We start from the raw sequence: 57,671 nt of genomic DNA, 5'->3' as shown, positions 1-57,671 counted from the left end.
GCTTCTTGAAGTGCTTTATCAAAGCTTTCGTTGGATTTTGCTATTAATCCTAATTCCTGGTAGTTTTTTCCGTAAGCAGCAAAAAATGCTGAGAGTAATGCAGGATCGTCTTCAAATGTATTATACAAAGCTTCCGCCTTTTGCAGGTATAGCTGTTCTTCATTGTACTTTCCCAAGGAATGAAGAAAATTTACCATATGAATATATCCTCTTGCCTTGCCTTTTGTATAATTTATTTCCTCTGACAATTCTATTGACTTTTTAGTTTGTTCAATCCCATCATGAATTCTGCCTTTCTGAATGTATTGGCTTCCTATTTTGTTTTGTAAACGGTCTATTTGTTCAGGAGACCATTTCTGAGTATAGAATATACCGGACAAAAACAAAAAAAAGATTAATAATATCCTCTTCACTGCCAGGAATAATATACCCTTCTTATTTTCCTGAAAAGAAATACTTTTTGCCCCTACATCCATTGAAACATATAAATTATTATTAATTACACCTATCCCTTCCTGTGCGAAAATAATTTTGATAAGGGATAAAAAAAATAAAGTTATCTTTTGCATAGACATAATTATAATTTACTACAGTTGGTCAGCTTCTGATTTGTATAAAGTCCTTACTGCTATAGTTCCTTTTATAGTAGCTTAGGAAGTATCATTACATTTAACTGGGCAATTAGAAGAGTTTCAATCCAAATTCATTGAAGATAAAACACTTGTTTTCTAAAATAACCTTTACAAAACCACAAAAGGTTTCATTTTAAAACACTTGAGTTCACTTAAGTAAGCTTAAAATAAAAATGCATAAAAGTGCACATAAAATGAAAACCAAAGATTTTCACAAAATTTAAGTGTACTTATTATACATAAAATCTGACTCTTAAAACGTAAGTATTTAAAACCTTTGTGTCTTTTGTAATTAAAAATAATGAATATAAAACTTTAACCAGCTTCATCATTAACAGAATCTAACAACCCTGCTACATATATTAGAAAATAATCAAAATTTTAAAAAAGTCAACAAAAAACTCACACATTCAAAAATAATAAAATAATCCAAAAATACAATTAAATAAATGTTAAATGATAAAAAATAATAAATAATATTTAAAAAAAACAACAACATAATAGATAATTACACAAAACAAAGCAAGCGCAAAAATTAACACAATCATCAAATTATCAGCTCTTTATTATAAAAAAAACAACTAAATACATCTAAAATTGAGACAATTTATTTGAAATAACTAATGCAATTGTACTAAAGCAATGGACTGATAATTAAATAATCCGACTCTTATCTGTTCGATACATACCTTGAATTCGTTAAATAATACTCTTTGGATATTTATTCAAGTTCTATATAAGATTTACAAAAACCACCTGAAGACTAGCCGTACTTAGTTTGCCAGTTTTAGGTTCTTATAATTAAATTGCAGAAGTTTTATTTTAAGGAAAACGACGTTATAAAAATGAACTTTTCAGTTCTTACTTAATTTGGTTTAAACGAACTCAATCACCTTATAAGTGTTCAAAGATAATCCTGTTGGGGTCATAAAGATTAAAACAGCTTCAACTTAATCCAAATTGAGCCATTTTTATTTCAGACTATTCGTTTAAAATTTTTAGTATATTTAATCATGATTGTATAAATATTTTGAAGGGGCTAAATAATAATTGATGAAATTAATTCGTGTAATTAAAAGAACAATTAACCGCATTTTATTTATAAATTGATAGAAGTAGTAACAAAAATTTTTAAATCTTCATTTCAACCCTTCTCACCCATCCTGTTCAAAATCACTCTTCTCAGCCTCTCTTCATTTTCATCACCCCAATATCCCAGTGCAGAAATTATCGGAATCAATGTCTTTCCAAAATCTGTGAGAGAATATTCAACTTTTGGTGGAACCTGAGCATAAATTTTCTTTGTAACAAGTTCGTGCTCTTCAAGTTCTTTTAACTGGATATTTAAAACGCGTCTCGAAGCATCCGGAATTTTACGCTGTAATTCACTTGGGCGCAGATGACCCTCATTGATAAACCACAGCAGACGGATTTTCCATTTACCGTAAAGGACTTCACCGATAAGGTCAAGACCGCAGTTTAAATTCAAGGGTATTTTTCTTTCATGCATACACAAATTTAATCCAATGTGCCAAATTGCACAATAGGGGAAAAAATTATCCCTATGCAATTCAATTTTCCGTTATTGCCTGAAAAAGTGATACTTCGGAAATTTGTATCAAAGAATTTAACAATGGAAAATCTATTTAATTACAACAACGAACTTCAAGGTAAAATTGCCCTAGTAACAGGCGGAACAAAAGGAACCGGTAAAGCAATAGCAGAAAGACTGCTGCAAGCTGGTGCAATGGTTATAATAACTGCGAGAAACGCGCCTGAAAAAGAAAACAGCAACCTGCATTTCATTCCTGCCGATTTGAGTAAAGCAGAAGGAACACAAAAAGTCATCAGCGAAGTGCTGTCGGCTTATGGGAGACTGGACATTCTTGTGAACAACTTGGGTTCTTCATCAACACCCGCTGGTGGATTTGCAGCATTAACCGATGAAGATTGGGAATCAACCTTACAAGCTAATTTGCTTGCTCCGGTTCGACTGGACAGAGGGTTTTTACCACAAATGATAGAGCGAAAAAATGGTGTAATTATTCACATCGCTTCCATCCAGGGTAAATTACCCCTTTATGATTCAACCTTACCTTATGCAGCTTCAAAAGCAGGACTGAGAAACTATAGTAAAAGTTTATCGAACGAAGTTACCCCAAAAGGTGTTCGGGTACTGGCTGTTTCACCAGGGTGGATCAATACAACAGCTTCGGAAGCCTGGCTGGGTGAAATTGCGAGAAACGCAAACAGTACTATAGAAGAAGCGCAAAACAGCGTTATGGATGCATTGGGCGGAATACCTTTCGGAAGACCTGCCGAACCGAAAGAAGTAGCTGAATTAGTTGGTTTTCTTGTTTCACCAAGAGCCAGTTATTTAACCGGAACTGAATTTATAATCGATGGCGGTACAGTGCCAACCATTTAATCATCTTAAAATACCATACAATGAATTTACCAAACATTATTTCAGAATTGGTGAAAGCCCAAAACGAATTTAACAGTGCAGCCTATGCAAATTGTTTTGCTGAAAATGCGGAGGTATTTGATGAAGGCAAAACCCATAACGGAAAAGCAGAAATTGAAAGCTGGATTGACAAAGCCAACAAAGATTACAAAGCCAGTATGAAACCATTAGATTATAACGAAAGTGAAAACATCTTATCGGCGGAAGCTTCGGGAACATTTCCGGGCAGCCCAATTGTTTTAAAATATCATTTTCAATTGTCTGACGGACTCATTCAATCTCTTAAAATAACGGGTTAATATTTCAATAAACCTGAATGTACTGGATTATGCTATAAAGTTCTATATTTCAATGATTTACAGATGATTACTAGAGTCCCTTTGAAACGTAAGCACAGCTTTCATTAAAATCTACTTTTGACCGTTTCGTTTACAGTTGATATACTCTAATTTCGATGTAGGTAACTCAATTATTATTTTCTTCCCTATATTTATTGTTTATTCAATCAAAATCAAATGAATTTAGACTTTGAAACATTTAAAAAAGACATCAATTGGTTTATCAGGCCAAATGATCTTGTTACATTGTATGATACAGAATCAGTTCTGAATCTTTCCGATAATTTTACATCAACATTCCCTAAATTATCTCAACTTATTCAAAGGGCCAGAAAGCTGGAATTTAGTGTAAACAATAATCCCTACCGATTGTTCTCATGGACCAATAAGTACAATAAAAGCTGTGGCTGGTTAACCAAAATTGAGTTAGAAGATACGGATAACATTGTGTTAACAAAAGAACATGAATTATTACTTAAAGAGATAGGCGGGATTTCAGAATCTTATCATCAGCCCGAACCGGCCCTGACTAATAATCAGGACTATTTATTCTTAAAATCTGCCTGCATAACGGGAATCGGCGAATGGGAAGAATATTATGAAAATCTTTGTGAAGAAGAACACAAACAACCGATACAATATAATGACTTCATTTGCTTTGCCCTGGAAGCTAATGGCAATATGACAATGTATGAAAAGAATTCAGGGAAGGTACTTTTATTTGCACATGATCATTGGTTTGAGAATGTTGATCCTCTTGAAGATCAGCCTGAATACACTTTTTACACGATACAAGATGTTGACAACTTTGTAGATTATGTTGAAAAGATGGCTGAGGAATGGTCAGAGGCTGTATTATAATGTAATTGAGACTGTTCTGCATTTTAAAACTTAAACAGGAAATGATTAGAACTGCAACAGCAGCCTTATACAATATCAAAATTGTAAACAAAAAATCCCGGATAAACCGGGATTTTAATTTGTAATTCAAATTATTTTATCTCTACAGGAACTGAGATTTTGTCCCAATCCATTGTAAATCCATTACTGTTTATTTTATAAACTAAAGTTTCCTGTGTTGCTGGCAAAGCTTTTGTTTTTACATCAACACGTAAAGCATCTTTAGCTTGTTCGTATTTATAAGCACCCCATTGTTTTGGTTCTTTGTTAAAAATGGCTGTCCAGGTTCCGCTTTGTTTAGGGATTAAGAAAAAGCTGTATTTACCTGCAGGCAGTTTTTTACCCTGAACGGTAATATCTTTATCCGTTTCAAAAGTAGTGGCTTCATTGGCTCCCGCCCGCCAAACTTTATCATAAGCTTCCAGACCGCCCCAGATTGTACGTCCTTTCACAGAAGGGCTGCTATAGTTTATTGTAATGTTGGCATCTTTAATTTTTCCCGTAGCCGTAGCCGGAGGGCTGGCAGGTTTTTTAGCCTCCTGTGCAAAGGCATTCATTGAGATCGTCATCGTAGCAACAAGTACAGTTGCAGATTTAAGAATCGTTTTCATAATATTTTATTTGTTTGTTTTTAATATTGTTCGTTTACGAATTTACTGTTTTCTGCTTATAAAACAGCAAACCGATTGCAGAAAATATAATAACTGCTGCTGCCCCGATTACATTAAGCCAGAGGAAAGAAACGATATCGAACTGATACACGGCAATAACTGTAATTTCCGATACAATGGCAGCAATAAATACATTCGGACCGTTGATCTTTTTATAGTAAAATGCAACAAGGAAAATCCCCAATATAGGTCCGTAGAAAAGAGAACCTAATACGTTAACCGCTTCAATAAGTGAACCCATCTGAGTGGCAAACATAGCTACACCAATTGAAAAAATACCCCAGGCTAAAGTATGCAGGCGGCTGTATTTCAATTCGGTTTTATCATCAGGAATTTCTTTGCTGTATAGTAAATGAACATCTTTTAATGAGCAGGCGGCAAGGGAATTCAGTGCTGCCGAAATGGAGCCCCAGCTGGCCAGAAAAATAACGGCAAAAAGCAGCCCGATCATTCCTGCAGGCAAGGTATTTTTCACGAAATACAGGAAAATATAATTCGTGTCCGTTTTCTCTGCATTATAGTTTGAATTATTAATAGCTTCCTCTACCCTTCCATGCAATGCTTTTACTTGCGATTGCGTATCTTTAAAATCCTGAATCGTTTTGGCAAGCTGAGGAGAATTTTGTTCTTTAAGCTTTAAAATTTCTTTCGATTCTGCATTAAATTTTATTTGTAAATCCTGATGCTCTTTTTCAAAAACTGCTGCCTGCTCAGGTTGTTTTTCCTTTAAATACTCATAGGAGCGTTCGTTAAAATAAATCGGGGCCGGTTTCAGAGAAAAGAATGCGAAAAGCAAAGCACCAATCAGAAGAATAGCAAACTGCATGGGAATTTTAACCAGTCCGTTCAACAGCAAGCCCATTTTTGCATTGGTATTATCTTTCGCAGTGATATATCTACCGACCTGGCTCTGGTCCGTACCGAAGTAAGAAAGCGCCAGAAAAAAACCGCCAATCAAGCCACTCCAGATATTGTATTTATCTTTCCAGTCGAATTCTGTGGTGATGACATTGAGTTTCCCGGATTTTCCCGCCAGATACAGCGCATCACTAAAACCAATTCCATCCGGCATATTCTGAATAAGGAGGTACCCTGCAAAAGCCATGGTTCCCAGAATAATAAGAAACTGTAATTTCTGGGTATGAGCAATAGCTTTTGCCCCGCCAACGTAGGTATAAATCAACAAAATACCACCTGTTAAAACATTGGTTACATAAATATTCCAGTTTAAAACACTTGATAAGATGATACTCGGAGCATAAATGCTGATCCCCGTTGACAAACCCCTCGAAAAAAGGAAAAGCAGTGACGTAAGTACCCTTGTTTTTTTATCAAAACGGTTTTCTAAATATTCGTAGGCGGTGTAAACATTTAAGCGCTGAAATATCGGGATGAAAGTAATACAGATCACAATCATCGCCAAAGGCAAACCAAAATAATACTGCACAAAGCGCATTCCATCTGTATACGCCTGTCCCGGTGCTGAAAGAAATGTAATAGCACTCGCCTGGGTGGCCATAATGCCGATCAGCACAATATACCAGGGCATTTTATTATCTGCTTTCAGGTAGGATTCGTTGCTTTTCTGGCCACGGCCGATGAATACGCCGTAAACCACCACTGCAACAAGTGTAATAACGAGAACGGTCCAATCTATAGTACTCATGCCCAGAATTTAGTAAACCAATAATAAAATGCAATCTGCAAGATTAATGCAGCTGTTAATAACAGATACCAGGTATTCCAATTTTTAAGTTTTTTGTTCATTAGTTTTTCTGTGCAGATAAAAAGTTTAAAAATAAACGTGCTGCTCCGGCATTTCCTGCAGGCAGCTGTCTGAAAAATGCCAATGGCGTATAAATAAAATTACCTTTCCCGTACTTCGCGTATAAAGTTGAACCCTGAAGAGGCTCTTCATCTGCATCGTGCATTTCAAAAAGCGGTTCATACGCTGCATCCCATTGAGCGGGGAAATAGGCACCGCGCTCCTGTACCCAGCCCTTAAAGTCATCCGCAGTGATTTTATTCGGAAAGTTCAGTAATTTATGACTGGGATTTAAAAACTTTACCGCAGCATTTTCTTCCGTAACCCGTTTATTCGCAATATTGAAATTGTACATTCCCAATTGATCAACGGTGGCATCCTGATTGGTATTATACTGCATCACCAGATTACCTCCGGCTTTGGCATAAGACCATAAAAAAGGCATCCAGCGCCCCAGTTTTTTCTCCGTATTGTTGGCACGGACACCAAGCACGATGGCATCATATTGCGACAGCTTGTTTTGACTGCCGTTTCCACCGGATTCATCTAAGTTACCATAAAAATCTCCGTCTTTCAGGATATCTACCTGAACACCTGCAATGCGCAGAAACTCGGGAATAAAATCACCCGCACCTTGTATATAACCTACTTTTTTTACTTTCGCCTGAATATCGCCTTTCATCACCGTCACAGTGGCAGGCTCAAAGTATTGTAAGGAAGGTAAATGCGGATACTGAATTAACACTTGTTTTTTATGATAAGTGACTCCATCTGCAACATAATTGGCATCCAATTGCAAACGGTTTGAGCTTATGGAAGCAAGCTTAGCTTTTGGAATAACGTAATCGAAAGTGAAATCTTTCTCTTTTACAGCTCTTACATCAGCGCTTCCTAATCGTTCTCCGTTGTACATCAGATTCAGAATTCCTTTATTGAACGGTTTGTTGGAATTAACCTTAAAATTTAAACTTACATGCAGGTCTTCATTTTCTTTGACCAGATAAAGCGGCTGTGTAAATTTCAGCTCCACAGCAGGAACAATACGCAAGGCTTCCACCACATCACCACGCACAGGGTCCAATTTCTTGAAAGATAAAGGAAGTTTAACCTGAAACTTTTCCGAACCGATTTTTAAACCGACCAAAACATTCAATGGTGATTCTGCCTCAGGCAGACCAACTAAAGTTTCATCCGGAACAGCGAAAGTTGCTGCGTTCACAGGTGGTTTTGCCAGCCAGTAAGGTTCTGTAAGTGCTGCATCTGCAGGAATCTGAATATCATGCTGAATGGTAATTAAAGAATCTTTTGACAGTTCCCTGTTGAAGCTTTCTGATTGGCTTAACCATTTAACGTCTTCTAAAACGACAGGATTTACAGTTCTTGAAATCAGATTTAACCTGAAATTATAATGATCTCCGGCAACTGCTTCAGCCTGATTGGTAACCACCTCACCCATAAACCCGGCACAGCTTAAAATAATGTTGTCAAGAGATTTAATTTTATCCTTTTTCTGGTCCGAATCCCGCAGCGCCATGACCTTTTTTCTTAATGCAAGCAAAGCAGGCAGGCTCTGATCGGGGTTATTGAAATTGAAAGCAGAAATAATCTGATCTAATGACTGGTCAATATCAGCATTTCCCTGTGAAGTCCATGTTTTAGTGACTCCATCAAAAAGAGTTGCTTTTGCAGGCTCGCCGGCAACGTGGGCAAAATATTCTGTTCTGATGCCAGCTACAGACTGGGTTCCTGCACCCTGACTTTTATGTAAACTTCTGCTTAATCCTGCCAGTTCCCCATAGCCCATTCCCAGTTGCGCATCATATTGCCCAACGGTAACTTTCAGTTGATTTTCAGCTGTAGTATTGACTCCGCCAAACCGGAAGGTATTCCACAACACGCGTTTTGGCTGCCATGTATTCACATATTTCAGCTGATCCGGGAAAGCATTTTTATCTCCTGCCAGCTTAAAAGCTTTTTCCGCAACTACCGCCGAAGCCGCATGCTGTCCATGGCCAGCTGCTGCCGTAGGAGGAAAACGGCAAATGATAACATCAGGCCGGAATTGGCGGATTACCCAAACCACATCCGCTGTAATGCTGTCTGCATCCCATTGTTTAAAAGTATCGGTTGTATTTTTAGAAAATCCGAAATCAATAGCGCGGGTAAAAAACTGTTGCGCACCGTCTAACTTTCTTGCTTCCAAAAGCTCATGTGTTCTGATCAATCCCAATGCAGCACCCTGCTCCGTGCCTAATAAATTCTGACCGCCATCACCTCTGGTTAAAGATAAATACCCTGTTTCTACATTTTGACTGTTGATTAACCAGGAGAGCAATCCCGTATTCTCATCATCGGGATGAGCCGCAAGATATAAAACTTTAGGCAGGTTTTTAAGGGTTTTGATTTCGCGGTAAATTTCAGATGATTTTGAAGGCCGGACCTGCTGGGCCGAACAAAAAACAGTATAAAATCCAAGGATAAATACAGTGCTTACTTTTTTGAACATTTGAATTTGCTTTGCAGGCAAATATAAGTAAATCATCCTTTTTTCAACATTAAAAGAATCAGGCTGTGAATTTTACAGAAAGGTTTTTCAAAATTAGCCACAAAGTCGCAAAAGTTTTTATTGCTTAAAAACCTTTAGTATACTTCTATACACAACCTAGATAGCCTAGCTTAAAAAGCTTTTGTGGCTTTTATTGCTCGTAAAAAACAAAAATTAAAAGGTTAAAAAAATGAAATTTTTATCTTAAAAAACATATCATAATGAAACTGAATATTACCAATTAGTTAATTTTTATCAATCACAAAGGTTTTTTTTTCATTTTTCACAAAAAAAAGAATTATATTTGGTACACACAAAATAACACCCTCATATGAAAACAAAATTTACACACCTCACTGCCATTCTTATTTCAGGAGCTTCCTTTGCGCAGGTAGGGATCAATACCGCCTCACCTAAAACAACATTGGATGTATCTGCCACAAGGGATACTTCGGGGCTGATTACGAATAACACACAAACATTCGGATTACAGGCCCCAAGGCTCACCAGAGCTGAGCTTACAGCCAATACCGCTACCTATGGCATTAATCAGACCGGCGCATTGATTTATATTACGGACGTCACTGGCGGAGATGCCACAGGCCAACGTATCAATGTTACTGCTATGGGCTATTATTATTTTGACGGAACAGTATGGCAAAGACTGACACAGGCAACCAATGCCGTAGCTCCAGCGATTTCTGCATTACAATGTACTACAGCTTACTTAAGTCCTTCTACTTATACTCCCGGTACTCCTTACACCGGAAACCTGAGAGTTACTTATAACGGAGGAAACGGCGGAGCATATAATTCAGGAACTCCTTTTACGATCAACGGATTAACTTTCCAGCTAAGACCGGGAACTTTAGAGTTTGGTGATGGCGAACTGGTATTCTCAGTAAGCGGAACTCCCACCACTGCTAATGACATGACTATTCCGATGACCAGCAGTACGGTTTCTTTCCTAACAGCAGCGCAAAACTGTACCGCTACAGTGGGAAATAGCAGCCGTGCAGACATTACTCCTGTTGCTGTGATGGGATATCCCACCCTAACAACCGATCCCAACGGGAAACAAGCCTATACTTTTCCTCTTGCTACCCCGGATGGTAAGTATTCTATCAGAGTAATATTTGACACCACCAGTGGTACAACCGCTGCAGTTCCAAATGTACAGTTATTTAATAATACAGGGGCTACCGTGAATCTGTATTGGAATTATAACACCGAATATGGCGGTTATATTGGAGCAGCTCAAACTACCAACAATATTACTTCAGGAGTATGGGGCGGTATGGGAGATGCAACAGCTACCTGGTTTCCTCAAGGCACCGGAGCAGTAGGAAGCGCTTACTGGGGGAACGTAGGGATTATAGATGGTTCCAGTGGCGGACCTGAGCATAGAAGATATACCTGGATAGACAGCAACGCTTCTTCAAAAACTGCTTATACCGCAACCATTATGGCAGGAGCCCCCACCTCAGGGAGTGCCCAACCCAACCTTTCTAAAATTTACATAAAGATAGAGCAAGTAAAAGCTCAATAATATAATGCCCCTGAAAAAGGGGCATTTTTTATTTTTAATGGGTTTCAGTTATCTTTCTTTTCTCTTCTTCTCTGAAGAATAAGATGTGCCGCATCCAGCATTTTCACCATATGGATGTAGGGCATCACGATATTTCTTTCCGGTAGATTTTCATAAACACCCATTGAAAAATAGACGATTCCGGACATAAAATAATCAAATTCTTTGAGGGTGTAGGCACTGAATGCTTTTTTGAAAACCAGCAGAGGATTCCGGTATTCCTTCTCCGAAAGCAGACCAAGAACCCAAGGGGAAATCTTCTCCGGCCGGGTATCGACCGTCCATTTTCTGTCCTTCAGCATCATGAGATAGCCTGCCCGGATCAATGACCTCATCGACTGATGAAACTGGAAGATCTCCGCCGGATCTTCATGGATCCAGCTGTTTCTCTTTACCGCATAATTCATAATGTTGCTGAGCCTTTCTTTGGAAACATCCAGCTCATTGAACTGAAAGAAAGTTTCTATCAGCTGCAAGCCGGAGTTCTTCTTTTCTGCCCGAAACCGGGGATCGAAGTTTGTTCTGCTTTTTTTCATTGTTTGTGTTTTTTAGTGTTGAAATTTTTCTTAACCATTAAGAGCTTTTAAGGGGTGAAGAATCGTTAAGCTATAGCTGAAGCTATTTTTTAAGCGAACCGTTTTATTCTTCTTCAATTTTCTTAATGGGTTATTTTTTATAAATGTAAGAAAAAATTGCAAACATTCGGATTTGAGTCCGAGATTTTTATAAGAATATGTAATTTATTTGTTTCTATGACAGAGGCAAATAGAAAAATTGTTGAATTTATAAGGGATGAATGGGTTATCCCTATGAACAATAACAGCAAATTTGCAGTAGATCATAATATAGACGAAAAGACCGTTCGAAGAATAAAAGACGACAAAGATTATCAAATTGCTCTTCTCACGATTATGCGAATCTGCCATGCAAGAAATTTGACTCTTGCCAACTTTTTTAAAATGGTTGGAATATAGAGTATGAAAATAATATAATTGATAAATCCTGACGAGAGTTGGGATTTTTTTTACGGAAAACCATAATAAAAGCTAGAAACTCTTTTGTAAATTTAGGACGAGTAATTCTTATGTTGTCATACTATATAAAAAATAATTTTGAAAATAAAACTAAAGGAATTTTTGTGATAAGATTTTTTTCTTACAAACCTACCAATTTGTATATAATTTAGGAATATACAATATAAAGGAATTTCAATTTTCATATATATATATATATATATATATTAAAATTTTCATAGCTAAAAACAATAACCAATGAATATAAACTTAGAATTAATTTCAGAAGAACAAATATTAAAAATCAAAAATTACAATATTAAGTCAGAAACAACTGACTTAGATTATAAAGAGGTTTTCTCGATAAAAGATTCAAAGGACAAAATAGAATTCGTAAAAGATATATTAGCATTTGCTAATTCTAAAGGTGGATATATTATTTATGGAGTAAACAATAATGCTGAATGGATTGGATTAGATGAAAAAAGTGATGATAAAATAGATGAAGCAGATATTGCTAATATTTTTGATAACTTTATTGATGGAGAAATAAATATTCTCACAAATACAGTTGAAATAGAAGGAAATTATTTTTTCATCATTTATATTAAACCTACCGATTCAAAAGAAATATTATCATTTAAAAAAGATGGACAATATGTAAAAAAGAGTTGGGGCAATAAGCCAGATAAAAATATAACTGTTTTTAGAAAAGGAGATGTTTATTGTAGAAGAGGTAGCAGGTCAATAAAAGCTGACAGTTTATTTTATAGGCAAAAAAGCAATAATTTTGAAATTATAGAAAATATAACCTCACAGCCCATTTTATATAATGAGTTTATTGGAAGAAAGGAATATTTAATCGATTTAGACAACAAATTAAATCATTTAAACAATAGAATTATTCAAATAGATGGAATAGGTGGTATAGGAAAAACAACTTTCGTTCATTATTATGTAACAAAACTCCTTAAAAATCAAAATATTAAAAGAGATTATGACTTTATAATATGGTCAAGTTCCAAAAGAAATAAATATACCCCAAACGGTATTAAAGACTTAACGGAATATATTGCCAATTATAAAGAACTAATCCATGAGATTTATCAATTTATTATATCAAATAAATTAATTGATGAGTCTGAAGAGGATCAAGAATTAGAAATAGAAGAGTATGTATTAAATTTTTTATCTAATAATAAAGTTCTCTTAGTTATAGATAATCTTGAAACACTCAATGATACTCAGTTAGTTTCATTTTTAGAAGATGCCCCACCTTCCTTAAAAATAATATTAACAACTAGAGAAACCTTAGGTGACTTTTATTTGACAAGAATTAATCTACATGGATTTGAAGAAACTAATGAATTCCCAGACTTTTTAAATTCTCAATTTAAAATTTTTACTGGACAAGATTCTCCAACATTTGTTGAATTATATGGAGATCATTTGGCCGAATTATACTCATATACTAAAGGAATGCCTTTGGCTGGTCAATTGATATCTCATCAATTAGCATATGGAACACCTATAAATCAAGTTTTAAATAATCTAAAAAATGGTAAATCATATGAAAATATTTTAAATTTCTGTTTTAAAGGATCAATTGATAAATTATCTGAAGTTGAAAAAACACTTTTATATATTTTCTCCCTACCAGAAAAAGAGGAATTTTTAAGTCTTGATGAATTGGTTTATATAAGTAATTATTCTTCTGATCAAATTGGAATACAAGGAATTCCAAACCTGACCAAAATGTCTCTATGTTATCAAAATTTGGACAGTAATGGTAGTATTGGTTATTCAATTCCATTTTTGGCTAAACTATATTCAAAACAATATTTAAATTTAGAAAACGAATCTGAAATTTTAGCTAATTATGAAAACTTCATTCAAGAAAAAAGTAAGTTCAATTCAAAAGATGCATCAATTTTAAATTTAATTCAAAGATCAAAAGCTAAAAGTTTAGTTCAAAAAGTAGCTGCAACTGAAGCACTAAAAACCTTGACACTAGCTAATTATGACTATGATAATGCTATTCTAAATATTAATGATCTAATTGAACAAAATAAAAATTTCGCTTTTTTATATCTAATTAAGGGTAAAATAGAGGAAAATGGAATATTTAATGATTCGTATGAGATGGCCAAGAAAGAATTTAAAATGGCTATCAATATAGATGAAGACTTTTTAGAGGCTTATATTGAATTAGGATATCTAGAATTTAAGAGCAGATTTGGTAATGCAAAAAATGCAAAACAAATAGTTGAAAATAGTATTAAGTTTTTCTTAAAAGCATACGAACTTGACAATACAGATCAAAGGACTTGTCTTGGACTTGCACAAGCTTACACTTATCAGGCAACAAAAACAAGTATGTCGCTATATAAGTCTGAGAGACTAAAACTAGCAAGAAAAGCAAATGAATTCTTTGATAAAAGCTATCATAGTGGAGATAATCTAACTACATCTCAAAATCATGCGAATGCAATAGCTGCTTTTAACCATGCAATAAATTATAGAAATAATATTAGAGATGTTACAAAAGCTATAGATATATGTAATTTAGGACTAAGCTATGAAAAGGAAAATACTAAGCTTCGAAGTTTGAAACAAGAATTAGAAGATAAAATCAAAGGGGAAGCATATATTGATAATCAAAAGGAATATATTAATGATAAACTTCAAAATAAAGGATGGCACATCAAGTCAAATTAAATAAACCTCCTTTTCATTACAACCGCATTAAAGAAATAAAAGACTGCCAAACAGGCAGTCTTCTTCTCTTTTGAGGTGTCTTAAATTTTTAAATACAGACTAAACTATCCTCAGATAAATGTTTCTTGTTTCATAATAATTTTGATTTTATTGGTTAGTAAATAATCTATTTCTCTAGATATCTATTGCAAAAGTATCCAACAATAGCGACAGAACTCGTCGTATTAAAATCAATATTTAGCAATTTCAAAATTTAATTTATTAACATCTATCCCTGCTCTCCGAAGTCTCCCGACTTCGGGGCAAGTTCAAAGAAAAAGAACCTTCACCAACCTAAAATCAGGATTATTTCCATAGTACAAATCAAAACAAAAAAAATCCCAGCTTTCGTTGGGATTTTTTAAGTAAGCGAAAGCTAATAAGCAAATCCAAGTCTATTTTTAACATGCTTACTTTCTTCCTCTCTTAATTTCTGATTGGTCATGATTTCATGTTCTTTATTTTTTTGGATAACCTTAAACCAATGTATTGCGGGAATCAGCCCGTTGGAATGTAATTCAAGCCTGATAATGAACTCGTCTGTCGGCTTTCGATGATTATTAATATATTGGCTAAGTACAGCTGGCTTCACATCAACCTCAAAAGCAAAATCCTTATCTTTTTTCTCTTGTCTGCTTACGTACTCATTTAAAAAAAATCCAAAACTAAAAGCTTCCAGATATTGACTGCTATCTATATAGTCTTCCAATTGAAACTTTAGCTGTAACAATCTTGAATACATTTTTTGACGATGAGTACGATTTTCAAATTGTTTCCGGCGAGCTACCCAGAAGTCCTCCTCCTCTTTTTTCTCTTTCGCATTCAAAATTTGATCGGTAGGAAAGACAAAAGCATCCGCAAGTTCTTCACCTGTCAATTTTGAAAAATCTGTTTCCTTATTTCCCTTCCTGTTTGTCTTCATAATATTCCTGAATTAATTGTAATGAATTTTCACCTTCAGTGATCAAATATATTTTGGTTGACTGTAATCCATATTGCTGCATATAATGTTTTTCAAGCTTTGTTTTTGGCTTTAAGCATACATACCCTTCAAATCCTTTTTTAAATGCTTCTCTGCATGCAAATGCAATTTTGCGAAGAGAAATAACTATTATGTTTTTCTAATTCTATCCCTCGTAAGATAGATATAATTAAACATACAAAACGTCGCCACTGCCCCAAACGTATGCCATAAAAAGTGTGTCCCGAAGCTGAACCATTCCCATTTATCAGCGATACGGAAGGTCAGTGCAAAAACAAACGCTAACACCGCAAACCCTACCCATTTGCCGGCTTTCCATTGGGTATACATCAGATACCTGAGTACTGAAAAAACTACAAATGAGGCCATGATGGCATAATTGACGTTGATAAAAAGAGAAGGATTATCGATCAGAATCCAGTTTCTTAAAGCAAACATCAGAGCGACATATCCCAGAACCATTACAGCAGCATAGTACCATCTGGTGCTCTGCGCTACAAAATAAAACCCGGCAGACAGACATAATAGCATAATCGGAAGCCAGTCCATCATAATAAAGACGGTCCATTGTCTGAATGAGTGGTACACCGTTCCCCCAATGGCACCGATATATAATAAAACCAGGCAGTAGGTTAAAAAAGGATATTCTTTGAAGTTATCTTTCAGCTTAATGGTCCAGAAAATGGCTATGCCTAAAAACAATAAGGCTGTTAATGCATTGAAAGGCTCAGGGAACAACTGAGTCATATCTGTTTCTTTATATAACAGGCCTCCATCCGGAGGTATCGGGTTTATCGGCATTGTATTTTTTATATTATATGGATAGGCCTGTTTTGGAATGTAAAATACAAACACAAGCCATTTTTCTAAACATGAGTAAATCATACACTTACTTCTTCTAAATATAGAAAAAATTATGGCATCATCTCTCTGCGTGTCCAAATTATATTTTATTGCAGCTGTCCTTATACTCCATCAAAAGAAGCCAAAGCTGAAACTGTTATCAATTCTTTTTGCTGATAAAATAGCTGCTGGCAAACGCTTTTCAGGGAAATATTTATTCGTAGCGCAAACCAGATAAACCTCTGTGGTGCTTTTGATTATGGAGTTCTTTGCAGTTCTTCAGGTATTTTTAATTAAGATTTGTTTTCAAAATTTTAAGTTTTTTTTAAATACCACATCTTTGCAGATATCCCGTTTGAGGCACAGCACTTGCAAAGTTCATAGTACCAATTTAAAATATAAAATATGAACAACGAGAAAACAGTTTCAGTATTGAATGATTTACTGAACATTACCAACGACAGAATTCAGGGATTTTCAAAAGTGGAAGACAAAGTATGGGATGAGTATCCACAGCTGAGAGCAGATTATGATACCATGGTAGCCCAGTCTCACAAGATGAAAAACGAATTGAGCAATCTGATTACGGAAAGAGGCGGCACACCGGATCAATCGGGATCTACTGCAGGCGCTATCCACAGAGCATGGATTGATGTTAAAAATTCTTTTGCTGCAGATACAGCCGGCTCTACGTTAGGAAATGTTGTATATGGTGAAAGTGCTGCTATAGACGCGTATCAGGATGCACTAGACAGCGGTGATCTTTGCCCGGAAAGTTCCAGAGTGGTACTGGATCAGCTTCATCAGCTTAAGGCTTCTCATGATAAATTTGAAGTTCTTGAAGATCTAAAGAAGTAGATATCCTCTTTCTCATGAGGTAAGTTTTTATTTAATCATCACACAACAATCGAACGTTGTAATCGGAGGTCACAAATCTTCCGATACTTAACACAAAAAACAGTACTATGTCAAAGAAAATCGCAATACTGGCCACACATGGCTTTGAAGAGAGTGAATTAAGTTCACCTAAAGAATATCTGGAAGAACAGGGATGGACCGCCCATATCGTAAGTCCTGAACCGGGAAGCATTAAAGCCTGGGCAGAAAAAGACTGGGGAAAGGAATATCCTGTAGATCAAACGCTGGACAATGCAGCCGCTTCAGACTATGATGCGCTGGTATTACCGGGAGGAGTTATTAATCCCGATCAGCTGAGAACCAATGAAAAAGCACTCACCTTTGTAAAAGATTTTTTTGCCCAGCATAAACCTGTAGCAGCCATTTGCCACGGACCGCAGGTACTGATCAACGCGGGTGTGGTAGAAGGCAGAAATCTGACTTCCGTCAACTCCATCAGCCAGGATTTAAAAAATGCAGGCGCACGCTGGGAAGACAGCGAGGTGGTAGTAGACGAGGGACTTGTTACGAGCAGAACACCAAAAGATCTTCCTGCCTTTAATGCCAAAATGGTAGAAGAGATCAGGGAAGGAAAACATAAGGAACAAACGCTCTGAAACTAAAAAGTCTGGTTCTGCCAGACTTTTTTCTTCTCTCCAAATTTGATAAGAGCTATGTAAATACTTAAAAAGTACCACATTTCTCTCCTATGGCAAAAAATTTGTACCTATTTAAATCCAAATCACAATCGTATGAACAATATAGTAAAAATTACATTGGCTCTTGCAGCAGGAAGTTCTTTGCTTTATCTGGGCCTGCGAAAAAAAAGCAAGAAAAGCAAAGTATATCTTGCCCCTGATGGAAATACTTATAAAGAAAACCAGATTTACCGTACTTACGATAATAAGCTTTATAAGAACGGCAAGGAGTTTCATTATTCCATGCCACAGTTAGAGGATGATCAGTCTTTCAATAAAAATTACAGTACGGTTACTGATACTGTTTATTCCAACTATAAAACCGATCATAAAAGCACCCAATATCACCACAAAGGTATAAGGCATCAATAAAACGAGGCCGCAGCTATACACTACACCACAACACTAACCACAAAAAAAATAATAGTATGAGAAATTTATTATGGCTTGTTGCAGTCATCTGCATCGCAGTCTGGCTACTCGGAATGCTTGGAATCATTCCCGGTATGGACACAGGAAGTTTAATCCACACCCTTCTGGTGGTTGCCATTATTGTCGTTCTGATCAATATTTTTACCGGCAGAAAGCCTCTTAATTAAAAACAAAAAAATCAGAGTAGGAAAAACCATCTACTCTGATTAATTTTAATAAGCTATATAAGATAAGGTTAGAATTCTTTTTGTTAAAAACTGTCCGTCATCATTGGGAATCCATATATTTTTTCAGGTCTGAAATAGTTTTGATTTTAAGTTCATCAGCCTGTTTCCTCCGCATCATCAAAGCATATGCATTATTAAAACCAAGTGGCTGCAGCCATTCAATTCCGTACTGTTTACGGAATTCCCGGTTAACATACTCCAATGTTTTTTCCGGGCTCTTAGACACTTCTTCTATCGTTTTTGCCGAAGGTTTCAGCAAAACCAGCAGTCCGGTTCCTGTGTATTCAGGATACACATCAATGGCATCATTCATCAGAGCATCAAAGCAGATTTTCGTTCCGCCGAGACCTGTTTTTGTTTCTACTTTATAATCTGTGTAGCCTTCAATGAGCATTTTGTACATTTCGGCCAGAATATATTGCTCACCAAAAATTTTGGATCCGATTTTTATGGTTTGGGAATTTCCTTTGCGTGGATCTTTATATAAATTTGTTTTCATTAAAAAATCTTTAGCAATTTTTTCGGGAGTCTGTTTAAGATAATCGGCTTTGTAATTCAGTTCAGTCATGATAGAATCATTGAATTTACCTGCCAAAAGGTTCAGTGTTTTTTCCAGTCCGGGAAATTTTTCCAATGTTTTTGTTTTGATCACCGGAGCCGCAAAATAAGGAGGAAAAATCTTCCTGTCATCTTCCAGAACATACAAATCAAAAGCTTTGATCCTTCCGTCTGTTGAATATCCGCTGATGAGGTCCAGTTCTTTTTCGTAGGCTGCTTTGTACATAATGGCATCGCTTACAACCAGTGGATGTGCATCAAGCCCATATACCGAACGTAGTCCCAGATTTCCGTCCTGCCGGCCCATAAATTCAGGGGTAAAACCTGCCTTAAGCTTATGGTTTGAAACAGAAACTAAAAGATAAATAATCCCGATAACAGCCAGAACAGCCGGAATAATATATTTTAATTTCTTTACAGACTGATAGCTTAATTTCTGTAAAACGGCAATGGTCTGATCTAAGAGAACAGCCAGTAAAGCGGCGGGAATTGCGCCGGCCAGAATCATATGGGTATTATTAAGGGAAATTCCACCAAAAATAAATTCACCCAAACCGCCTGCCGCCACAAATGAAGCTAAAGTTGCCACCCCCACATTGATCACTGCTGCCGTCCTGATTCCTGCAATAATAACAGGCATCGCCAAAGGAAGCTGAACTTTGAAAAGCAGCTGTTTTCCATTCATTCCCATTGCTTTTGCAGCTTCTGTTACCGCCGGATCTACTTCCGTTATTCCGGTGTAAGTATTCCTGATGATCGGTAAAAGAGCATAGATCAGCAATGCAACAATGGCCGGAGCTGCTCCAATCCCGAAAACAGGAATCATAAAACCAAGCAGCGCAATACTGGGAATGGTCTGTAAAATTCCTGCCATTCCTAAAACAGAACCTGATAATTTTCTTTTTCGGGCAATGAGAATTCCTAAAGGCACACCAATCATGATGGCCAGAAAAAGAGATAAAAAAGTGAGTCCCAGATGCTGTACAACCTGAGTAAGCAGTTTTTCATGCTGCTCCGTGATAAACTGCCAAAAACTTTGCTCGCTCATACAGTCTGGAATTTTCGGTATTCACTAAATGCTTTAACCAGATTTTCGTAATCTTCGGAAAGCAAAGTATCTGTACTCAGATGTTGCAAAGCGTCCCAAACACTCGTATGGTCTGAAAACTGAAGCTCTTCATAAAAGCGGCTGCCTTCAATCATAGAGTTCAGATCTTTCAGTCTGCCTACTTTGTATTCCAGTAAAAGCCGGTTTTTAGCAAAGAAATTCTTAACAAAATCATTTTTGGGCTGATACAACATTTCTCCCGGAGTTCCTGACTGAATAATTTTCCCCTGATCCATCAGGCAGATTTTATGACCTAAATCGAAGGCTTCCTGAACATCGTGGGTCACCAGAATAATGGTTTTATTTTTAAGTTCTTCGAGTGATTTGAATTCTGAATGAATATCACTTTTGGTGATATTGTCCAGCGCTCCGAACGGCTCGTCCATCAGCAAGACAGGGGCATCGGCAATCAAAGCCCTGGCAATTCCCACTCTTTGCTGCTGTCCGCCGCTTAATTCGTTGGGAAACCGTGTAAGTACGTCTTCAGAGAGATGGAGTTTGTGCAATAATTCAAGGATTTTTCCGGCTGTCTTTTTTTTATCCCATTTCAGCAAATCGGGAATAACTGCTATATTCTGTTGTATGGTGTAATGGGGGAACAACCCGGAATGCTGCATGACAAATCCAATTCCCATGCGCAGCTCTTCCGCTTTTTGTAACTGAATATTCTTGCCATCAATCAAAATAGTTCCGGAATCTACTTCGATGAGGCGGTTTATCATTTTCAGCATGGTAGTTTTTCCGCAGCCGCTTGTTCCCAGAAGCACCAGAATTTCCTTATCATTGGCCTGAAAGGAAATATCATCAACTGCTTTTTTTCCATTAAAACTTTTTGAAACCGATTGAACTGTAATCATAGGCAAAATTATTGTGCAAGTCTGATTCCGGTGAACTGCCACTGTAAATGAGTCGGGAAAAAGTTCCGGTAGGTATTTCTGCTGTGTCCCGGCGGAGTGGCTACCGAAGCACCACGAAGCACCATCTGGTTCACCATGAATTTTCCATTATATTCTCCCACTGCTCCAGCTTCTTTTTTATATCCAGGATACGGAAGATAAGCGGAATTAGTCCACTCCCAGCGGTTTCCCCAGTTGAAACAGGCTGATGCAGCTTCCCATTCAGCTTCGGTTGGCAGGCGTTTTCCTTTCCATGAAGCAAAGGCAGAGGCTTCGAAAAAACTGATATGGCAGACCGCTTCCTCTAAGTCGATTTCCTGTAAGCCGTTTAAAGTATAGTTCATCCACTTCCCATCAATGAAATGCCAGTATAAAGGGGATTTTACATTATTTTGCTTTACCCAGTCCCAACCCTCGGCGTGCCAGTGTCTGAAATCTTCATAGCCTCCGGCTTCCATAAATTCTACATATTCTTTATTGGTCACCAATTGACTGCTAATTTTAAAATCATTCAGATATACCCTATGCCTTCCCAGCTCATTATCAAAACAGAATCCTTCACCTTTAAAACCGATTTCATAAATTCCTTCTGAAAAACTGATCATTTCTGAGTTTCCGGCAGATTCTTTTTTTGAAATATTTTCTTTTTTATAAGCAGGAAATAAAGGATTGTGCCCTAAAATGTATTTGATATCTGTAAGTAACAATTCCTGATGCTGCTGTTCGTGGTTTAACCCTAATTCCAGCAGAGATTCCAATGGCTGTGTAAGATATCCGCTTTGAAGAAATTCATCCATCTTTTGATCCACGTATTCCCGGTATTTAAAGACATCAGAAACAGATGGACGGCTCAGGTTTCCCCTGTCGGTGCGGATAACGCGGGCTCCGATGGTTTCGTAATAACTGTTGAACACAAAATTATACTGAGGATCAAAAACTTCATATCCTGGAAAATTGGACTGTAAAATAAAGGTTTCAAAAAACCAGGTGGTATGGCCCAGATGCCATTTCGGAGGGCTCACATCTACGACGGGCTGAACTACATAGTCTTCAATTTCCAGAGGGCCGCAAATCTCAACGGAACGATTTCTAACTTCAAAGTACTTTTTTGTCCAGTTTTTATGAGTATTCGCTTTTACAGACAATACATCTTTTTTCATAAAAAATCATTTTTAAATTATACCATCCAGATAGAATCTACAAACCAGTTTTTAGAATCTTTAATCTCAGCAAGAATATGAAAACCCGAGTCTCCGGCAAGTTTTCTGATATCCTGTTCAGAAAATTTCCGGGAGATCTCCATATCAATCAATTCATCTTTTTTGAAGGTAAACAAACAGTTTCCTATATGAACTTCCTGATCACAAAGACTTACCAGGAAACTTCTGCAATCTCCTGAAACCGGGTCATAATTTTGATAATGCTGGAAATTTTCCACCTTGAAATCTCCTTGCAGTTCGCGGTTGATTCTTGTAAGAAGATTTAGATTGAATGAAGCGGTAATTCCCGCAGGATCATTGTAAGCAGAAAGAATGGTGTGCGGATTTTTCTTGAGGTCAAACCCTACAAGAAACAAATCCCCGGAATTCAGTTTTCTTTTCACTTCACTGCAGAAATGGGCGGCTTCTTCGCTTTCCATATTCCCTATATTTCCACCTAAGAAAAGAACTACCTTTTTTCTTTTCGAAATTCCGGTGGCTTTATCAAGCATATCAAAATACTCTCCTTCCAACGGTAAAACTTCCAGTTTTGGCAGGCTTTTTTTCAGGTTTTCCTGCAAAACAGAAAGAATATTTCCTGAAATATCAATAGGCATATAGGTAAAATTTGTTCCTTTCTCTACTAAATTTCTGAGAAGGTATGATGATTTCATCGCATCGCCAGCTCCCAGTTCTATAAGATCAAAAGATTCATTGATATTGGAAATTGCTTTTACAAGTTCCTCTGTTTTATTTTGAAATATATCCAGTTCACAATTGGTAATATAATATTCCGGCATCGCCATAATCTGCTGGAAGAGATGATCGCCTGTTTTGTCGTAAAAATATTTTGAAGATAATTTTTTCGGATGAGCGGACAATCCTTTTAAAATGTCCGAACCGAAATTATCGGCACCGTCATTTTTAAAATGACAATTCTGTTTTAACTGTACATTCATAGTTTATATTCTGTTTGGTCGTTCATTGAGTACAACTATCTTGCCGACACCGGAATTACTTTCCGCATATCTGTAAGCTTCTCCAATTCATCTAATTAAAGATAGGCTTTATTTGTGGTTTTAAGGTACCACATCTCACTTTATTGATAAAATACGGAGCAGATGCCGGATAACTTTTCTTGGATCAGCCCGTTTTATCAGCATTATTTTTTTTAAAACGGCCAACAGTTTTCCCATTAAAGCCTTTGCATCAAAGTCTGAAAAAACACGGTATAAATCGGATAATTATAAGTTTTTAACCTTTCCGGAAGTCTTTAAATGATTACATTAGCAAAGAATTAAAATGTGCTGAGATTTCTATGAAAAATATATTCTGTGTAATGCTTCTTTCAATGGTACAGCCTATACTGGCACAAACCAGACTGGAAAAAGCAATTACCAATCTTGAAGATCATTACGAGCAGGAGAAAGTATATGTACTTACCGACAAATCACAATATGCAGCAGGTGATAAAATCTGGTTTAAAAGTTTTGTATTTAACGGTTACAACCGGTCGCCACTCTCTACTACCCTATTTGTAGAACTTTACAATGCTGATAAAAAATTAATCGACTGGAAAACTGTACTTCTTACTAACGGGGAAGGCAGCGGGGATTTTCAACTGAAAGAAGATCTTCCGGAACAGGTTTACTTTGTGAGAGCCTACACTCCTTATATGACCAATTTCAATGAAGATTTTCAGATTGTCAAAACCATTCCGGTTTACAATCCGAACTCTGCAGAATCATTGGTTATTGCAAAAAATTCCGACTGGTCTGCCAAAGTATTTCCGGAAGGCGGAACTTTCATTAATGGTACCTCTACCAAATTTGCTGTAAGGTTATCCGGCAATTCATCCCTTCCGGAGAGCTGGTCCGGAAAAATAATTGATATTCAAGCTCCCAATACTCCTGTTACTACCTTCAAATCTTTTGATAAAAATGTGGCTTCCTTTACAATAACTCCGGCATCAGGAAAAAAATACCAGGCCATTATTCAGGATAATAAAGGAAAAAGCCAGACCATTGATCTGCCGCAAGCTGCAGACAGCGGTATGAGTATAGAGGTTGTAAGTGCCAAAGAAGGGATAAAATACAACATAAAGGGTATTCATCTGAAACAACAGCTTCAGGGTTATAAAGTTGTAGGACTCATCAATAACCATCTTGCTTACAGAGCCAATATCAACCATCTGACCAGTGATGTATCAAGTCTCATTCCTACAAAAGTAAGTAATGGTGCGAATGGTATTTTACAGTTGGTTATTTTTGATGAACAGGACAATATCGTGGCAAAAAGGCTTTGCTTTATAAAACCTGCTGATCTAAAAATTGAGAAAGCAGAAATAATAGGACAAAGCTTAAAACCAACGCCAAGAGCATTCAATAGTATTGATCTTTCCCCCGAGTCTTATTTTAAACATTACACGGTTTTGGTGAGTGAAGACGACGGCAGCCAGACTCCTGAAGAGGAAAATATTCTGAGCAGACTTTGGCTGACGGGAGATTTTACAACAAGAATAGACAGCCCGGCGCAATATTTTTCTAAAAATGCCAACACTGAAGCGCTGGACGCCCTGCTTATTTCAGAAAACTGGAAAAGATTCGACTGGAATTCTGTACTCAGCGGCGCGGCACCCACCATTAAAACACAGTCTCAGCAATATCTGTCTTACAGGGTGAAACCTATTAAAAACAATGCCCTGATGATCAATGCGGCGGTCAATTTACTATCAAAATCGGGTGAAAATCAGCCAGTATTCGGTCAGTTCAAAACAGATCAGAATGGGTATATCTATTTAAACAACCTCAATAATGATGAACCGCTTGAGATCTCGGCCTTTGTGAATTCAGAAAATAAAGAATCGGGAAATGATGATTTGTTTGTTACCATAGAACCGTTAGTGACTCCTTCCCCATTTACAGGTAATTTCCCGGCAACCCCATACACATTGGTAAAAACCGACAAAAATAAAAGCCTGCCTCCAACCATTTCCAGAGCGATCAACACTCAGAAAAATACTAAAAAGAAAGAGAGTAATGATATACAAATCCAGGCAGTAGCTTTGGTAGGAAAAAAGAAAGATCCGAAAGCAGAGCTGGATAAACAACTGTCCAGCGGCATGTTCAGTTCTGTCAATTCTACAGTATTTGATTTCGTTAATGAAGACCAGCATATTTCAGGATCAAGCAATATTTTAGACTGGCTGCAGGGAAGAGCTGCCGGCCTGACATTTCAGAAAAATAACTCAGGAGCAAGCGTTCCTTATATCCGCGGGCAGCAGGCTAAGCTCTATTTGGATGAAATACAGACCGATCCTACCATGATTACCAGTCTTCCGGTTAATAATATTGCGATGGTAAAGATCATTAAAGGATCCGGATTAATAGGCGATGCCGTAGCCATCTATACCATGAAGGGGAATATGAAATCTAAAAGTAATGAAAAAGAATTGAAGAAGAACAATGTATCAATCATCAAAGGATATGATAAACCTTCAGAGTTCCCTATTGAAATGATCGATGACGATGCTCCGGAAAAAATTGAAAATGATACCCGCGAAACCCTCTACTGGAATCCTGATTTGTTTGACAGCGACTACGTTCCTCCAAGAATTAAATTCTTTAATAACGACAGCGCCAAGCAATATAAAGTTCTGATCATAAGCTTTGATGAAGATGATAATATCCTGTATGATCAGCAAATCTTAAAATAATCTTCAAGATGATTCTGAAGATCATTATAGGGGACAAGTCTGTATTTTAGGCTTGTCCCTTTTTAATTAATGACCATTGCTTTATCCGCTTTCTTTGCGTGGGACAAGAGCTTTGAAAAAGAAAATTCCGGTTAGTAATTTTCCACGGAGAATCGTTAAACTCTCTTTGATTGCGAAAGATTCATTTTACATTTATTTCAGGACGGTATCATAAATTGTATTCAGAAGATCCTGTCTCATCTTTGAGTTTCTATGATCAAGAAGGATAATAATTCCCCACTTTTTAGCCCTGTTGTAACATATGACAGAAGACTGCCCCATAGAATCTCCGGATTTTAAATAGAGCGTATTTTGATCATCCGTTGAGATATGTAAACCTAATCCTATTTCTCTTTTGTCATCTTTGTAAAAGATTTTTTCCCCTATTACAGCAGCCTGTCCTACTTTTGTTTTATCATTTAATACTACCTTTAAAAATCTGATCATATCGGCTGAATTAGATTTTACCAATCCGGAGGGAGCAATAACATTCCAATTAAAAAATTCCTGAATTCCGCCATCCTGATTGTGGCCTGTCGTTTTGTTTTTCACGTTAAAATTCTTCATTAATGTGGTAGTCATTTTCAATGGATTTGTCAGCTTTTCTCTGATAATGGTATCATAACTCTTTCCATACACTTTTTCCAGAATCTGCCCCAGTAAAGTGTATCCAATAGTAGAATACCTGTACTTGCCATAATCTTTCAGCTCATTGCAGGTATTGATTAAAGCTGTCAAGTTATTTTGGGTGACATTGCTTATAGGCTGCTGTGGATTCAATTCTATTAATTTTGCAAAGTCGATATCCGGTAAACCGGATTGATGCGAGGCGAGATCAGCAATTCTGATTTTATTTTTAAGACTTTCATGCAAAATATACTCTTTGGGAAGATAATCATCTATATAATCATTCAGTTTTATTTTGTGTTCTATCACTGCCTGGGCAATTAAATTTGCAGTTAAAATTTTAGTAATGGAGGCAATTTCGAACAGAGAATTTTCATCAATTCTGCTTTTACTTTCCTTATTTACATTACCATATGCAGTATAATATTCTTCATTATTACTGATAAAGCCAACGCTGATTCCTACCTCCGGATTTTTTTTATAATTATCCTGAATGATAGAATCGATTTTTGCGGAAAATTTTTGTCCGAAAGAAAAGCTGCTTAAGAATAACAGTACTGCTAAAAATTGAAATGATGTTTTCATTGTATCGTTTTTAATATTAAAAATTTATTTCGATACAAAGATGTGATAGCACCTGAAAATAAACGACCGAATAAAAATAATCGTCCACATTTGCTTAGAAAAAAAAGTACGAATCATTCTGAAAAAGCGTACAGGTAATTACAAAAAACTGTATTACAGACTTTTACGATAAAGCGTAGGTGTAGTTCCCGTATGTTTTTTGAAGGCCGTATTAAAAGAAGATTTTGAATTGAATCCCACTTCATAGAGAATTTCTAATATGGTCACCTTACTTTTGGTTTCATCTTTTAACATATTCATTGCATTTTCTATACGATAGGTATTTACAAAATCATAGAAATGCTGCCCCAATTGATGATTGATTAAAAGAGACAGTTCTCTGACAGGAATTCCAATTTCATCCGAAACCTCCTGAATGGTAAGTGAGGAATTAAGAAACGGCTTTTTCTCCACCATATAATTTTTTAATTTCAAAAGATCCTCATTATATGCCCTGTCACTGGTTACCGGGTCTTCACTGTTTTTCTCTTCCGAAACCATCTCGGAAACCAGTTTCAATTTTGAATCAACATTTCTGAAAAGCTCAGGATGATTCAGTGCTTTGAAAAGATACCAGCAAATAATAAAAAGGGATAATAATAGAAGTCCAGCCTTTATCTCTTCCGAAATGTAGACATAATCTGAAAATTTAAGGATATTTTTTAAAAGAGCAATGGCATAAACCATACACAATACAACCGTAAGCTGGAACAACCAGTGGTAAGAACTGATGTTTTTCCCGGCATAATTTTCAAGATAAAGTGTCTTTGATTTTCTTAATACTCTGAAAACCGCAACAAAATAAATAACCATCTGGACATGTAACAGAATATGATTAAACTTCAATTCTATCATGTTCTGACGGTTTTCAATAAAGTGAATTTTCGATGTCGTATCTACTCCATAAAAATGAGGCAGCAAAGCCAGATTGGCAATTAAAAAAGGAAATGCATGCAGCAGATATTGAGGTTTCAGTTTGAAATCCGAGTAACAAACAGACAACACATAGAGATAAAAAACCGGTATTTGCAAAAAGACAAGCATATTTTTGAATATCTCAAGGTTGGATGGTCCATCAGACACCATATTAAACAAAGGATCGCTAATATCTATAGCGTTGATGATGAGAAAAACAGCAAATAAAACATTGCTTACCCTGTTTTTTGTCTTTACAGTAAAGAGGAAAATAGCAAGAAGTACGGAAATGAATATGGAAACTGAAGCCACAATAATTAATAAATTAATCTTATCCATTCCTTACTCTTCTTTTTTGGGGGTTATTATATTTTTAAGTTTTTACAGGTATTCCGTAGGTATTCTGAGAATACCAATCCTACCCATGCAAATATAAAAATTAGATTGACACCGACTGAGTTTTTTATCTATTGTATGTGAGAGGTTGGAGATTGAATGTCGGGAGATTAAAGAATCCTTTCTTGTTGCTCATGGTATTGTAAATTAAATATCCCAAAAAACAATAAAAATATCCTTGTCAAGGTTTAAAACCTTGTCAAGGATGCCAAAACATAAGTTCCTTTGCCCGAAACATCTACCATGCAGGCAAAAACAGTTCTTTGTCTTTTTTTAAACAAAAATTGAGGTTTATTATCATAAAGGTGTGTAAACAACAGACATCGTAGCTTCCATCTGTCTGTATGACCCACCTTTATCACATTGGCTGTATGCATGAAATTGTTCACCTGCATTTAATACAAAAACAGCAGTAATATTGGTGTATCCATTTCCCATATAATTGGATCCATAATGCTGGGTAAGTTTATTTGCTGTAGTTCTTACCCCAACCGTTACTCCTCTGTAGTGGTTTTGTGCTAACGTTCCGTCAGGAACCTGGTCAAAGTGGGCTGTGATACTTATTGTGTATAATCCTGTTTTGACTGCCTGAAAGGTACCGTTATCAACTCTTGTCAGATAGGTATTATCAGAAAGACGGGTATTTTCAAACCACATGATGGCGGAGGAGCCATCTCCCGATTTTACAGAAGGTCCGGTTCTTGTCGCAACCAAAACACTGGCCGGTGTTGTGATGTCTACTTTTTTAGCAACTCCATTAGCATCCAATGCCATCAACATGTCTGTGCTGTTCATTGTGGATGATGGAACACCTCTGAATCTTACATTTCCGTCTACATCCAGTTTTTGTGTAGGAGACATTGCATAATTGGCATCAATACGTCCTATTCCCATATTTCCGTTCTCATTAATTAAGACAGCTGGTCGGTCGCTGGTAGAAAATGTAAGAGATGAAGAATTGGTTGCCCCATTACCCCAGTAATTGGCTTTTATCCCTGCTAATGGGAAGTTAGCTCCTGAAATCTTTCCATTAAAGGATAATTTTCCAAGCTCTGCTCCGGCAGATAAGTTATTAGTTCCTGTTCTTTCCAGATTAATTAATGGAGAGCTATTCGTTGACTGAACTTTCAACTGGTTACTGTCAGTATTGCCGTTTTCTTTTATATGCAGGCCTGCCTCAGGTAATTGCGTCCCTATTCCCACTTTTCCGTTGTCTTTAATAACGAAATCGGAGTTTGAAGATCTGGCAGTTCCGGTAGAAGATGCTCCTAATTTCACCATTGTATTGGCGGGATCATCTATGAAAGCATCGGTTGTAGGATCCCCTGCGGCGATAGTTCCCGAGTTCAGTTTTTGCCAGCGGTTCAGTTTGCTGTCAAAATAAAAATACCCGGTGCTGGTTACTTCTGCTGTCTGCCCGCCGGGAGCTGTATCTGCAGCTGTTACATATACCAATGCTCCCTGTTGTTTTTGAGTATATGTCTTTGCTCTGAGTTGTGCTCCAGTAATTCTAGGCGCGATAATACCGTCGAATACATTTGTAGATGTGGGCTTACCTACTACATCCAGGCTGGCCTGAGGGTCTGGCGTGTTGATACCTACTTGAGAGAACACCTGAAGGCTAATTATTAAGCCTCCAAGTAATAGAAGTTTTTTTTTCATTATTTGATCATTTTGTTGGCGCAAAAGTAATGAGATAAGAGGGTACACCAACAATATCTATATACATCAATGATACACTTTCAACAAATTTTACATACATCAATTATGCATTTATCCAGTATATATGCGATATAAATGGGATATATTTTTCGTCCGTTTTAAAATTGTTCTAACTATTGATCTAAAAAGTGACAGATCTGTTTTTGTTTTCTTGTTGAGTTTTTTCTCACGACCTTGATCTGGTTTTTAGTAGTAAAAAGCCAACATTCTAAAAACAAAGCTGTTTACACTTTATAAAACCAAAAAAGTCATAAAAAGGTTTTATTTAAAACACTTACATTCACTTAGGTTAGTTTAAAATAATACCGCAGAAAAGCCTACATAAGATGAAAACCAAAGATTTTCACAAAACTCAGGTGTACTTATCACAAATAAGGTTGGTTTTGAAAAAGCTAAAGTGTTTAAACTTTTGTGCCTTTTGTGTCGGAATTATACTGCACAGGAAAAACTGTACTTTGTCTTTTTTACCTGAGCTTGCTACTATGAAGAAGCCTTTTGCATAGTAAACAATAGGAATCTTCAAAAAAAACATCATCTTTCAAAAGAAACTCCCAAATATTCCGTTTAATTCTTAAATTTGGCTTATGCGAAAGAATTTTTATTTCATCCTTATATTATGTACTCTTACCAGCTGCTATACCTATCAGGTAAAAAAACCAGCGGTTCCGGCTGCTGACAATAATCAGGCTCCTAAAAAAAATACCGCTGCAGCGAATAATACTTCTGCAGAAATGACAGGTTCAAACCCAGCACCACAAAGTCTGATTGCCCAACCTGCACCTGTGAATATTCAGGAGAAACTGGCCGCCGGTAAAAATGTTAAAATTGAAGTTGACAACAAAAGCTATAAGGTAATTGTTGACCGATGGGAAGGAGACAGTCTGGTAGTACATCCGGTTCGTAACGCTAAAAAAAGTCTGAAGTTCCATAAGAATCAGATCAACAGCGAAAGAATTGCAGAAAAACGCTTTTCACAGCCTATTGCTGATATTCTTACCGTTACGGCTTATGCCGCTATTGGTGTTGGAATCTATCTTCTGGTCAAATAGTTTTTAATTTCCCTATTCTTTAAATTCTCCCTGGCTCCGAACAGCAAAAATTTTGAAAATTGACAGAGTAAGAAGACCTTACTATAAAATCTAACAAAACAGACTGTCTTGTTGAGACAGTCTGTTTTTATTATTTATTTTTGGTTGATTATGGCCAGATCACCCCGGATTGTTTAGGGCTTGTCCATGGTTTTCCTGCAGGACTTGTACCCGGATGGGCGGCAAGACATTCACTTACCCATGTAGCACCTACCGCATGTGATTTTACTTTTTTCACAGAACAATAGGTCGTTCCGAAGTTATCTTTATACAGCTGGTAGTTAGGATACGCACCTTTAGCTACTAACTCTTCATTATTAAGAAGCTCAACATCATCACTCACTTCCGCAGGATAATCCACAATAGCACCAAGAACCCACGCTATGGAATCTCTATTATTACCGGCTACCAGACTTGGCGGAGGGCTGAGTGTGATCTTGATCGTAGATTTTGACTGATCCACAGAGAAGGAAGAAGAATAGGTAGATTCTTTAACACTTGCCAAAGGAATTCCCAAGAAAGAAAGCGTAGCAGAAGAAGACTGTTCAAAGGTTTTCTGAATACTTTTATAATCTTCACCTGTTACGGTGATTTCTACCGTAGGATAATTGGAAATGGCCACCCCGTTCAGTAAACCGAAAGGTCCTTCAGGTCCGAATTTCATTCCCGGATCCGGAGAAAATTTGTATCCCGAGATATGTTTTTCTTCCTCTTTGTCTCTGCTGTTGATCTGTGCTTTACGGATAGGGTCAAACCATGCCCAGTACATATTGCCGGCAATATTAAAATCTTTTGGTCCAAAGTTTACCAGGGTAACTCCTGTAAACATCATTGATATTTTGATGGAGTTTTTGCTTGTCGCAATATTTTCACTGAAATAGTTCGCATTGCCTCCAATTCCTAAAGTAAAGAAATCAAAGATAGGAATAGAAAAACCCGTTTTTCCCTCTACGGAAACACGGAAACGGCTATCAGATTCACGGCTTACTTCCATATCGATCTGAGCGGTCTGAGACGTATTTTTAAGACCATTTAAAATCTGGTCAAGCGGAGTGGTCACCTCAAAAGCCGGTAAGATACTGTCGTCATTCAGCAGCAGTCCGCCATTTTCCTTTTTAGGATTCTGTACATTCTTTAAGGCTTTGGATAAGTATCCATTATTCATTGTCACATTGTTCTGCAAGGATATGGTAGCCCCCAGCGCATCCAGATAACTGGCTAATACCGGGATAATAGGTTTTCCGCTCGCCGGTGTCTTATTCAGTAAAGCATCAAGGTTATCGCTTTTCTGAATCTGGTACAAAGTAGTAGCGGGATTCGCCCATTCTGTAGCGATTTTATCCATAATAATATCAATAGGCTGCATGGTGTCAGTAGCAGGAGGAAGCGTATTATAAGCGGCCACCCAGGCATTGAGCAAGGCCATTTGCTGATCTGTAGCTCTTGTATGGGCGTCATTCAGCACAGCTGTATCTTCTACAGATAGAGAATAGTTGACTTTTGAGAAAGCATCAATAAAGTAATTGGTAAATACCTGATCCAGCTGTACCGGCTCAGTATTGGCTCTGAGATTGGAAGATATCCAGTCGTAAGTTTTTTTATTAAACTTCAGGTTAGACGGATCCTGCCAGTAGTAAGGGAAATTTCCTTTTCCATTGATGGTGATCGCAGACAGTTCTGTACTTAAAACACTGGCAAGAATATCATTGGCTCTGTCTTTCAGTTCTGTAATAATTTGTGATGCTTCTACAAAGGGAGCAACATTTTCTGGATTTTTCATGATAATAATATTGGGTATGGTTCCTACTCTTTTGCTGGCTTTTCGGATACTGCCGTTGTTCAGGGTTTCGAAGCTTCTTTTGAACATACCAAAGTAACGGTGAAAAAAGAACGGATTTTAGGGTATAAATTTCCGATTTTGAAGCCGGGTATTTTTACTGTAGCCTATAGGCATTTGTACGTACGACATAATAGTGACCATCAAGCACGGAAACCACAAGACCTGTTTTTGGCCGTGTTGCTTTTGATAATCTAGGTTCACAAAAAGTTCTGGAAAAATGTGGGTTTATAAAAATCGGTACCGATAAAGGTTTTGCCAATGCCAGGCAAATAGAAATTGAAGAATTTATTTACAGACTCGACCAGATGGTGGCTCATTAACTAAGAAAACATTAAATACCAACCTTTTACACACTCAAAAACAAATCAATCCTTAAAGTGATAAAGAAAAATAACATCCCCTGTATAAGCTGGTTTTATGTGATCTTTGATCAGGAGTCTGGCCTCCACAATTGCTTTCACAGTTCCCCTGAGGTTAACCACAGATTTTACGGTTGCCTGCAGTTTTACTTCACTATTTACAGGGACAGCTTCTCCAAACTTAAGGTTTTCTATTCCGTAATTGATTTCCATTTTTACATTTCTCACATCTGCAATCTGTTTCCAGAGATAGGGAATCAGGGATAATGTTAAATACCCGTGAGCAATGGTTGATTGAAAAGGGCCTTCTTTTTCTGCCTTTTCCTGATCCGTATGAATCCACTGGTGATCCTGTGTTGCATCTGCAAATCTATTGATCTGATCCTGACTTATTGTATGCCAGTCAGAATCACCTAACATCTGCCCTTCAAGGGACTTATACTCATTAAAATTATTAATAATAATCATATCTTTTCTGAACCTTTTGAGGGATTAAATATGTACAGCTCGTCTATTATTACTTTGGTAAGTGTAAATCAAGTCTGTCTATTTATTTTCCAGGCGTCCGGTTTTAGTGTGTCAATATTCAGACCAATTGCGCTCTTATTTTCATATCCCAGAAAAACCTCTCACATATAAGCAAGAGGCAAATGAACATAATGAAAATAAAAAATAATCTACATTACATCAATGTTCTTTCAAACAATATCCAGATCCTGAAGTTTCATGAATTTTGAATGAGAAAAATGTAAATACGAACCCTGATATGGCAAAGAATGTTATTCTAACCTATCTGCAAGCAAGATTTTTATTATGCTAACTTTACGTTAACAGCATTTAAACCTTTATCGCTTTTTTGTACATCAAAAACTACTTTATCGTTTTCGCAAATCATTCTTGTGTTTAATCCTGAAGAATGTACAAATATATCTTTACTTCCGTCTGCCGGAGTAATAAAACCGAAGCCCTTTGCTTCATTGAAAAATTTTACGGTGCCTTCTTGCATTGTAATTGTTATTAAAAATTGTGTATTATGATCTGTAAACGCTACAGATTTTATTTAAGATATTCTGACAGGTATTGTATTTCCCATCATTGGTTGAATATTTTTAAGGTCCGGGCGCTTCACCATCTGGGGTATTGAAGAAGCCGGATCTGCAATAATCTCTACGGGATTATTCAAAATTGTTTTGGCAAAATATTTTAAACTTCCCGGCATTGTTGCAGAAAAAAGCATGTTTTGTCTTTTATGGGAAACCAGATTCAATATTTTTTTTATATCATTAATGAATCCCATTTCAAGCATCCTATCTGCATCATCCAAAACAAATAACTCAATTTTAGAAAGATCGATATGTCTCTGATTTTCTACATCAAGCAGTCCTCCAGGTGTTGCTACAAGAATATCTACCCTTTTTCGGAGTGCTGCAAGCCGGCTTCCAATGGAAACGCCCTCATAAATAGAAAGCTGGGATAATGGCAGATACTTACTGTAAATTTTTAAATTTTCTTCTATCTGTATTGCCAATTCTCTTGTTGGAGTAAGGATTAAAGTCCGTATTTCTTTATGATCCGGAGTTTGTCTTTTCAGCAGCTGCAGAATAGGCATAGCAAAAGCACCTGTTTTCCCGGCACCTTTTTGTGCAGATCCTATAATGTCTCTTCCTGCTAAAATATGAGGAATCACAGTATACTGTATCTCAGTAGGCCTGGAATATCCTGCTTCTGTCACCGCACGGATAATAGGATTGATCAGATTTAAATTTTTAAAATTCATTATAATTCCGGATTCCGGTATTTTACAAACAAACCTGCTGAACAGAATTTGAATTGGAGTATTATAATGATACACAAAAGAGAATTCTTTTCTGCTCATCTTTTTCTTGCTTCAGCTATCATAATATCCTTAAATATATTATGGTTAACCGGCAATAACGTGTCGCTCTTATCTACAATAGAACTTTATAATCTCTTATTCCCGTTATGAAAACAAAGACTATAAATTGGTAGCTGAAAAAGCAAAACTGAAAGAAAAAAGTGATTTAAACTATGACAGAATAGCAAAGGCAGTGACCTGTTTTTTATAAATGTACTGCAAACCTACAATAAAAAAAATGATTATTACTTTATTTAATTAACTGATTATCAAAAATTTATTCGTACCTTCTGCCAATTAACCAAATTGTTTGCTGACGCGGATGATTTTAAACTCCGGAATATGCAAACTTCTTCCCCCATCCCCCAACCTTCTCCCAGAATATTAGAATCCCATTCAGGCCCACATGTAAGAATTGCTTATTTCATTATGATACATCATAAACCAGATGTATTTAAAAACATGTTTGAGAAAATCTATACAAGGGATCAGTTTTATCTTATCCATATTGATAAAAAAGCGAAACAAGAGTTCATTGAAGAAATACAACTTTATATCGTTCATTTTCCCAATGTCTATATTCTGGACAGTATGAATATAGTTTCGGGAGGTTTCAACATCGTTCAGGCAGAATTGAACGCTATGGAATTTCTCCTGAATGCAAGTAAAGAATGGGATTATTTTATCAATCTGAGCGGTGAAGATTATCCACTGAAATCACAAAATATTATCCGTAAATTTCTTACCATCAATAAAGGCAGGAATTATCTTTTTTATTATGATCAGAAGTTTTACAGACCCGACACGCTGAAAAGAATACAAAATCACTTTACGGAATTGGCTTATATGATCTCGTCTTTCATCTACAAACGATCTTTTATGAAAGATGTGATTCCTTATATAGGTGGTAAATGGTTTATGTTTACAAGAGAAACCTGCTTATTTTTAACCAACAACAAAATGGTAATGGATTTTGAAGACTATTATCTTCATACTTTTTTACCGGCAGATTCATTTTTTCAGACTGTTCTTATGAACACATCATTCAATGATATTATCGTCAATGATGATAAAAGAGCAGTACTTGAGACCTCCTTTTTTCAAAATACACAGAATACATTCAATTATATTCAATCATTAAAATCCGGTAATCAGCTTTTCATCAGGAAGGTTAACAAAAAAACGGATGAAAGTATCAGACAATACATTGAAGAAAGTTACCTTACTCCCCTTCCCTATGTGAATGAAATTGAAAGGGAGCTGAAGAGAGATAACCGTCAAAACAACTGATTTTTAACCAGCCGCCCCGAGTATTAACAGATCCTGTTCAGTGCTTTTCCCTTAAATCACTATATTTGATAGAAACATCATAAAAGCTGTTTCTCCGAATTTCAAATATGGAAAAGAAGTTGGCATCAGGACAATTGAAACTTGCAACACTGGATAGCCAGGGATTAACGCAACACGCGCCGTTCGGAACCGGAAAAGATGCGGTTCTTAAGGCTTTGGAACACCTTGGATATATACAGATCGATACTTTATCTATGGTGGAGCGTGCTCATCATCATACCCTCTGGACAAGAATCCCTGATTTTCATGCAGATTATCTGGAGGAACTGGTAGAAGAACGTAAGGTATTTGAGTACTGGTTTCATGCTGCGTCTTTTCTTCCTATGCAGGATTTCCGGTATGTTTTGCCTCAGATGCTCACGATTAAAAGAGGAGAATCCCGTTACTACAATGCTGATCACAGGGTAATGGAATATGTGAAAGACACCATTCGTAACGAAGGCCCTAAAAGAGCGAGAGATTTTGAAAATGAAAACCATAAGACAGGAAGCTGGTGGAACTGGAAACCTGCCAAGCTGGCTCTTGAAAGACTTTTCATGCAGGGAGACCTGATGATAAGCGGACGTGTGGGAATGCAGAAAACATATGATCTCACCGAGAGGGTTTTACCTTCTTCTATTGATACTACAGAACCTACTCCACTTGAGTTTGCAGAATATCTGGTAAAAACTAATCTGAGAGCTTATGGATTTACTACATTAAAGCAGATCACTCACCTTCGGAAGGGAAATGATGTAAAGAAAGATGTCAATAAGGTCTTGCAGACAATGCTTGAAGAAGGATTGATATCTCAGGTGAAAACAGAAGGATTATCTTCTGTCTTTATGCTGAACCATGTTCTTGAAAAGACATTTGATCCCGGAAATTCCAATATCTGGCTTTTGTCTCCGTTTGATAACGCTATTATCCATCGGGACAGAATCAAACAGATCTTTGATTTTGATTTCCGCCTGGAATGCTATACTCCAAAAGAAAAAAGACAATACGGCTATTTCTGTTTACCCATACTGTTTGGGGATCAGTTTATCGGAAGGGTTGACTGTAAAGCGCATAGAAAGGAAAAAAAACTGGAGCTTATTCATCTGCATATTGAAAACAATACTGTAGACATAGGGTTATGGCTAAAACCTTTCGTAGAAACCGTAAAACGTTTTGCTGTTTTCAATGGCTGTGAGTCTTTGGCTCTGACTAAAGTAAGTCCGCCAAAGTTGAGTACATCTGTAAAAAAAGAATTATCCAAAGCAAAGTTTAAAAAGTAACAGATGTATCTGTTAAAAGGATAAATCGCATTATTGAGGTCAATAATGCGATTTTATTTTTACAGGAAGAATCCTATTAATTTAATTTCTGATTTGTTTTCTGAACAAAATCATTCCACTGCTGGTTCAGGTAAGCTGCAGCTTTCGTTTTCTCATTATCATTCATAGAAGAATAATTAATAGAATTGAAAACCAGTTTTTTCAGGGCTTTCACATCCAGCTCCCAATACACCTGTGTTACCCAGAAATCATAGCTGAGACCGGTATATCCATAGACAGAAGGGTCATCACTGCTGATGGAACACTGTACTCCGTTACTTAATAAAACTCTTGCCGGATGATTCCTCAGATCACTTACATATCCTAAGATCTGATTACTGATCGGGCTCACTTCCACCAATTTATCCTGTTTTCTGATCTGATCCATGGTTTTTGGAAAATAGATGAGATTCAGTCCATGACCGATTCTTTTATTATTGAGCGGTGCTACATCCAGAACATTTGTATTCAACATAGAATTGCTTTCTCCGGCATGAAGGAAAAGAGGCAGCTCTACCTTATACTTTGTACTAAGTTCATTCATTTTTGCCCAGCTTTTTTCAAAAAAACTGATATGATGACCTGCTGCTTCATCCGCTACAAGGTCAAAGCCTGAGATCATATCCGGAAATTCTTTCTTCATTTCAAATGCTGTTTCCAGCTGTTTTCCGATGCTTTCATTATCCAGAAATTTAAAACTTGAATAGATCAGTTTCAGGGTAAACTGCGGATCTGATTGGTGTACTTCTTTAAGAATGTCCTGCAGATCTGTGACAGAAGTTTTCAAAGGATATTTTCCATGCTTAAAATCGTAAAGCTCATCAAAGATATATCTGATTTCTACGTGCTGAACTTTGTCTTTTATCAAATCCTGAAATCCTTTCAGATAATATGCTTTAAAGAAAGGACGATACGGAAGCAGTAAACTGATACGTTTAAAACGTTTTTCAAATTCAATCCAATAATCTGTATAAGAGCAAAGGCTATCACGTTTCAGCGTAAGAAGATCCTGCAGTTCTTTTTCAAAACCAGGGTTCGAAGTAAGCTTTTTATCAAGGTTTACAAATCCGGCCGGGACTTTTCCTTTTTCAAAAAAGGCCAGCTGTCCGAAAATGAACTGATTGTTGTCTTTCTGATCGTAAACATAACATTCCTCATATTTCCTTGCAGCTGAAATGATCCATTTCACATCTGTTATTCCACCGCTGTGGGTATGCAGCAAGCCTCCTTTCGGCATTTTCTGGAGAATTTCAAACAGCTTACTGTTTTCTATTAATGGTTTTAATTCATTAAAAGAACTGTTATATAAAGATATTTTCTTTGCTTCCGAATCACTGAGAAACTGTTTACGAATCTGGAATAGTTTTTTATCCAAAGCGATTTCTTCATCGGACAATTTTATATCAGCATCAAATGCCATTAATGCATTTTCTGTCTCTGATAATGCCAGTTTCTGTTGGTATGCAGATTTTTCGGTCACTTTACCTTGCCCCCAAAATAAGGGTGCTCCAAAAAGTGATATATAAATAAGGTATTTTTTCATCATAATAAATATTGGAGGAGTTTTTTGAACTATCGGCTATGCTTTAACCGTTAAAAGTAGCTTTTTACAGCAAAAATTGTGCAAAATAAAGCTAATTCAAAAATAATATTAAATTTTTTAAAATCTCCAGGTAATTATAATGAAATAAAAAGTATGCAACATCAATACTGCAGGCTTATATTGATCAAAGATTATTTATCATCCTTTACGGGAAAGAGGTTCTGAAATGCAGAGGAGAAAGACTGGTGTTATTTTTAAACAGTTTGGTGAAGGATTATGGATGCTCACAACCTAGTTCATCGCAATTTCATTTATTTTTTCAATGAAACAGCCTAATTTTTAACACTTTTTTAATCTTTAGCCGTTGCACCTATTTTTAAGTTTAATTACCTTTGTCTCTGGGATGCGGAAAAGATTTTATCAATATTTGTACAGCTTGTTATTTGCGATGCTTACCGTTTTAGGATGGTATTACGGGCAAATTCAGCAGTATATTTCAACGGATATCTCTTCCGATCTTCATTTTACCACTGATCTTCTTGTTCACGAAAAAAAGAGCTTCAAAGACTCTTTTGCATTTCTTAGAAATAATGAAGCTCATGATACTTACAATGTCAGCCATCCCCTGTACAACAAAATCAGAGCTAATCTTTCTGAAAACGACAATGAAAATGATGACAACGTAGAGACCTCTGGTTCTACCGAGCTTCTTGCTCTTTTCAAAGATGGTTTCTGGCATCTGATTTCAGGTTTCGTTACTACATTTCACAACAGACAAATCGCTGTTTCACTTGCCCAATCAGAACTTTTAAAGACCTTACATGATGATCTGTACCTCCAGTACAGGGTCATCCGACTGTGATTTTATACTATTTTTTTCGAAAACCTTATCCGCTTTCATACTCTGTTATGAGAGCCGATGACACTATTTTTTCAATTATAAATTATTATAAAACAATATATTATCATGGTCAAGAAAAGTCTCATGTATATCAACTTGTGCCTTATTCTCTTGTTTGTAAGCTGTCAATCTGAAAAAAAGGAAAAAACAGAAGCAGCGTCATTCAACGTAACAAGCCCGCTTATCAAAGATACTTTGGTGAACAAAGATTATGTTGCGCAAATCCGTTCTATTAATCATATTGAGCTTCGAGCTCAGGAAAAAGGATACATCCAGTCTATTTATGTAGATGAAGGGCAGTTTGTACAAAAAGGGCAGCTGCTGTTCAAAATCATGCCTAATCTTTATGAATCTGATGTAAACCGTGCCAAAGCGGAATCCAAATACGCGCAAATCGAATATCAGAATACCAAAAACCTTTCTGACAAAAACATTGTTGCCCCTCAGGAAATGGCTATGGCTAAAGCAAGGTATGAAAAAGCACTGGCCGAACTTGCTTCAATGAATACCCATTTAAAATTTACCGAAATCCGTGCTCCTTTCAATGGAATTGTAGGAAAGCTACACGTACGTAAAGGAAGCCTTGTAGATGAAGGCGAGCTTGTAACTGAACTTTCCGACAACAGCAAAATGTGGGTATATTTCAATGTACCGGAAGCTGAATATCTTAATCAGATGGATGCCAAAAAGGATAATAATCCAATGCATGTACGTTTAAGAATGGCCAATGGCAAAGAGTTTACACAAGACGGTATCGTACAAACCATAGAGTCTGATTTTGACAATGAAACCGGAAATATTGCTTACAGGGCTACTTTTCCGAACCCGAAGGGACTGTTGAGATATGGTGAAACCGGAAACATCGTTATCACCTCACCTTATGCCAATGCAATGATGATTCCACAGAAAGCGACTTTCGAGGAACTGGAAAAGAAATATGTTTATGTGATCGGTAAAGATGGTAAAGTACATGCAAGAGAAATAAAAGTGGCTGCCGAATTACCGCATATTTATGTAGTGGCGTCAGGACTTGGAAAGGATGACAGAATCCTTTTGGAAGGTCTTAGAATGGTACAGGAAAATCAAAAGATCAGTTCAAAATACCAAAAGCCTGAAAAAGTAATGTCGAACCTGGATCTGTACGCCGAGTAACCCAAAAGCAGCATTATGTTTAAAAAAGTAATACACCGACCGGTTTTCGCCATTGTGATATCGGTTGTGATCCTGTTTATGGGAGGGATTGCTATGAAGCAGCTTCCTACGGAACAGTTTCCAAAAATTGCCCCTACCACAGTAGCCGTTTCTATTGCCTATCCCGGCGCGAGTGCAGATGTATTGGTAAAATCATCTTTGATTACAATTGAAAATGCCATCAATGGAGTTCAGGGAATGCGTTATATCACCACCGATGCTACCAGTGCCGGGGAAGCTACGGTGAACGTTGTCTTTGATCCCGGAACCGATCCCAATGAAGCGGTAGTTCTGGTAAAAACCAGAGTAGACCAGGTAATGCCTTTATTACCGGAACTGGTACAGAAAGAAGGAGTTGTTGTAAACCCGATTCAGCCCAGTATGCTGATGTACGTGAACCTTTACAGCACGAATAAAAGTATGGATGAAAAATTCCTGTACAACTACTCAATGGTGAATATCATCCCGGAAATTAACCGCATCCACGGAATTGCAAAATCTCAGATCCTGGGAAGTCGAAGATATGCCATGCGTATCTGGCTGAACCCTGACCGTATGCGTGCTTATGACATCTCTGTAGATGAGGTAATGAAAGCTATCGGCGAACAAAGTATCATCGGACGCCCGGGAAGAATCGGACAAAGTTCCGGTATTGCAGCACAGTCACTGGAATATGTACTGACTTATAAAGGACAATACAACAAACCGGAAGAATATGAAAATATTATCGTGCGTTCCAATGCCGAAGGAGAAAATGTAAAGCTAAAAGATATTGCCAAAGTAGAATTGGGAAGTGAATTCTTTGATATTTATTCCAATCTTGACGGGCATCCTTCCGCATCTATCGTTTTAAAACAGAATTACGGAAGTAATGCCAATGACGTGATCAGAGATGTGAAAGCAAAACTGGCAGAAATGAAAGGGAACTTTCCTCCGGGTGTTGATTATAAAATCAGTTATGACGTTTCCCAATTCCTTGATGCTTCTATCGAACAGGTAATGCATACGTTGAGAGATGCGTTTATCCTTGTGGCCATCGTGGTTTTCATTTTCCTTGGTGACTGGCGTTCTACTTTGATTCCTATTATTGCCGTGCCGGTTTCTTTGATCGGAACATTCTTTGTGATCCAATTCTTTGGGTTAACCATCAACCTTGTTACTCTTTTTGCTTTGGTACTGGCCATCGGTATTGTGGTTGATAACGCTATTGTAGTGATAGAAGCCGTTCACGCCAAAATGGAAGACAGTAATATTTCGCCTTATAAAGCGGTAAAAGAAGTGATGGGTGAAATTGCCGGAGCTATTATTGCCATTACAGCCGTGATGGTAGCCGTATTCATTCCTATTTCATTTATGACAGGTCCGGTGGGAACTTTCTACCGTCAGTTTTCGATTACTATGGCGAGTTCTATTGTGATTTCAGCGGTAGTAGCCCTTACGCTGACTCCTGTTTTGGCCGCAATGTTATTGAAAAACCACCATGGAAAGCCTAAAAAAGTCAATATTTTCACCAAAGCTTTAGATTCATTCAATAGCGGTTTTGATAAAGTAACCGGAAAATATGCTTCATTCCTTAGAAAAATCGTAAGCCGAAAGGTGGTAACTTGGGGAATTCTGATCGCATTCTGTGCCGGAATTGTTATGATCAATAAAGTTCTTCCGGGAGGGTTTATCCCGAATGAAGACCAGGGAACAATCTATGCCATCATCCAGACTCCTCCGGGTTCTACCCTTGAGCAGACGAATAAGGTTTCAAGAACGTTACAGAAAATCTGTATGGGAGTAGACGGTGTGGAATCTGTATCATCACTGGCAGGATATGAAATCATGACGGAAGGCCGTGGATCGAATGCAGGAACCTGTCTGATCAACCTTAAAAGCTGGAACGACCGTGATCATTCTGTGAAGGAGATCATGGAAGAGCTGGAAGAAAAATCAAAAGACCTTGGTGCTACCATTGAGTTCTTTGAACCACCAGCTGTACCAGGATTCGGATCTTCGGGAGGTTTCTCTATGAGACTTCTTGACCTGAACAGAACGACTGATTATCAGGAATTTGATAAAGCCAATAAAGATTTCATTGCACAGCTTAAAAAACGTAAGGAACTTTCAGGAGTATTCACCTTCTTTGCAGCCAATTATCCTCAGTATGAACTGGTATTTGATAATAATGCAGCGATGCAGAAAGGAGTTTCTATCGGAAAAGCGATGGACAACCTCAATATTCTGATCGGTAGTACCTATGAACAGGGCTTTATCCGTTTCGGGCAGTTCTTCAAGGTGTATGTGCAGTCGTCTCCGGAATTCAGAAGGCTTCCTACGGATATTATGAACCTGTATGTGAAGAATGACCGTGATGAAATGGTGCCTTATTCAGCATTTATGACGATGAAAAAGACACAGGGACCGAACGAAATCACTCGTTACAACATGTACAATTCCGCAGCAATCCGTGGTCTTCCGGCTGCAGGCTATACAACGGCAGATGCTATTCAGGCCATCAATGAAACCGCGGCCAAAACACTTCCTCACGGATATAAAGTGGCATGGGAAGGGTTGTCTTATGATGAGGCACAACGTGGTAATGAAGCGATCTATGTCTTCCTTGTTGTTTTGGTATTCGTGTATCTGGTTCTGGCGGCTCAATATGAAAGTTTCCTGATTCCGTTTGCGGTACTTTGCTCTTTACCGGTGGGAGTTTTCGGATCTTTCTTATTATTAAAAGCAATGGGACTTGAAAATGACATCTACGCACAGGTTGGATTGATCATGATTATCGGATTACTGGGTAAAAACGCAGTACTTATTGTAGAATTTGCCGTGAAAAGACGTCAGGCAGGAGATTCTATTCTCGAAGCCGCTATAGAAGGTTCCAAAGCCCGTTTCAGACCGATTCTGATGACTTCTTTTGCCTTTATTGCAGGATTGGTTCCGCTTATTTTTGCAAGAGGTGCGGGAGCGATCGGAAACCATACCATTGGGGCATCTTCACTGGGAGGAATGCTGATAGGAACGCTATTCGGAGTGATTGTAATTCCGGGGCTTTACTACATATTTGCCAAGTGGTCTGATGGTAAAAAAATGATCAAAGACGAAGATGAATCTCCATTAAGCGAAGACATGATCCATTATGAATAAAAGAAAAATATATCAATATGCAGGTCTGGCAGTCGTCTTATTAAGCCTTACTGCCTGTAAACCTATAGAAATAGCACAGCGTGCTGAAAATAAAATCGTCCCTGAAAAATACGGTTCAGCAGAAAACGACACTATCAATACGGGAAAAATGAAATGGAATGAGTATTTCAGTGATCCTCATCTTCAGGAGCTGATTAGTCAGGCCCTTCAGAATAATCAGGAACTGAATATTGTCCTTCAGGAAATTGAAATGTCTAAAAATGAAATCAAAGCCAGGAAAGGGGAATATCTTCCTTCTGTAGGTTTAAAAGCCGGAGCTGGCGTGGACAAGGTAAGCCGGTACACCAATATCGGAGCCATGGAGGCCAATACTGAAATAGAACCCGGCAGAGAAATGCCTGAACCTTTATTTGACTTTGGTGTTGGTGCCCAGGCACAATGGGAAACCGATATCTGGGGAAAACTTCATAATGCCACAAGAGCGCAGGTACAAAGGTATCTCGCGAGCATTGAAGGAAAGAACTTCATGACGACTCATCTTATTTCTGAGATTGCAGATTCTTATTATGAGCTGCTGGCACTGGATAATGAGCTGGTTATTTTGAATCAGAATATTAAAATTCAGAATGATGCGCTGGATATTATCAAAGAGTTAAAAAAGAATGCGCGATCCAATGAACTGGCAGTACAGAGATTTGAAGCCCAGGTTCTGAAAACCCAAGGAATGCAGTATGACATCCAGCAGAAGATAGTTGAAACGGAGAACAGGATCAACTATCTGGTGGGAAGATTTCCACAACCCGTGGAAAGAAGTCAGAATTCTTTTGATTCTATTGTTCCGCAAGCGGTGTATGGAGGAATTCCTTCTGAACTTTTGGAAAACCGTCCGGATATCAAGCAGGCTGAATATGAACTGGCCGCTGCCAGGCTTGACATTAAAGTGGCCAAAGCAAGGTTCTACCCTTCTCTTGATCTTTCTGCAGGAGTCGGGTTACAGGCTTTTAATCCACTGTATATCATCAAACCTCAGTCTTTCCTGTTTTCTCTTGCGGGAGAACTTACAGCACCTCTGATCAACAGAAGAGCGATTAAAGCGGCTTATAATAATGCCAATGCGAAACAGATTCAGGCAGTGTATCATTATGAGCAGACTGTTTTGGGAGCTTATATTGAGGTAGCAAACCAATTATCTAAAATTCATAATCTGGAAAGCAGTGTGAATATCAAAACGAAGGAAGTGAATGCTTTAACAAAGTCTATAGATATTTCCAACGACCTGTTCAAATATGCCCGTGCTGATTACATGGAAGTTTTACTGACTCAAAGGGATGCTCTGGAATCCAGGTTTGAGCTGGTAGAGAAGAAAGTGAACCAACTTAAAGCGAGTGTTGCTGTTTACAGAGCGCTTGGCGGTGGTTGGGATCAGGCTCCGTTGGCAGTTCCGGATATTAAGAAAGAATAAATCCATATTTTAATCTTGTTTTCATAAGAAGTCTATCGAAAGATGGACTTCTTTTTTTGTTATCACCGCAGATCTCACAGATTGACACAGAGGTTTGGGATAATTTTATATTATGATTGATAATTGATCATTGATCATTTATCACTTATAATTCAAATCATCCTTAGCCCTGATAGCAGCGGTTACCCCGCAGCAGAAAGTGGATTCAGCCAGGTGCGAGGAGTATGAGCGGATAGCAGGATAAAGCTTCTAATCCTCATTTTCATGGAATACAGCTATAAAATAAATAAAAAGTCTACAAAATAAATAGACTTCTTGTTTTAATTTTAATTCACACTTGAAAATTAACTTTTTTATTATTTTTCAACATTTGCAACACTTCACCCAATGAACTGATAATCAATTTATTATCTTATTAAAATCTAAATTCCAACTATTAACCTACTAATTTGGTAGACTAGTATGATTTATCTCATATTCCCTTTTTGTAGGGGTTCGCCTTTTATTAAATAATTTTGACCCAGTTAAAAAAAATCATAAACTTTATTCTCATGAATAAGAATACCTTTAATTCTTACCTATGCACCATTACGGTGGCAGCTCCTGCACAGCAAAATTGTTGTGGAATGTCTGCCCTTTCACAGCACCAATGTATTTCTCAAGATATGTGCTTTGATATGATGGGCATGATGATGATGTGCTAACTTTTTAAGAGATCCATTCATTACTGTAGGAATTAAAGCCAAAGAGTTCAAGGCTTCTTTCATCCGGGTACCTCTCCTGTAATTTTACTATTCGTTTTATAACCTCCCTGAAAAAAGGAGGCGGAAAGTCACATTTTTTACCGGGAGATCAGCAGTAATACACAATTCAGTTTTAAACCTAGATTAATATAATGAAAAAGAAACAATGCAAGCTTGGTGTATTGGCCTTACTCCTGTTCGCGGAATATGGTTTTGCACAAAGCAAAGACAGTCTTTCCAAAGAAACTTCCATCAAAGAAGTGGTGGTGGTAGCTTTTGGGAAGCAGAAAAAAGAAGAAATCACGGGATCTGTACAGTCGCTGAAGGCTAAAGATCTTTCTAATCTTCAAAACGGAAATATTCTTCAGGGAATTGGAGGAAAAGTAGCGGGAGTACAGGTGATTTCCTCAGGACAGCCGGGCTCTCAGCCGACCATCAGAATGAGAGGAATAGGCTCTATCAACGCGTCCAGTGACCCCTTAATTGTACTGGATGGCATTCCATACAGCGGAAACCTGAACAGTATTGCCGCATCGGATATTGAAAGTATCTCTTTTCTTGAAGATGCTTCTTCGAATGCTTTATACGGTTCCAGAGGGGCTAATGGTGTTATTATTGTGAACACCAAAAGAGGAAAAAGTAAAGGTGTAAGTATTGAGGCCGATGTAAAAACAGGGGTTAACTTCAGGTCTATTGAGGATTATTCTGTCTTTACTTCTCCTCAGGATTATTACACCGCTTATTATAACAGAGCAAGAATTGGCGAAACTGCAAGACTGAAACAGCCGGGAGCTGTTCCTTCAGGCCCTTCTCCTCATGATGTGGGACTTGCTGCTCTTACCAAACTGGGATATAATGTATATAACGTTCCTTTTAATCAACTAATTTCAAAGGACGGTTCTTTCAATCCCGACGCAAAGCTGCTCTACCAGGACAACTGGAAAAAGCTGCTTTTCAGACCGGCTTTGAGAAGGGAAGCAACAGTGGGAATCAATGCCAATGGTGATCAGGTAAAATCGTACACTTCCCTTAATTATCTGGATGATAAAGGATATCTGATTTCGTCAGGTTTTGAAAGGTTCGGGATCAGGTCTAATGTGGACTACTCTATCACCTCTAAACTGAAGCTGACCAGTGCTTTATCTTATACCTACAGTAAGCAGGATTTCGGGGAGACCGGAGGTTTTTCCAACCCTTTCCAGTTTGCCAGAAATATTGCTCCTTTCTATCCTGTTTTCCTGAGAGATAACAATTACCAGAGGCTTTATGATAGTTATGGAAATGCTCTATATGACTACGGAGACGGCCAGGGACCTAACGGTGCCACAAGATCTTATGCTGTGTTTGAAAATCCTGTAGGAAACCTTCAGAAAGATAAGTCACAGACTGTCAGTAACATTACCAACCTGAACCTGGGTTTAAATTATGAAATCATCAAAGGACTTGATTTCACTTATAATTTCGGAGCTTATCTCGAAAATACCAGAAACCTGCAGTTCGGAAATACGGAAGGAGGAACTTCATCTTCTGTGGGAGGAACAATTTCTCAAGGTTCTAATTTTAAATATACCCTGAACCATCAGCAATTGCTTACTTACCAGAAAAAGCTGGGAAATCACAGCTTCAACCTCCTTGCAGGGCATGAACTGAATAAAATAAAAGATGATGGATTCTCAGGATCAAAACAGCAGCTTTTACTACCCGACTCTCAGTCATTTGACAATGCCGTAAAAATTACCGACTTATCCGGAAGCGGTTATGAATATGCCGTAGAAGGGTATTTCACGAGGTTATTGTATAATTATGACGGAAAATATTTCTTTAATGCCAATATCCGTAGAGACGGTTCTTCCGTATTTTCTCCGGAAAGCAGATGGGGAAATTTCTATGGATTAGGACTTGCATGGAATATCGCAAAGGAAGATTTTCTTAAAGACAATCGTATTATCAATGCTTTAAAATTAAAAGCTTCTTATGGGCAGCAGGGAAATGACAACATTCTTTTAAGTGGTTCCAGCAGAGATTATTATGCGTATCAGGATATCTACGGAATCAACAACTTCGGGGACGACAAACCTGTTCTGTCGCTTAAAAAACAAGGAAATAAGGATTTAAAATGGGAAACCTCCAAAAACCTGAATGCCGGTTTTGAAATTTCACTTTTAAAAAACAGAATCAGTCTGAATGCCGATTATTTTGAAAGAAAAGTTTCGGATATGATTTACGCTCTTCCTCTTCCTCCATCCAATGCGGGTTCATATGTGAAATACGGAAATATCGGAGATATGACCAACAGAGGTGTTCAGGCGAATGTCAATGTAGATATTCTTCGCGGTGATGAGTTCCAGTGGAGTTTTTATGCGAATGCCACTCACTATAAAAATAAGATTACCAGATTACCGGTTGAGCAAAGAAATACAGGACTTGTTTCAGGTTTATTTATCCTGACAGAAGGTGGAGACCGTTACACCTATTTCCTAAAAGAATTTGCCGGAGTAAATCCTGAGAACGGTGATGCTTTATGGTATCGCACAACCATCAACCCAACGACCCAAAAGGAAGAAAGAACAGTGACCAATAATTATAAGGAAGCCACCGATTATAACACCGGAAAGTCTGCTATTCCAAAGGTATATGGAGGATTCGGAACAGATTTCAGCTTTAAAAGATTTAATCTTGCAGTGAATTTCGCTTACCAGTTCGGAGGCTATGGCTATGATGATATTTACAGAAGCTTATTCCATTCTGACAGCTATGGTTCCAACTATTCAACAGATCTGGATAAAACCTGGACTCCGGAAAATCCAACGGCTGCCTTACCGAGAGTAGATCTTACCGCTACAAACCAGAACGGAAATTCAACGCTGTATCTGATCAAATCGGATTATATCAGCCTTCAGGACGTAACCCTCTCCTATCAGCTTCCCGATGGTTTTGCACAACAGGCAGGCTTATCAGGTTTGAAAATCTATGTGACAGGAAACAACCTGTACCTATGGTCCAAGAGAAAAGGCTATGATCCGAGAGCTTCGCTGACGGGAGTTTCAGATTCGTACCGGTATTCTCTGTTGTCAAGCGTCTCTTTAGGCTTTAAACTTAACTTTTAAAAGAACAGGAATGAACACAATACAATACTTTATAACAGCTGTAACCCTAAGTTTTTTGGCTACCAGCTGTGCCAATGACCTCAATACGTTACCGGAAGGGGATATTTCCGGGGAGCAGCTCAATAACGATGCAAACAGTCCGGAAAAAATTCTGGGTGGAATCTATCTTGATCTTCGAAGCAATGGTGCAGGCGGTACCACCGTTCACTCAGATTTCGGAATCATGGGAATTAAAGCAGGTGCTGATCTGATGTCTAATGATGTGATCCAGTCTACCAACCAGCATTTAGGAATGTTTTATAATTATGAAGCCACTAATGCCAGTAATATTGCTTCTGAGATTGTATGGACTACTTTTTATGCAAGAATATTCGTAATCAACAAGCTGCTGGATGGTCTGGATAAAAATGCCAATGCAAAAAACAGAGCCATTGCAGGACAGCTGCTCGCTTTAAGAGCTTATTCCTACTTTTATCTGGTGCGTTTTTATGCCAATGATTATAACGGACATCAGTCTGAGCCCGGCCTTCCATTGGTTCTTACCGCAGCTAATCCAAGTCAGGGACTTCCGAGATCAACAGTTGCTGAGGTCTATTCACAAATCAAAAAAGATATAGAAGAATCTGTAACGCTTCTGGATACTTACACCAGACCTTCCAGAGCCCAGATAGACGAAAGAACTGCTAAAGCTATTGCCGCAGAAGTATTTCTGGAAACAGGAGATTATATCAAAGCGGCTAAATATGCTGAGGAAAGCAAGCAGGGAATTGCCCTGATGACCGAGGATGATTATACCAATACCGGATTTTCCAATATCAATAATCCTGAGGTAATATGGGGTTTTCATAATACCATTTCCACAATGAGCATCGGAAATTATTATGCTTCTTTCTTCTCCATGTTTGATAATACGAATGAAGGATATGCCGGAGCCGCACAGATCCGTAAGCTGATTGACAAGCGTCTTTATGAAGCCATTCCGGCAACGGATTACCGTAAAAAAGTATTCAATGGAAACCAGAATGCTGCATATACATTCAACGGAAAAACGAAGAATTATCCGCCTTACGTAAGCTGGAAGTTTAAAGATCCCACGCTTTTTGAAGGAGATTATATTTACATCAGAGCATCTTCACTATATTATATACAAGCGGAAGCTCTTGCCAGACAAGGAAGAGAAGCCGAAGCAAGACAGGTATTATTTGACATTACCTCCAAAAGAGATCAGGCTTACACATTATCTACGAAATCAGGCAGCGAGCTGATTAATGAAATTGTCCTGCAAAAGAGAATAGAACTTTGGGGTGAAGGCTACGCCTGGTTTGATATGAAAAGATTAAACACCCCTTTAGAAAGGGTATACACAGGAACGAATCATACTTTTGGAAGATTCAACCTGACTCCTGATAAATTCAGATTCCAGATTCCTAATAAAGAGATTAATAATAACCCACAAATCAAGCAGAATGAGTAGATAAACCAAAAACAATTTTACATTCAAATATATTCAGTAACGAGGTGCCATTTACTTGTAAGTGGCGCCTTTTTTTATTGACTAAGGTAAGGTGCTGATATATTTTTGACTTTCATTTGCTAAAAATCTTTGATCTTCTTTCACCTTAAAATTATTTATGGAATTAAAAAAACTTTGCGTTTTTCGTTTTCAAACACACACAAATAAGAAAGGTATAATTGGAAAACGCAAAGACGCAAAATTCTATTAAGAAGACTGCTATAAGGCGCAAGGATTTTATCTGTGATAAAATTGCATACTGTTTATTTCCAAGTCTCTTGCTTATTCTTTATTTTATTACAATATCCGACTTGTAATGATCTTTTACCAGCTCTCCATTTTTATACAATCTCTGGTTAATCACCTTCCCTTTTTCATTAAAATAAAGCCACAACGCATTTTTTCTTCCTAAAGAATCCAGACGTCCCATTTCTTTCGGCATTTTATTATTATGAAGAATCTGAATAGGATACAATCCTTTCAGATCTTTCAGGGAATCCATTTTTGCAGGGATCAGTTCTGAATCATTCCCTATTTTGAAAATATATTTTTTTCCTTTATCACTATTCAAAATCAGTTCATCACCTGATATCTTATATTTACCTTCTGAAAAAGGAGCCGTTACCATATGATCATAGCTTACAAATTCTGTTTTTAAAAATTCAAAATTTCCATCTTTTATAAAAAGTGAATAGCTTCCATTTCCCGATTCCAATTCAACATATTTAGGATATTCTTTATCCTTTTTACAGGAAATAATAGTGAAAAAAATGATAGAAAGGCTAATAGTTTTAATTTTCATGGAAACTAAATTATTAAAATATTCTGATTAAAATAACAGTATATCTATATTCGTGTTATTTCAGATTCCTGCCCTACCTTTTTTCAAATTCTCTGAGTTTGTGCTTCATCAGCTTGATTTCTTCGGATTGGGTTTTAAGAATATTTTTCTGCAGGGTAATCAGCTGCGGATCGGTAAGATGAGCCTTTTGAGACATTAAAATAGCTGCTGCATGATGAGGAATCATACTTTTGACAAACTGTCTGTCATCAACATTCATCTGTTCTCTGATTCCGAACCAGGAAAAAATACCTGATATTACGGCAATGATCACTATAGTCCAATTTATTGCTTTGTTGGTATACATCTTTCGCATCACCCACAATTCAATGAGAAGCATCGCTGAAGTCATCAACAAAGCCATATATAGATTATTAATGTTCGAAATAAGATTCTTCAGGCTGTCTATCATAGCATACATAATGATATACATCGCACAAAACATCACTACAGCCATCAATACAAATTGTCCGTACATTGTAGAGGAAGAACGTTTTGAATGCTTTTCAACTTCCATGGAAGAAGATGCTCCATGCTTATGCTCTGTATTTTCCATAAAAAAGAAATTTAGTTGATTATTGACATTTCCGGATAGAGTATCATCAGCATTTTTGAGTATTATTACTCATATAAATTCAAACCAACTTTAAAAATACAGACTTTTATCTTACTGGTTTATGCTTTCACTCATATTAATTGACAAATATTTACTTGTAGAATCTAAGGAAAAAGATATATTTGGAAGCTCAAATCTTTAAAAACAACCATTTACAAAAGATTCAATAAGAATTTTCTTACATCTCAATTTTTAGCAAAAAAATAAGTAATGACCAAAACACAATTATTTTTCACCAGTGTATTTTCTACGTTGTTATCTGTTGCCGCAGCAGCTCAGAAACAAGACGCTTACACTCATAAAATCGACAGTATTATAACGTCTCCCAACCCGATAGCTTTCAATGGCGTCGTTTTGGTGGCTCAGAAAGGAAAAGTACACTATCTGAAATCCAATGGCTACAAAGATTTTGATAAAAAAATTCTTTTGAAAACAGGAGATCAGTTTGAAATCATGTCCAATTCTAAGCAGGTTACCGCAGTATTGGTTTTACAGGCCGCCGAACAGGGAAAGCTGAACCTTCGTACTCCTATCAGAAAATACCTTCCTTCTCTTACCCAAACCTGGGCCGACACAGTTACCGTACATCATCTTCTGAACCATACCCACGGGATTAGCAATCTTGAAAAACCTGCAGCTTTCAAAGCCGGTACTCAGTTTAAATATGGCAACCTTTCTTATATCATGCTGGGTGAAATCCTTAAAAATACAACAGGAAAAAGTTTTACTGAATTAGCCAATTCTCTTTTCAAAAAACTAAGAATGGATCAAACTTTTGCTTACAATACAAAGAATAATCAATCTCTGGTTGCAGGTTATATGAATGAAAATAATCAGTTTAAAAAAGTAAAAGAAACCTTCCTGAATGATAAGATAGCACCTGCTGCAGGCATTATTTCTACGGTGCAGGATCTTGCAAAATGGGATCAGGCTTTATTTAAAGGAAAACTTCTCTCTCCTGAATTTCAAAAGCTGATGCTGACACCTTCTACCACTTCTCAGCATAATGTGTTCGGAAAAGAAAGCATGGGATTCGGGTATAATGTAAGATTTATCAGAGAGGCAGGACTGGATTATTTTGCAGTCACAGGTCTTGGTGATGGTTTCACTTGCCTTAACACTTATTTTCCTTCCACTGATACCACCCTGATTATTCTTGAGAATCAGATGCCTGAAAACAGCGAATACTGGAGTTTCAAAGAGGCTGCAATAAAGAATGTAATTCTCACAGCTATAGCTTCTCATTGATATTTTTTTATTGATTAATTCACAAAACCTCATTTTTAACATTTATTTTTAATAAATTTTTAATTTAATTTTACATAAGGATTTTCAATCTGTTTTTCAACACATTACATTATATTCAGAATTATATACCTGATGTAACAAAAATAACAACACTTTCACAAAAGAGAATAAAACTTCATGATTTACAATCGTTTATATAAACAATGAAGCCCATAGCATCAGCAGATGATCTCTTATAAATATTAAAAAAAAATGTTACTTTTGCTTTAACGAATTAAAATTGCTTTTTAGCTTTTTTATGAGTAAATTTATGTGCACCAAGTTATAAAACATTAAAATTCATTCCATGAGAAAAATAATTCTACTTATTACATGTATGTTCGGTATTTCAGTTTTCTCACAGATCAAAGTGTTGAAAAATGAAAGTTTGGTGGAAATTGGTAAAGATAATTCCGTTGGTCTATATAAAAAGGAAGATAAATTTACAGTGAACTACCAGGATCTGAACACCAGCAACCTGAATACAATCCGGTCTTTTTCATTCCAGAACCTTAATGGAGATGTTGCCGGGCTCTATAAACTGATTATGGATGGTTTTATTTCCACTCCAGAAGAAAATATTATATTGGAACTGCCTAATGATATCATAGAGCTTCATTATGAAAAAAACTATGGGCAGCAGACCATGCAGTTTATTCAGGTGATCAACAAGAACCGGAAATACATTGGAAAATCACAGTTTTTAACCCAAAAACAGGTGGAGAAAATTTTTGGAAGAACGAATGGAAAGTATGCCATGTATGACAAACCTTCCGGTATAAACCCTTCAGCAGTAAAAGGAGCCACCAACACTGCTTCTACAGCAACTCCGGCATCTGGCGGAGCCAAGAAAAAATCAAGAAAATAATTATATTTTATAAATATTGCTAAACTCATTCTATCGGATGAGTTTTTTTATTTTATTTTTGCAGAAAGACATTACAATTTATGCCGCTTCAGATAATCAATTTAACCAAAAAATTTGGTGAACAGACTGCTCTTGACAACATCAACATTTCTATTGATAAAAATGAAATCATCGGTCTTCTTGGCCCAAATGGTGCCGGAAAATCTACCCTGATGAAATCTATTGTCGGTGCGCTGAAAATTGATCAGGGAGAAATTATTTTTAATGGAATGAATATCTCAGATCATGAGATTGAAAGCAAAAAGAAAATAGGTTTTCTTCCGGAGAATAATCCGCTTTATCTGGAGATGTACGTGAAAGAATACCTTCAGTTTGTAGCCAATATCCACAAAATTTCAGAATCCAGAGTAGATGAAGTGATTGAACTCGTAGGAATTACTCCGGAAAAATCAAAAAAAATCGGACAGTTGTCTAAGGGATACAAGCAACGTGTAGGATTGGCACAAGCTATCATTCATCAGCCGGATCTGCTGATTCTGGATGAACCTACCAATGGTCTGGATCCCAATCAGATTATTGAAATCCGTAATGTGGTGAAACAGATCGGACAGCAAAAGACTGTTTTACTATCTACTCACATCATGCAGGAAGTGGAAGCTCTTTGTTCAAGAGTTATTCTTATCCATAAAGGAAATATTCTTCAGGACTGCCCTATTGATGAATTCAAAGGTAAATTTGAAAGCCTGGAAGATGCTTTTGCAAGTTATACACAGAATTTTGAGATTAAACCTGAACATTAAATTAGGAGGTCTATTTTGTAATTATGAATACAAAATTTACTTTTAAAGCTTTTTTACCAGCTTTATTGTTGATTGCCTGTTTATATATTATTATATCAATTATCCCCGGGATATTTATTACAAAAAATTATAATACTCCAGTATTTCCAAGAATATTTCTCCCAAGTATACTTATTTTTTCGTTTGTAATACTCTTTGGAGAAGTAAGAACAAAATGTATCAAGATAACAATCGATAAAGATACTATTGTTGTGAGAAGATTTTTTGGACTTCTAACTAAAACTTATAAAACTCATGAAATTGAAGGTTGGAAGTTTAGCCATTTGACAGGTAAAGGAGGAACTTACGAATATCTTTACTTGTATAAAGAAGGAAATAAAGTTGTAAAAATATCACAATTCTATCATAAAAATTATTTTCAGATAAAAAATTACATTCAAGGAAATTTTAAGCACTTAGGTTATGAAAAGTTATCTTACACAGATGAGTTCAAAGAAATATTTAAATAATTATTTTTAATCTATTTTTAGCTCATACAAATTTATTATAATTAAAAAATCATTGTAATAAACTTTACGCACTTGTTCCTAAAAAGAACATTCAGCTGAAATATGGCTTTATATTTGATAGAATCTGAAATGTTAACCAATAACCACTTAATATGATAAAGCATATTTTATTAGGGACTTTCTGTTTAGCCCAGTTTTCTTTTGTTCAGGCTAAAGAAGTTCCCGCTCCGAAAACAGACGGTTTTATAACTTCTTCTGCCCTTCAGCAGGTACCAAAGACTGTTATTATTAAAACCAAAAAGTTCAAGATCAGAATCGACAAACAACCGAATGGCAAATATCTTTACCAGTCCTGGAATGCCAATGCAAAGATCACCGCTAAGCCAAGCATGATCATCAGCGATGGTGAACTGATTCCTGACGGTACAGGAGGAAATTATTATATCGAATTCAACAATGAAGGGCACAGCTATCAGATCTGGAGAAATTATCTTACAGATTCTCCGAAAAAAGCACCTTATACATTAGTTGTAAATGATGCGAATGACCGTGAAATTGTTCGCCAGGACGGATATGTCGTGAAAAATTAGAATTATAAAAGCGGGAAGCTGAAAGAATGAGGCTGAAAGTTATTATAGTCTGCCTATAACTTCTCTTTTAGAACCCAAGATTGTTTTCCTTTCTTATAAAATAAAAGTCCTGTATTGATTTGGACTGCCCCCAAAAAGTTAGACACTTTTTAGGGGCATTTTTTTATGTATAGAAAGGAAAAATTTAGCGTTGCTTT

Annotated in this window: 47 protein-coding genes (1 of these 47 running past the window's edge); 25 read left to right on the top strand and 22 right to left on the bottom strand. The window is 37.0% G+C overall.

The genetic code is table 11. The features are described 5' to 3' along the window. Positions 1-569, bottom strand: the start of a protein-coding gene (locus AC59HC_RS05475; protein ID WP_202839358.1) for a tetratricopeptide repeat protein. The gene continues 1,051 nt to the left of window position 1, outside the view; 569 of the gene's 1,620 nt are visible here — the first part of the coding sequence; it begins with the start codon at positions 567-569; the stop codon falls past the left edge of the window. A gap of 1,207 nt (positions 570-1,776) precedes the next feature. Continuing rightward, on the bottom strand, positions 1,777-2,121 hold the full coding sequence (locus AC59HC_RS05470) for a winged helix-turn-helix transcriptional regulator (protein ID WP_228406526.1): 345 nt from the start codon (positions 2,119-2,121) through the stop codon (positions 1,777-1,779). 75 nt (positions 2,122-2,196) lie between these two features. Here AC59HC_RS05470 and AC59HC_RS05465 point away from each other — a divergent pair, with 75 nt between their 5' ends. The 3 genes from AC59HC_RS05465 (at position 2,197) to AC59HC_RS05455 (ending at position 4,298) form a co-directional block, all read left to right on the top strand. Then, positions 2,197-3,060, top strand: a complete 864-nt coding sequence (locus tag AC59HC_RS05465; RefSeq protein WP_343639038.1) for an SDR family oxidoreductase — start codon at positions 2,197-2,199, stop codon at positions 3,058-3,060. A gap of 20 nt (positions 3,061-3,080) precedes the next feature. Further along, a complete protein-coding gene (locus AC59HC_RS05460; RefSeq protein ID WP_227943708.1) occupies positions 3,081-3,398 on the top strand; it encodes a nuclear transport factor 2 family protein in 318 nt (105 codons plus the stop codon). Between the two features lie 216 nt (positions 3,399-3,614). Then, positions 3,615-4,298 (top strand): hypothetical protein, encoded by a 684-nt coding sequence (locus tag AC59HC_RS05455; RefSeq protein ID WP_202839356.1) that lies wholly within the window; start codon positions 3,615-3,617, stop codon positions 4,296-4,298. A gap of 131 nt (positions 4,299-4,429) precedes the next feature. On the opposite strand, the gene AC59HC_RS05450 is transcribed toward AC59HC_RS05455, so the two are convergent. From AC59HC_RS05450 to AC59HC_RS05440, 3 genes are all read right to left on the bottom strand, one after another. Further along, positions 4,430-4,948: a DUF2911 domain-containing protein gene (locus AC59HC_RS05450; protein ID WP_110010501.1), complete on the bottom strand. Its 519-nt coding sequence runs from the start codon at positions 4,946-4,948 to the stop codon at positions 4,430-4,432. Positions 4,949-4,982: 34 nt separating this feature from the next. Then, positions 4,983-6,674: a sodium:solute symporter family protein gene (locus tag AC59HC_RS05445; RefSeq protein WP_496558129.1), complete on the bottom strand. Its 1,692-nt coding sequence runs from the start codon at positions 6,672-6,674 to the stop codon at positions 4,983-4,985. 100 nt (positions 6,675-6,774) lie between these two features. Next, positions 6,775-9,279, bottom strand: a complete 2,505-nt coding sequence (locus AC59HC_RS05440) for a PIG-L family deacetylase (protein ID WP_496558128.1) — start codon at positions 9,277-9,279, stop codon at positions 6,775-6,777. Positions 9,280-9,649: 370 nt separating this feature from the next. Between AC59HC_RS05440 and AC59HC_RS05435 the strand changes: the two genes are divergently transcribed. Then, entirely contained in the window at positions 9,650-10,867 is a 1,218-nt protein-coding gene (locus AC59HC_RS05435) for a phage tail-like protein (RefSeq protein ID WP_496558127.1), read from the top strand. 44 nt (positions 10,868-10,911) lie between these two features. Here the strand turns inward: AC59HC_RS05435 and AC59HC_RS05430 are convergent, their stop codons facing one another. Then, positions 10,912-11,442 (bottom strand): hypothetical protein, encoded by a 531-nt coding sequence (locus AC59HC_RS05430; protein ID WP_496558126.1) that lies wholly within the window; start codon positions 11,440-11,442, stop codon positions 10,912-10,914. Positions 11,443-11,658: 216 nt separating this feature from the next. On the opposite strand from AC59HC_RS05430, the gene AC59HC_RS05425 reads away from it, so the two are divergent. Both AC59HC_RS05425 and AC59HC_RS05420 read left to right on the top strand, forming a co-directional pair. Continuing rightward, entirely contained in the window at positions 11,659-11,880 is a 222-nt protein-coding gene (locus AC59HC_RS05425; RefSeq protein ID WP_047433669.1) for a hypothetical protein, read from the top strand. Between the two features lie 297 nt (positions 11,881-12,177). After that, positions 12,178-14,637: an RNA-binding domain-containing protein gene (locus AC59HC_RS05420; RefSeq protein WP_496558125.1), complete on the top strand. Its 2,460-nt coding sequence runs from the start codon at positions 12,178-12,180 to the stop codon at positions 14,635-14,637. Between the two features lie 415 nt (positions 14,638-15,052). Here the strand turns inward: AC59HC_RS05420 and AC59HC_RS05415 are convergent, their stop codons facing one another. Beyond that, on the bottom strand, positions 15,053-15,598 hold the full coding sequence (locus AC59HC_RS05415; protein ID WP_496558124.1) for a hypothetical protein: 546 nt from the start codon (positions 15,596-15,598) through the stop codon (positions 15,053-15,055). 189 nt (positions 15,599-15,787) lie between these two features. Next, positions 15,788-16,459, bottom strand: coding sequence for a hypothetical protein (locus AC59HC_RS05410; protein WP_496558123.1), 672 nt, complete (start codon positions 16,457-16,459; stop codon positions 15,788-15,790). Positions 16,460-16,906: 447 nt separating this feature from the next. Here AC59HC_RS05410 and AC59HC_RS05405 point away from each other — a divergent pair, with 447 nt between their 5' ends. The 4 genes from AC59HC_RS05405 (at position 16,907) to AC59HC_RS05390 (ending at position 18,695) form a co-directional block, all read left to right on the top strand. Continuing rightward, the gene (locus tag AC59HC_RS05405; protein WP_110010492.1) at positions 16,907-17,359 is read left to right on the top strand and encodes a PA2169 family four-helix-bundle protein; all 453 of its coding nucleotides are present in this window, start codon (positions 16,907-16,909) and stop codon (positions 17,357-17,359) included. Between the two features lie 107 nt (positions 17,360-17,466). Continuing rightward, positions 17,467-18,015 carry a type 1 glutamine amidotransferase domain-containing protein gene (locus tag AC59HC_RS05400; RefSeq protein ID WP_496558122.1) on the top strand — a complete coding sequence of 183 codons (549 nt, stop codon included), beginning with the start codon at positions 17,467-17,469 and terminating at the stop codon, positions 18,013-18,015. Between the two features lie 135 nt (positions 18,016-18,150). Further along, positions 18,151-18,468, top strand: coding sequence for a hypothetical protein (locus tag AC59HC_RS05395; RefSeq protein ID WP_202839340.1), 318 nt, complete (start codon positions 18,151-18,153; stop codon positions 18,466-18,468). Between the two features lie 56 nt (positions 18,469-18,524). After that, the gene (locus tag AC59HC_RS05390; protein WP_047433678.1) at positions 18,525-18,695 is read left to right on the top strand and encodes a lmo0937 family membrane protein; all 171 of its coding nucleotides are present in this window, start codon (positions 18,525-18,527) and stop codon (positions 18,693-18,695) included. A 100-nt stretch (positions 18,696-18,795) separates the two neighbouring features. Here the strand turns inward: AC59HC_RS05390 and AC59HC_RS05385 are convergent, their stop codons facing one another. The 4 genes from AC59HC_RS05385 to egtD are packed head-to-tail and all read right to left on the bottom strand — an operon-like array spanning position 18,796 to position 23,475. Beyond that, the gene (locus AC59HC_RS05385; RefSeq protein WP_496558121.1) at positions 18,796-20,361 is read right to left on the bottom strand and encodes an ABC transporter permease/substrate-binding protein; all 1,566 of its coding nucleotides are present in this window, start codon (positions 20,359-20,361) and stop codon (positions 18,796-18,798) included. Beyond that, positions 20,358-21,278 (bottom strand): ABC transporter ATP-binding protein, encoded by a 921-nt coding sequence (locus AC59HC_RS05380; RefSeq protein ID WP_202839336.1) that lies wholly within the window; start codon positions 21,276-21,278, stop codon positions 20,358-20,360. Before AC59HC_RS05380 ends, AC59HC_RS05385 begins: the two co-directional genes overlap by 4 nt. A gap of 8 nt (positions 21,279-21,286) precedes the next feature. Continuing rightward, a complete protein-coding gene (gene egtB / locus AC59HC_RS05375; protein ID WP_202839334.1) occupies positions 21,287-22,477 on the bottom strand; it encodes an ergothioneine biosynthesis protein EgtB in 1,191 nt (396 codons plus the stop codon). A gap of 17 nt (positions 22,478-22,494) precedes the next feature. Beyond that, the gene (gene egtD / locus AC59HC_RS05370; RefSeq protein ID WP_496558120.1) at positions 22,495-23,475 is read right to left on the bottom strand and encodes an L-histidine N(alpha)-methyltransferase; all 981 of its coding nucleotides are present in this window, start codon (positions 23,473-23,475) and stop codon (positions 22,495-22,497) included. A gap of 359 nt (positions 23,476-23,834) precedes the next feature. On the opposite strand from egtD, the gene AC59HC_RS05365 reads away from it, so the two are divergent. Then, complete coding sequence (locus tag AC59HC_RS05365; RefSeq protein WP_496558119.1) at positions 23,835-26,231, top strand: hypothetical protein; 2,397 nt, start codon at positions 23,835-23,837, stop codon at positions 26,229-26,231. A 192-nt stretch (positions 26,232-26,423) separates the two neighbouring features. Here the strand turns inward: AC59HC_RS05365 and AC59HC_RS05360 are convergent, their stop codons facing one another. The 3 genes from AC59HC_RS05360 to AC59HC_RS05350 all read right to left on the bottom strand — a co-directional run bounded on the left by AC59HC_RS05360 (position 26,424) and on the right by AC59HC_RS05350 (position 30,494). Continuing rightward, a complete protein-coding gene (locus AC59HC_RS05360) occupies positions 26,424-27,482 on the bottom strand; it encodes a serine hydrolase domain-containing protein (RefSeq protein WP_202839331.1) in 1,059 nt (352 codons plus the stop codon). A gap of 153 nt (positions 27,483-27,635) precedes the next feature. Beyond that, positions 27,636-28,775, bottom strand: coding sequence for a helix-turn-helix domain-containing protein (locus tag AC59HC_RS05355; protein WP_202839330.1), 1,140 nt, complete (start codon positions 28,773-28,775; stop codon positions 27,636-27,638). 354 nt (positions 28,776-29,129) lie between these two features. Further along, positions 29,130-30,494, bottom strand: coding sequence for a phage tail-like protein (locus AC59HC_RS05350; protein ID WP_496558118.1), 1,365 nt, complete (start codon positions 30,492-30,494; stop codon positions 29,130-29,132). A gap of 644 nt (positions 30,495-31,138) precedes the next feature. Between AC59HC_RS05350 and AC59HC_RS05345 the strand changes: the two genes are divergently transcribed. Next, positions 31,139-31,603 (top strand): hypothetical protein, encoded by a 465-nt coding sequence (locus AC59HC_RS05345; protein WP_202839327.1) that lies wholly within the window; start codon positions 31,139-31,141, stop codon positions 31,601-31,603. 148 nt (positions 31,604-31,751) lie between these two features. Here AC59HC_RS05345 and AC59HC_RS05340 read toward each other — a convergent pair whose 3' ends face one another. From AC59HC_RS05340 to AC59HC_RS05325, 4 genes are all read right to left on the bottom strand, one after another. Beyond that, a complete protein-coding gene (locus AC59HC_RS05340; RefSeq protein ID WP_228406524.1) occupies positions 31,752-33,509 on the bottom strand; it encodes a lamin tail domain-containing protein in 1,758 nt (585 codons plus the stop codon). A gap of 338 nt (positions 33,510-33,847) precedes the next feature. Then, entirely contained in the window at positions 33,848-34,309 is a 462-nt protein-coding gene (locus AC59HC_RS05335; protein WP_110010480.1) for a MaoC family dehydratase, read from the bottom strand. Positions 34,310-34,652: 343 nt separating this feature from the next. Then, positions 34,653-34,847 carry a cold-shock protein gene (locus tag AC59HC_RS05330; RefSeq protein ID WP_110010479.1) on the bottom strand — a complete coding sequence of 65 codons (195 nt, stop codon included), beginning with the start codon at positions 34,845-34,847 and terminating at the stop codon, positions 34,653-34,655. A gap of 54 nt (positions 34,848-34,901) precedes the next feature. Continuing rightward, complete coding sequence (locus AC59HC_RS05325; RefSeq protein WP_482400118.1) at positions 34,902-35,717, bottom strand: DEAD/DEAH box helicase; 816 nt, start codon at positions 35,715-35,717, stop codon at positions 34,902-34,904. Positions 35,718-36,059: 342 nt separating this feature from the next. Between AC59HC_RS05325 and AC59HC_RS05320 the strand changes: the two genes are divergently transcribed. After that, positions 36,060-37,007, top strand: a complete 948-nt coding sequence (locus AC59HC_RS05320) for a beta-1,6-N-acetylglucosaminyltransferase (RefSeq protein WP_496558117.1) — start codon at positions 36,060-36,062, stop codon at positions 37,005-37,007. Positions 37,008-37,114: 107 nt separating this feature from the next. Further along, positions 37,115-38,326: a winged helix-turn-helix domain-containing protein gene (locus AC59HC_RS05315; protein WP_496558116.1), complete on the top strand. Its 1,212-nt coding sequence runs from the start codon at positions 37,115-37,117 to the stop codon at positions 38,324-38,326. 76 nt (positions 38,327-38,402) lie between these two features. On the opposite strand, the gene AC59HC_RS05310 is transcribed toward AC59HC_RS05315, so the two are convergent. Beyond that, positions 38,403-39,911 carry an amidohydrolase family protein gene (locus AC59HC_RS05310; RefSeq protein WP_496558115.1) on the bottom strand — a complete coding sequence of 503 codons (1,509 nt, stop codon included), beginning with the start codon at positions 39,909-39,911 and terminating at the stop codon, positions 38,403-38,405. 424 nt (positions 39,912-40,335) lie between these two features. On the opposite strand from AC59HC_RS05310, the gene AC59HC_RS05305 reads away from it, so the two are divergent. From AC59HC_RS05305 to AC59HC_RS05280, 6 genes are all read left to right on the top strand, one after another. Beyond that, the gene (locus AC59HC_RS05305; protein WP_202839318.1) at positions 40,336-40,770 is read left to right on the top strand and encodes a hypothetical protein; all 435 of its coding nucleotides are present in this window, start codon (positions 40,336-40,338) and stop codon (positions 40,768-40,770) included. A 105-nt stretch (positions 40,771-40,875) separates the two neighbouring features. After that, a complete protein-coding gene (locus AC59HC_RS05300; RefSeq protein WP_110010473.1) occupies positions 40,876-41,961 on the top strand; it encodes an efflux RND transporter periplasmic adaptor subunit in 1,086 nt (361 codons plus the stop codon). A 15-nt stretch (positions 41,962-41,976) separates the two neighbouring features. Next, positions 41,977-45,138 carry an efflux RND transporter permease subunit gene (locus tag AC59HC_RS05295; protein ID WP_496558114.1) on the top strand — a complete coding sequence of 1,054 codons (3,162 nt, stop codon included), beginning with the start codon at positions 41,977-41,979 and terminating at the stop codon, positions 45,136-45,138. Continuing rightward, positions 45,131-46,600, top strand: coding sequence for a TolC family protein (locus AC59HC_RS05290; protein WP_496558113.1), 1,470 nt, complete (start codon positions 45,131-45,133; stop codon positions 46,598-46,600). The genes AC59HC_RS05295 and AC59HC_RS05290 overlap by 8 nt, the downstream gene beginning before the upstream one ends. 895 nt (positions 46,601-47,495) lie before the next feature. After that, positions 47,496-50,450 (top strand): SusC/RagA family TonB-linked outer membrane protein, encoded by a 2,955-nt coding sequence (locus AC59HC_RS05285; RefSeq protein WP_496558112.1) that lies wholly within the window; start codon positions 47,496-47,498, stop codon positions 50,448-50,450. A gap of 10 nt (positions 50,451-50,460) precedes the next feature. After that, entirely contained in the window at positions 50,461-51,924 is a 1,464-nt protein-coding gene (locus AC59HC_RS05280) for a RagB/SusD family nutrient uptake outer membrane protein (RefSeq protein WP_496558111.1), read from the top strand. Between the two features lie 328 nt (positions 51,925-52,252). Here AC59HC_RS05280 and AC59HC_RS05275 read toward each other — a convergent pair whose 3' ends face one another. Together AC59HC_RS05275 and AC59HC_RS05270 are read right to left on the bottom strand one after the other, a co-directional pair. Beyond that, a complete protein-coding gene (locus AC59HC_RS05275; RefSeq protein ID WP_496558110.1) occupies positions 52,253-52,765 on the bottom strand; it encodes a hypothetical protein in 513 nt (170 codons plus the stop codon). 73 nt (positions 52,766-52,838) lie between these two features. Next, positions 52,839-53,360, bottom strand: coding sequence for a DUF305 domain-containing protein (locus AC59HC_RS05270; RefSeq protein ID WP_202839300.1), 522 nt, complete (start codon positions 53,358-53,360; stop codon positions 52,839-52,841). A gap of 270 nt (positions 53,361-53,630) precedes the next feature. Between AC59HC_RS05270 and AC59HC_RS05265 the strand changes: the two genes are divergently transcribed. The 5 genes from AC59HC_RS05265 (at position 53,631) to AC59HC_RS05245 (ending at position 57,474) form a co-directional block, all read left to right on the top strand. Continuing rightward, on the top strand, positions 53,631-54,668 hold the full coding sequence (locus AC59HC_RS05265; protein WP_395974355.1) for a serine hydrolase domain-containing protein: 1,038 nt from the start codon (positions 53,631-53,633) through the stop codon (positions 54,666-54,668). A gap of 346 nt (positions 54,669-55,014) precedes the next feature. Next, positions 55,015-55,575: a hypothetical protein gene (locus AC59HC_RS05260; protein ID WP_110010465.1), complete on the top strand. Its 561-nt coding sequence runs from the start codon at positions 55,015-55,017 to the stop codon at positions 55,573-55,575. Positions 55,576-55,655: 80 nt separating this feature from the next. Next, a complete protein-coding gene (locus AC59HC_RS05255) occupies positions 55,656-56,375 on the top strand; it encodes an ABC transporter ATP-binding protein (RefSeq protein ID WP_110010464.1) in 720 nt (239 codons plus the stop codon). A gap of 23 nt (positions 56,376-56,398) precedes the next feature. Beyond that, positions 56,399-56,884 (top strand): hypothetical protein, encoded by a 486-nt coding sequence (locus AC59HC_RS05250; RefSeq protein ID WP_343639103.1) that lies wholly within the window; start codon positions 56,399-56,401, stop codon positions 56,882-56,884. Between the two features lie 152 nt (positions 56,885-57,036). After that, positions 57,037-57,474 carry a hypothetical protein gene (locus AC59HC_RS05245; protein ID WP_343639105.1) on the top strand — a complete coding sequence of 146 codons (438 nt, stop codon included), beginning with the start codon at positions 57,037-57,039 and terminating at the stop codon, positions 57,472-57,474. Positions 57,475-57,671: the final 197 nt, after the last annotated feature.

It is taken from the genome of Chryseobacterium sp. DZ-32 (genome assembly GCF_059587025.1).
Note: the sequence above shows the minus strand (reverse complement) of the source record. Positions and strands in the feature narration are given on the sequence as shown.

Coding starts and splice junctions, on each gene's coding strand:
- AC59HC_RS05465 (WP_343639038.1), top strand. CDS start 2,197: ATGCAATTCAATTTTCCGTTATTGCCTGAAAAAGTGATACTTCGGAAA.
- AC59HC_RS05460 (WP_227943708.1), top strand. CDS start 3,081: ATGAATTTACCAAACATTATTTCAGAATTGGTGAAAGCCCAAAACGAA.
- AC59HC_RS05455 (WP_202839356.1), top strand. CDS start 3,615: ATGAATTTAGACTTTGAAACATTTAAAAAAGACATCAATTGGTTTATC.
- AC59HC_RS05450 (WP_110010501.1), bottom strand. CDS start 4,948: ATGAAAACGATTCTTAAATCTGCAACTGTACTTGTTGCTACGATGACG.
- AC59HC_RS05445 (WP_496558129.1), bottom strand. CDS start 6,674: ATGAGTACTATAGATTGGACCGTTCTCGTTATTACACTTGTTGCAGTG.
- AC59HC_RS05440 (WP_496558128.1), bottom strand. CDS start 9,279: ATGTTCAAAAAAGTAAGCACTGTATTTATCCTTGGATTTTATACTGTT.
- AC59HC_RS05435 (WP_496558127.1), top strand. CDS start 9,650: ATGAAAACAAAATTTACACACCTCACTGCCATTCTTATTTCAGGAGCT.
- AC59HC_RS05430 (WP_496558126.1), bottom strand. CDS start 11,442: ATGAAAAAAAGCAGAACAAACTTCGATCCCCGGTTTCGGGCAGAAAAG.
- AC59HC_RS05425 (WP_047433669.1), top strand. CDS start 11,659: ATGACAGAGGCAAATAGAAAAATTGTTGAATTTATAAGGGATGAATGG.
- AC59HC_RS05420 (WP_496558125.1), top strand. CDS start 12,178: ATGAATATAAACTTAGAATTAATTTCAGAAGAACAAATATTAAAAATC.
- AC59HC_RS05415 (WP_496558124.1), bottom strand. CDS start 15,598: ATGAAGACAAACAGGAAGGGAAATAAGGAAACAGATTTTTCAAAATTG.
- AC59HC_RS05410 (WP_496558123.1), bottom strand. CDS start 16,459: ATGCCGATAAACCCGATACCTCCGGATGGAGGCCTGTTATATAAAGAA.
- AC59HC_RS05405 (WP_110010492.1), top strand. CDS start 16,907: ATGAACAACGAGAAAACAGTTTCAGTATTGAATGATTTACTGAACATT.
- AC59HC_RS05400 (WP_496558122.1), top strand. CDS start 17,467: ATGTCAAAGAAAATCGCAATACTGGCCACACATGGCTTTGAAGAGAGT.
- AC59HC_RS05395 (WP_202839340.1), top strand. CDS start 18,151: ATGAACAATATAGTAAAAATTACATTGGCTCTTGCAGCAGGAAGTTCT.
- AC59HC_RS05390 (WP_047433678.1), top strand. CDS start 18,525: ATGAGAAATTTATTATGGCTTGTTGCAGTCATCTGCATCGCAGTCTGG.
- AC59HC_RS05385 (WP_496558121.1), bottom strand. CDS start 20,361: ATGAGCGAGCAAAGTTTTTGGCAGTTTATCACGGAGCAGCATGAAAAA.
- AC59HC_RS05380 (WP_202839336.1), bottom strand. CDS start 21,278: ATGATTACAGTTCAATCGGTTTCAAAAAGTTTTAATGGAAAAAAAGCA.
- egtB (WP_202839334.1), bottom strand. CDS start 22,477: ATGAAAAAAGATGTATTGTCTGTAAAAGCGAATACTCATAAAAACTGG.
- egtD (WP_496558120.1), bottom strand. CDS start 23,475: ATGAATGTACAGTTAAAACAGAATTGTCATTTTAAAAATGACGGTGCC.
- AC59HC_RS05365 (WP_496558119.1), top strand. CDS start 23,835: ATGAAAAATATATTCTGTGTAATGCTTCTTTCAATGGTACAGCCTATA.
- AC59HC_RS05360 (WP_202839331.1), bottom strand. CDS start 27,482: ATGAAAACATCATTTCAATTTTTAGCAGTACTGTTATTCTTAAGCAGC.
- AC59HC_RS05355 (WP_202839330.1), bottom strand. CDS start 28,775: ATGGATAAGATTAATTTATTAATTATTGTGGCTTCAGTTTCCATATTC.
- AC59HC_RS05350 (WP_496558118.1), bottom strand. CDS start 30,494: ATGAAAAAAAAACTTCTATTACTTGGAGGCTTAATAATTAGCCTTCAG.
- AC59HC_RS05345 (WP_202839327.1), top strand. CDS start 31,139: ATGCGAAAGAATTTTTATTTCATCCTTATATTATGTACTCTTACCAGC.
- AC59HC_RS05340 (WP_228406524.1), bottom strand. CDS start 33,509: ATGTTCAAAAGAAGCTTCGAAACCCTGAACAACGGCAGTATCCGAAAA.
- AC59HC_RS05335 (WP_110010480.1), bottom strand. CDS start 34,309: ATGATTATTATTAATAATTTTAATGAGTATAAGTCCCTTGAAGGGCAG.
- AC59HC_RS05330 (WP_110010479.1), bottom strand. CDS start 34,847: ATGCAAGAAGGCACCGTAAAATTTTTCAATGAAGCAAAGGGCTTCGGT.
- AC59HC_RS05325 (WP_482400118.1), bottom strand. CDS start 35,717: ATGAGCAGAAAAGAATTCTCTTTTGTGTATCATTATAATACTCCAATT.
- AC59HC_RS05320 (WP_496558117.1), top strand. CDS start 36,060: ATGCAAACTTCTTCCCCCATCCCCCAACCTTCTCCCAGAATATTAGAA.
- AC59HC_RS05315 (WP_496558116.1), top strand. CDS start 37,115: ATGGAAAAGAAGTTGGCATCAGGACAATTGAAACTTGCAACACTGGAT.
- AC59HC_RS05310 (WP_496558115.1), bottom strand. CDS start 39,911: ATGATGAAAAAATACCTTATTTATATATCACTTTTTGGAGCACCCTTA.
- AC59HC_RS05300 (WP_110010473.1), top strand. CDS start 40,876: ATGGTCAAGAAAAGTCTCATGTATATCAACTTGTGCCTTATTCTCTTG.
- AC59HC_RS05295 (WP_496558114.1), top strand. CDS start 41,977: ATGTTTAAAAAAGTAATACACCGACCGGTTTTCGCCATTGTGATATCG.
- AC59HC_RS05290 (WP_496558113.1), top strand. CDS start 45,131: ATGAATAAAAGAAAAATATATCAATATGCAGGTCTGGCAGTCGTCTTA.
- AC59HC_RS05285 (WP_496558112.1), top strand. CDS start 47,496: ATGAAAAAGAAACAATGCAAGCTTGGTGTATTGGCCTTACTCCTGTTC.
- AC59HC_RS05280 (WP_496558111.1), top strand. CDS start 50,461: ATGAACACAATACAATACTTTATAACAGCTGTAACCCTAAGTTTTTTG.
- AC59HC_RS05275 (WP_496558110.1), bottom strand. CDS start 52,765: ATGAAAATTAAAACTATTAGCCTTTCTATCATTTTTTTCACTATTATT.
- AC59HC_RS05270 (WP_202839300.1), bottom strand. CDS start 53,360: ATGGAAAATACAGAGCATAAGCATGGAGCATCTTCTTCCATGGAAGTT.
- AC59HC_RS05265 (WP_395974355.1), top strand. CDS start 53,631: ATGACCAAAACACAATTATTTTTCACCAGTGTATTTTCTACGTTGTTA.
- AC59HC_RS05260 (WP_110010465.1), top strand. CDS start 55,015: ATGAGAAAAATAATTCTACTTATTACATGTATGTTCGGTATTTCAGTT.
- AC59HC_RS05255 (WP_110010464.1), top strand. CDS start 55,656: ATGCCGCTTCAGATAATCAATTTAACCAAAAAATTTGGTGAACAGACT.
- AC59HC_RS05250 (WP_343639103.1), top strand. CDS start 56,399: ATGAATACAAAATTTACTTTTAAAGCTTTTTTACCAGCTTTATTGTTG.
- AC59HC_RS05245 (WP_343639105.1), top strand. CDS start 57,037: ATGATAAAGCATATTTTATTAGGGACTTTCTGTTTAGCCCAGTTTTCT.